At 67.7% G+C, this 44,419-nt stretch carries 45 protein-coding genes, 3 tRNA genes and 2 riboswitches (1 of these 50 running past the window's edge); of the genes, 15 read left to right on the top strand and 33 right to left on the bottom strand.

Annotation, left to right across the window (positions count from 1 at the left end; translation table 11 throughout):
• The 4 genes in view from RM50_RS11975 to RM50_RS11990 are tightly spaced (at most 7 nt apart) and all read left to right on the top strand, a layout consistent with a single transcriptional unit that may run on beyond the window.
• A protein-coding gene (locus RM50_RS11975) for a LytR/AlgR family response regulator transcription factor (RefSeq protein WP_043452856.1) crosses the window boundary here: on the top strand, positions 1–237 show its end. The gene continues 480 nt to the left of window position 1, outside the view; the window shows 237 of its 717 coding nt (coding positions 481–717); its start codon lies beyond the left edge, outside the window; it ends in the stop codon at positions 235–237.
• Positions 234–605 carry a membrane protein gene (locus RM50_RS11980; RefSeq protein ID WP_043452857.1) on the top strand — a complete coding sequence of 124 codons (372 nt, stop codon included), beginning with the start codon at positions 234–236 and terminating at the stop codon, positions 603–605. The genes RM50_RS11975 and RM50_RS11980 overlap by 4 nt, the downstream gene beginning before the upstream one ends.
• Before the next feature lie 7 nt (positions 606–612).
• Entirely contained in the window at positions 613–2,094 is a 1,482-nt protein-coding gene (locus tag RM50_RS11985) for a cation acetate symporter (RefSeq protein WP_043452859.1), read from the top strand.
• Positions 2,095–2,098: 4 nt separating this feature from the next.
• Positions 2,099–2,788: a hypothetical protein gene (locus RM50_RS11990; RefSeq protein WP_043452861.1), complete on the top strand. Its 690-nt coding sequence runs from the start codon at positions 2,099–2,101 to the stop codon at positions 2,786–2,788.
• Positions 2,789–2,802: 14 nt separating this feature from the next.
• Here RM50_RS11990 and RM50_RS11995 read toward each other — a convergent pair whose 3' ends face one another.
• The 6 genes from RM50_RS11995 to rpsB all read right to left on the bottom strand — a co-directional run bounded on the left by RM50_RS11995 (position 2,803) and on the right by rpsB (position 7,810).
• The gene (locus tag RM50_RS11995; protein WP_043452862.1) at positions 2,803–3,387 is read right to left on the bottom strand and encodes a DivIVA domain-containing protein; all 585 of its coding nucleotides are present in this window, start codon (positions 3,385–3,387) and stop codon (positions 2,803–2,805) included.
• Positions 3,388–3,507: 120 nt separating this feature from the next.
• Positions 3,508–4,428 carry a phosphatidate cytidylyltransferase gene (locus RM50_RS12000; RefSeq protein ID WP_043452865.1) on the bottom strand — a complete coding sequence of 307 codons (921 nt, stop codon included), beginning with the start codon at positions 4,426–4,428 and terminating at the stop codon, positions 3,508–3,510.
• Positions 4,428–4,985 carry a ribosome recycling factor gene (frr, locus tag RM50_RS12005; RefSeq protein WP_043452867.1) on the bottom strand — a complete coding sequence of 186 codons (558 nt, stop codon included), beginning with the start codon at positions 4,983–4,985 and terminating at the stop codon, positions 4,428–4,430. The genes RM50_RS12000 and frr overlap by 1 nt, the downstream gene beginning before the upstream one ends.
• A gap of 129 nt (positions 4,986–5,114) precedes the next feature.
• Positions 5,115–5,852 (bottom strand): UMP kinase, encoded by a 738-nt coding sequence (pyrH, locus tag RM50_RS12010; RefSeq protein WP_043452869.1) that lies wholly within the window; start codon positions 5,850–5,852, stop codon positions 5,115–5,117.
• Between the two features lie 148 nt (positions 5,853–6,000).
• Complete coding sequence (gene tsf, locus RM50_RS12015; RefSeq protein ID WP_043452871.1) at positions 6,001–6,837, bottom strand: translation elongation factor Ts; 837 nt, start codon at positions 6,835–6,837, stop codon at positions 6,001–6,003.
• Positions 6,838–6,964: 127 nt separating this feature from the next.
• The gene (gene rpsB, locus RM50_RS12020) at positions 6,965–7,810 is read right to left on the bottom strand and encodes a 30S ribosomal protein S2 (protein WP_043452873.1); all 846 of its coding nucleotides are present in this window, start codon (positions 7,808–7,810) and stop codon (positions 6,965–6,967) included.
• 448 nt (positions 7,811–8,258) lie between these two features.
• Here rpsB and RM50_RS12025 point away from each other — a divergent pair, with 448 nt between their 5' ends.
• Positions 8,259–8,936 (top strand): murein hydrolase activator EnvC family protein, encoded by a 678-nt coding sequence (locus tag RM50_RS12025; protein WP_043452963.1) that lies wholly within the window; start codon positions 8,259–8,261, stop codon positions 8,934–8,936.
• Positions 8,937–8,991: 55 nt separating this feature from the next.
• Here the strand turns inward: RM50_RS12025 and RM50_RS12030 are convergent, their stop codons facing one another.
• The 6 genes from RM50_RS12030 to RM50_RS12055 all read right to left on the bottom strand — a co-directional run bounded on the left by RM50_RS12030 (position 8,992) and on the right by RM50_RS12055 (position 14,241).
• Positions 8,992–10,182: an acyl-CoA dehydrogenase family protein gene (locus RM50_RS12030; protein ID WP_043452875.1), complete on the bottom strand. Its 1,191-nt coding sequence runs from the start codon at positions 10,180–10,182 to the stop codon at positions 8,992–8,994.
• A 145-nt stretch (positions 10,183–10,327) separates the two neighbouring features.
• Positions 10,328–10,401, bottom strand: a tRNA-Ile gene (locus RM50_RS12035).
• A 74-nt stretch (positions 10,402–10,475) separates the two neighbouring features.
• Positions 10,476–11,672 (bottom strand): glycosyltransferase, encoded by a 1,197-nt coding sequence (locus tag RM50_RS12040; RefSeq protein WP_043452877.1) that lies wholly within the window; start codon positions 11,670–11,672, stop codon positions 10,476–10,478.
• Between the two features lie 112 nt (positions 11,673–11,784).
• On the bottom strand, positions 11,785–12,693 hold the full coding sequence (locus RM50_RS12045) for a DMT family transporter (RefSeq protein WP_043452880.1): 909 nt from the start codon (positions 12,691–12,693) through the stop codon (positions 11,785–11,787).
• Positions 12,693–13,316, bottom strand: coding sequence for a CDP-alcohol phosphatidyltransferase family protein (locus tag RM50_RS12050; RefSeq protein WP_043452882.1), 624 nt, complete (start codon positions 13,314–13,316; stop codon positions 12,693–12,695). The genes RM50_RS12045 and RM50_RS12050 overlap by 1 nt, the downstream gene beginning before the upstream one ends.
• 73 nt (positions 13,317–13,389) lie before the next feature.
• Positions 13,390–14,241, bottom strand: coding sequence for a phage holin family protein (locus tag RM50_RS12055; RefSeq protein ID WP_043452885.1), 852 nt, complete (start codon positions 14,239–14,241; stop codon positions 13,390–13,392).
• Between the two features lie 180 nt (positions 14,242–14,421).
• Between RM50_RS12055 and RM50_RS12060 the strand changes: the two genes are divergently transcribed.
• From RM50_RS12060 to RM50_RS12070, 3 genes are all read left to right on the top strand, one after another.
• Entirely contained in the window at positions 14,422–15,645 is a 1,224-nt protein-coding gene (locus RM50_RS12060; RefSeq protein ID WP_043452965.1) for a multidrug effflux MFS transporter, read from the top strand.
• 83 nt (positions 15,646–15,728) lie between these two features.
• On the top strand, positions 15,729–15,908 hold the full coding sequence (locus tag RM50_RS12065; protein ID WP_043452887.1) for a hypothetical protein: 180 nt from the start codon (positions 15,729–15,731) through the stop codon (positions 15,906–15,908).
• A gap of 76 nt (positions 15,909–15,984) precedes the next feature.
• Positions 15,985–16,392 (top strand): hypothetical protein, encoded by a 408-nt coding sequence (locus tag RM50_RS12070; RefSeq protein ID WP_043452888.1) that lies wholly within the window; start codon positions 15,985–15,987, stop codon positions 16,390–16,392.
• Positions 16,393–16,478: 86 nt separating this feature from the next.
• On the opposite strand, the gene RM50_RS12075 is transcribed toward RM50_RS12070, so the two are convergent.
• The 11 genes from RM50_RS12075 to RM50_RS12125 all read right to left on the bottom strand — a co-directional run bounded on the left by RM50_RS12075 (position 16,479) and on the right by RM50_RS12125 (position 26,452).
• Positions 16,479–16,551, bottom strand: a tRNA-Asn gene (locus RM50_RS12075).
• Positions 16,552–16,674: 123 nt separating this feature from the next.
• Positions 16,675–16,747 (bottom strand) — tRNA-Asn (locus RM50_RS12080).
• Positions 16,748–16,841: 94 nt separating this feature from the next.
• Positions 16,842–18,785 carry a DNA primase gene (gene dnaG / locus RM50_RS12085; RefSeq protein ID WP_043452889.1) on the bottom strand — a complete coding sequence of 648 codons (1,944 nt, stop codon included), beginning with the start codon at positions 18,783–18,785 and terminating at the stop codon, positions 16,842–16,844.
• Positions 18,786–18,814: 29 nt separating this feature from the next.
• A complete protein-coding gene (locus RM50_RS12090) occupies positions 18,815–19,075 on the bottom strand; it encodes a ferredoxin (protein WP_043452891.1) in 261 nt (86 codons plus the stop codon).
• Positions 19,072–20,346, bottom strand: coding sequence for an NADH-ubiquinone oxidoreductase-F iron-sulfur binding region domain-containing protein (locus RM50_RS12095; protein WP_240471951.1), 1,275 nt, complete (start codon positions 20,344–20,346; stop codon positions 19,072–19,074). Before RM50_RS12095 ends, RM50_RS12090 begins: the two co-directional genes overlap by 4 nt.
• On the bottom strand, positions 20,343–20,900 hold the full coding sequence (locus RM50_RS12100; RefSeq protein WP_043452969.1) for a ferric reductase-like transmembrane domain-containing protein: 558 nt from the start codon (positions 20,898–20,900) through the stop codon (positions 20,343–20,345). The genes RM50_RS12095 and RM50_RS12100 overlap by 4 nt, the downstream gene beginning before the upstream one ends.
• Positions 20,893–21,978, bottom strand: coding sequence for an FAD:protein FMN transferase (locus RM50_RS12105; RefSeq protein WP_052260200.1), 1,086 nt, complete (start codon positions 21,976–21,978; stop codon positions 20,893–20,895). The genes RM50_RS12100 and RM50_RS12105 overlap by 8 nt, the downstream gene beginning before the upstream one ends.
• A gap of 1 nt (position 21,979) precedes the next feature.
• On the bottom strand, positions 21,980–22,303 hold the full coding sequence (locus tag RM50_RS12110; RefSeq protein ID WP_043452893.1) for a hypothetical protein: 324 nt from the start codon (positions 22,301–22,303) through the stop codon (positions 21,980–21,982).
• 114 nt (positions 22,304–22,417) lie between these two features.
• Positions 22,418–23,737 carry a deoxyguanosinetriphosphate triphosphohydrolase gene (locus RM50_RS12115; RefSeq protein ID WP_430929409.1) on the bottom strand — a complete coding sequence of 440 codons (1,320 nt, stop codon included), beginning with the start codon at positions 23,735–23,737 and terminating at the stop codon, positions 22,418–22,420.
• Positions 23,730–24,908 (bottom strand): tRNA dihydrouridine synthase DusB, encoded by a 1,179-nt coding sequence (dusB, locus tag RM50_RS12120; protein ID WP_043452895.1) that lies wholly within the window; start codon positions 24,906–24,908, stop codon positions 23,730–23,732. The genes RM50_RS12115 and dusB overlap by 8 nt, the downstream gene beginning before the upstream one ends.
• A gap of 47 nt (positions 24,909–24,955) precedes the next feature.
• Positions 24,956–26,452: a YibE/F family protein gene (locus tag RM50_RS12125; RefSeq protein ID WP_043452898.1), complete on the bottom strand. Its 1,497-nt coding sequence runs from the start codon at positions 26,450–26,452 to the stop codon at positions 24,956–24,958.
• Between the two features lie 141 nt (positions 26,453–26,593).
• Between RM50_RS12125 and RM50_RS12130 the strand changes: the two genes are divergently transcribed.
• Positions 26,594–27,385: an alpha/beta hydrolase gene (locus RM50_RS12130; RefSeq protein ID WP_082007065.1), complete on the top strand. Its 792-nt coding sequence runs from the start codon at positions 26,594–26,596 to the stop codon at positions 27,383–27,385.
• A 12-nt stretch (positions 27,386–27,397) separates the two neighbouring features.
• On the top strand, positions 27,398–28,243 hold the full coding sequence (locus RM50_RS12135; RefSeq protein WP_043452901.1) for a lysophospholipid acyltransferase family protein: 846 nt from the start codon (positions 27,398–27,400) through the stop codon (positions 28,241–28,243).
• A 65-nt stretch (positions 28,244–28,308) separates the two neighbouring features.
• Here the strand turns inward: RM50_RS12135 and RM50_RS12140 are convergent, their stop codons facing one another.
• From RM50_RS12140 to RM50_RS12150, 3 genes are all read right to left on the bottom strand, one after another.
• Positions 28,309–29,343, bottom strand: coding sequence for a GNAT family N-acetyltransferase (locus tag RM50_RS12140; RefSeq protein ID WP_043452904.1), 1,035 nt, complete (start codon positions 29,341–29,343; stop codon positions 28,309–28,311).
• A 2-nt stretch (positions 29,344–29,345) separates the two neighbouring features.
• Entirely contained in the window at positions 29,346–30,731 is a 1,386-nt protein-coding gene (locus tag RM50_RS12145; RefSeq protein ID WP_043452907.1) for a glycine--tRNA ligase, read from the bottom strand.
• A gap of 129 nt (positions 30,732–30,860) precedes the next feature.
• Entirely contained in the window at positions 30,861–31,856 is a 996-nt protein-coding gene (locus RM50_RS12150) for a DMT family transporter (protein ID WP_043452909.1), read from the bottom strand.
• 32 nt (positions 31,857–31,888) lie between these two features.
• Here RM50_RS12150 and RM50_RS12155 point away from each other — a divergent pair, with 32 nt between their 5' ends.
• Positions 31,889–32,122 carry an RNA-binding S4 domain-containing protein gene (locus RM50_RS12155; RefSeq protein WP_043452912.1) on the top strand — a complete coding sequence of 78 codons (234 nt, stop codon included), beginning with the start codon at positions 31,889–31,891 and terminating at the stop codon, positions 32,120–32,122.
• Positions 32,123–32,152: 30 nt separating this feature from the next.
• Here the strand turns inward: RM50_RS12155 and RM50_RS12160 are convergent, their stop codons facing one another.
• Positions 32,153–32,803: an alpha/beta hydrolase gene (locus RM50_RS12160; protein ID WP_043452916.1), complete on the bottom strand. Its 651-nt coding sequence runs from the start codon at positions 32,801–32,803 to the stop codon at positions 32,153–32,155.
• Between the two features lie 77 nt (positions 32,804–32,880).
• On the opposite strand from RM50_RS12160, the gene RM50_RS12165 reads away from it, so the two are divergent.
• A complete protein-coding gene (locus tag RM50_RS12165) occupies positions 32,881–33,750 on the top strand; it encodes an SGNH/GDSL hydrolase family protein (protein ID WP_043452918.1) in 870 nt (289 codons plus the stop codon).
• Positions 33,751–33,799: 49 nt separating this feature from the next.
• Entirely contained in the window at positions 33,800–34,348 is a 549-nt protein-coding gene (locus RM50_RS12170; RefSeq protein ID WP_043452921.1) for a hypothetical protein, read from the top strand.
• A 63-nt stretch (positions 34,349–34,411) separates the two neighbouring features.
• Here RM50_RS12170 and RM50_RS12175 read toward each other — a convergent pair whose 3' ends face one another.
• Both RM50_RS12175 and mmsB read right to left on the bottom strand, forming a co-directional pair.
• A complete protein-coding gene (locus RM50_RS12175) occupies positions 34,412–35,896 on the bottom strand; it encodes a CoA-acylating methylmalonate-semialdehyde dehydrogenase (RefSeq protein ID WP_043452924.1) in 1,485 nt (494 codons plus the stop codon).
• 55 nt (positions 35,897–35,951) lie between these two features.
• Positions 35,952–36,872 (bottom strand): 3-hydroxyisobutyrate dehydrogenase, encoded by a 921-nt coding sequence (gene mmsB, locus RM50_RS12180; RefSeq protein ID WP_043452927.1) that lies wholly within the window; start codon positions 36,870–36,872, stop codon positions 35,952–35,954.
• Positions 36,873–37,012: 140 nt separating this feature from the next.
• Between mmsB and RM50_RS12185 the strand changes: the two genes are divergently transcribed.
• Positions 37,013–37,918: a LysR family transcriptional regulator gene (locus RM50_RS12185; protein ID WP_043452929.1), complete on the top strand. Its 906-nt coding sequence runs from the start codon at positions 37,013–37,015 to the stop codon at positions 37,916–37,918.
• A 27-nt stretch (positions 37,919–37,945) separates the two neighbouring features.
• On the opposite strand, the gene RM50_RS12190 is transcribed toward RM50_RS12185, so the two are convergent.
• The 4 genes from RM50_RS12190 to RM50_RS12205 all read right to left on the bottom strand — a co-directional run bounded on the left by RM50_RS12190 (position 37,946) and on the right by RM50_RS12205 (position 43,381).
• Complete coding sequence (locus RM50_RS12190; RefSeq protein ID WP_043452930.1) at positions 37,946–39,082, bottom strand: zinc-binding dehydrogenase; 1,137 nt, start codon at positions 39,080–39,082, stop codon at positions 37,946–37,948.
• Between the two features lie 4 nt (positions 39,083–39,086).
• Positions 39,087–40,469, bottom strand: a complete 1,383-nt coding sequence (locus RM50_RS12195; RefSeq protein WP_043452932.1) for an MFS transporter — start codon at positions 40,467–40,469, stop codon at positions 39,087–39,089.
• Between the two features lie 200 nt (positions 40,470–40,669).
• Positions 40,670–41,785: a homoserine O-acetyltransferase MetX gene (gene metX / locus RM50_RS12200; RefSeq protein WP_043452934.1), complete on the bottom strand. Its 1,116-nt coding sequence runs from the start codon at positions 41,783–41,785 to the stop codon at positions 40,670–40,672.
• Between the two features lie 12 nt (positions 41,786–41,797).
• Positions 41,798–41,913, bottom strand: a riboswitch (SAM riboswitch).
• A 151-nt stretch (positions 41,914–42,064) separates the two neighbouring features.
• A complete protein-coding gene (locus RM50_RS12205; protein ID WP_043452937.1) occupies positions 42,065–43,381 on the bottom strand; it encodes a bifunctional o-acetylhomoserine/o-acetylserine sulfhydrylase in 1,317 nt (438 codons plus the stop codon).
• Between the two features lie 45 nt (positions 43,382–43,426).
• Positions 43,427–43,541: riboswitch (SAM riboswitch) on the bottom strand.
• Between the two features lie 161 nt (positions 43,542–43,702).
• Between RM50_RS12205 and RM50_RS12215 the strand changes: the two genes are divergently transcribed.
• On the top strand, positions 43,703–44,341 hold the full coding sequence (locus RM50_RS12215; RefSeq protein ID WP_043452941.1) for a VOC family protein: 639 nt from the start codon (positions 43,703–43,705) through the stop codon (positions 44,339–44,341).
• The last annotated feature ends 78 nt before the right edge of the window (positions 44,342–44,419 follow it).

The following is a 44,419-nucleotide window of genomic DNA, read 5'->3' on the forward strand; positions in this document are numbered from 1 at the left end:
GACGCCAGCTACCTCATCCGGGTGCCGCTGGCCGACCTTGAGCAGCAGTGGGCGGACGCCGGCTTCATCCGCACCCACCGGTCCTACCTGGTGGCACTGAAGCATGTGTCCTCGATGAAGCTGGCCGCGGACGGGCCCCGCGTGACGGTGGCCGGCGCCGGCCTGCCCATCAGCCGCCGGCACCTGCCGATCGTGCGGGAGAAGCTGGAGGCCACCCGCATCAGGCCGCACGCATGACCCGCGTCCGGGTCACGGCCCCGCACGCGGCCGCCCGTCCTGCGGTGCGCGCCGGGCAGCGCAGCGGCGAATCGCGGGAAGCCGCGCAGGACTCCGAGGTGGGACAGGTGTTCGTCCGGTCCCTGATCAGGTCGCAGCTGCGGCTGGCCCTTGTGGTGGCCGGCGGCTTCCTGCTGATCCTGGCCGCGTTCCCCCTGGTCCTGCTGGCAGTGCCCGGCCTGGCCGATGCCCCCGTTGCCGGGATTCCGTTCGGCTGGCTCCTGCTGGGCGCGGGAATCTACCCGGTCATCGGCCTGAGCGCCTGGCTGTATGTGCGGACCGCCGCCCGCAACGAGGCGCGCTACCGCGACCTCGCCGGCGAGCAATGAGGCCCGCATGAACGCCGGGGCCGCCATCGCAGCCGTGGCGGTCGTGTCCCTCGCCACGGCCATTATCGGCTTTTACGGGCTGCGGATTTCCCGCACCACAGGTGACTTCTACGTTGCCTCCCGCACCGTCCGGCCCTGGTGGAATGCCTCGGCGATCGGCGGCGAGTACTTGTCCGCGGCCAGCTTCCTGGGGGTGGCCGGGCTCATCCTGCTCTCGGGGACGGATGCGGTCTGGTTCCCGGTGGGGTACACCGCCGGCTACCTGATGCTGCTGCTCTTCGTCGCGGCCCCGCTGCGCCGTTCCGGGGCCTACACCATTCCGGACTTCACCGAGTCCCGGCTGGCATCCCGGGCCGTCCGGCGGGTGACCAGCCTCGTGGTGGTGATGGTCGGCTGGCTGTACATCGTGCCTCAGCTGCACGGTGCTGCCCTGACCATCCAGATCGCCACCGGCCTGCCGTCCTGGGTGGGTTCGGTGGCCGTCGTCGTGGTGGTCTGCCTGACGGTGGTGGCCGGCGGCATGCGGTCCATCACGTTCGTCCAGGCCTTCCAGTACTGGCTGAAGCTGACCGCCCTCGCCGTGCCCATCCTGTTCATCATCTTCGTGCTGGCCGGACAGGGCACCGGACCGCAGTCCGCTCCGGCAGTCAACCCCACGGGACTGGCACCGGCGGGGCCCTACCAGAACGTTTCCCTGCTGGTGGCGCTGCTGTTCGGCACCCTGGGCCTGCCGCACGTGCTGGTACGCTTCTACACCAACCCGGACGGGCACTCCGCCCGCCGCACCACGCTGATCGTCCTGGGCCTGTTGTCCGTGTTCTACCTCTTCCCCACCGCCTACGGGCTGGTGGCCCGCACGTACGCGCCGGACCTGGCCCGCTCTGGACAGCCGGACGCCATGGTCCTGCGGTTGCCCGGCGAGCTCGTGGGTGGCATGGCGGGGGACCTGCTCTCGGCCCTGGTGGTGGCCGGGGCGTTCGCCGCGTTCCTCTCCACCACCTCCGGCCTGGTGGTGTCCCTGGCCGGTGTGATCAGCCAGGATGTGCTGGGCGGCAGCGTCCGCGGCTTCCGGCTGGCCGCCGTCGTCTCCGCGCTTGTCCCCCTTGGGTTTGCCTTCATGACCGGTTCCTCTGCCTTGGCCGGCAGCGTAGGCCTGGTGTTCGCGTTCACCGCCTCCACGGTGTGCCCGGTCCTGCTGCTGGGCATCTGGTGGCGCGGCCTGACAGACACGGGAGCCATCGCCGGGATGGTGACCGGCGGCCTGCTCTGCGGCGGGGCGATGATCGCCGGCGCCGTGTCCGGTCCGGGAACAGTGCCGGCGTGGCTGGCGCAGCCGGCGGCCTGGAGCGTGCCTGCCGCCTTCGCCGTCATGGTGATCGTGTCCAGGGCCACCGCCCACCGCATTCCCGCCACCATGCCGCGGATCATGACCAGGCTGCATACCCCGGAACGGCCGCTGGCGACGGAGCGGTGGTCGGGAGGACAATAGCGCCATGTCCAGCGAGGAGGGCGCGCAGTCCCGGCAGCCAGGCGGGGTCCCGGCCTCCGTGCGTGCCCAGCTGCTCGCCACGGAACACTGGGGCCTGCTGGCATCGCGCAGCACGGCCCAAGGCGAGGTGCTGACGCGGATCAGCATGTTCCTGACCTTCACGTCGGCAAGCGTGGTCAGCATGGCGCTGGTGGGCCAGGCCACCGGGTTTTCCGCGGCCTTCGTGCTGCTCGCCGTGGTGGTCCTGTTCATCGACACGGCGATCGGGCTCCTGACCCAGCTGCGGGTGATGAACGTGGCGCACGAGGACCTCATGTACGTCACCGCCATGAACCGGCTGCGGGCGGCCTACGTTGACCTAGACCCGGGCGTGGCGCCGTACCTGATGGCGGCGCACCATGACGATGAGGCAGGTTCGAAGCGGACCTATTACTTTTTCGGGAACCGCGGCAGCTTCAGCCATGTGGCGGGCAGCAGCATGATCTTCATGACGACGGCGAACGCTGCCTTGATTGCCATTCTGGCCGGGCTGCTGGTGACGCTGGCGGGGGCGGGCACGGCGGCCGCGCTCGTGGCGGGCGCGGTGTGCGGAGCCGCATTCCTGGTGGTCTCGGCCGTCCGCGGCTACCGCGGCTACCGCGGGGTGTGGCGCGGCTTCACGCCGCTTTCCCCGACTCCTCCTGCCGGGGAATAGCGGGACCCGGCCTGCTAGTCGATGGCCGCCATCAGCTCGACGACGCGGTCCAGGAAGGCATCGACCTGCGATTCCTCGTAGCCGTCGGCGCCCACCGCGGGGCGGAAGACGGCACGGCGCACGCTGTCAACGCTGAGCGGTTTGTCCTGTTCAAGGTAGGCGACGAGTTCGCGGCACAGCCGGTCGACGTCGTCGGTGTTGTAGCTGCGGGCCTTCTTCCTGCTGGGCCGCCGGAAGCGGTCGCCGTCGGGCCGGTGCAGCCGGCCGCGGAGGATGCCGGAGAGGTTTCCGATTTCGCGGAGCCAGGCTTCCTCCCCGTGGGCCGCGATCAGTTCATCGCGCTCCCGGCGGGCGAAGGCGTCTTCGAGCCGGTCCAGGGCCGCATCCACGACGGCGGCGGAGTAGCCGCCCTTGACGGGATCGAAGGACACCGCCCGCACGTCGGCGCTGTTCACGGGGTTCGTGGCGGAGCCAGGCGTTTCCAGGGAGATCCGCGCGCGCTGCAGGAACTGGTCCACCTGCTTGGCGTTGTACCCGTACTCGCCGCGCTGCACGCGCTCAAAGGACGCAGGGATCTGCCGATGAATGTCCAATGCCACTTCGATTCCTTCAGTGCTCTTCAGCCGTAGTGCTTCCGCACCAGTTTAGGGTGCCGCAGCCAGGGTGGGCGCCCGGGTCGTGTTTGTGTCAGCCGCCCGTGCGTGCCGCCGTGGAGGCGATTAGGCGCCAGCCACCATGCCGTACATGATGAACGCCACCGGTGAGGCGAAGACGATCGAATCCAGCCGGTCCATTACTCCCCCGTGGCCGGGCAGGATGCTGCTCATGTCCTTGACGCCGAGTTCGCGCTTGACCATGGACTCGGCAAGGTCCCCGGCGGTGGCCGCAGCGACGGTCCCGACGGCCAGCACCACGCCGACCCACCAGGGCTTGTCCAGCACGAAGAGTGCCGCCAGGACGCCGATCAGGGTGGCCCCGGCCACCGATCCCGCGAAGCCCTCCCAGGACTTCTTGGGGCTGATCTTCGGTGCCATGGGGTGCTTTCCGAGGGACGCGCCCACCAGGTAGCCGAACGTATCGTTGGAGACCACCAGCAGCAGCATGACCGCGATCTCCCAGGCTCCGATGGGCGCAACACCCCCGGGCCACAGGCCCAGCGGAGTGGTGCCGGCGGCATGCAGCGGCAGGGCCGCGAAGCTAATGAAGAACGGCACCCAGCCCAGGGTGAAGACTCCGGCGAAGATGCTGTTGGCCGATCCGGCGGCGCTTTCGATCGAGCGCCACAGCAGGACCGCGACGGCGCTGAGCAGGAGGGCAAACAGCTGGCTCTCAATGCCGCCGAAGTAGGCGGCAAAGGGCATGGCCAGCGTGCCCGTCATCACCGGCACGATGGGCATCCTGGTGCCGTTGGCTTCCAGCGCGCGGTAGATCTCCCAGACGCCGAACACCGCAAAGGCGGTGACGATGGCGACGAAGGCCAGCGGCAGGAACAGCAGCCCGCCCAGGACACCGAGCAGCATGGCCAGGCCCACCACGACGGCGGCGGGCAGGTTCCTGCCGGCCTTTGGTGTCGGATTGCTCCTGGGCTGCTTCCCCCGCGCGCCGGCCCGTGAAGCCGGGGCCTGATCTGCCTGGCCCATCAGACTTCGAGCAGCTCTGCTTCCTTGCGCTTGAGCAGCTCATCAATGCCGTCAACGTGGGCCTTGGTCAGGCTGTCCAGTTCCTTCTCGGCGCGGTTGCCTTCGTCTTCGCCGGCTTCGCCGTCCTTGACCAGTCGGTCAAGGGTTTCCTTGGCCTTCCGGCGGATGTTGCGGATGGAGATCTTGGCGTCCTCGCCCTTGGTCTTAACGATCTTGACGTATTCCTTGCGGCGTTCCTTGGTCAGTTCAGGAATGGTGATCCTGATGACGTTGCCGTCGTTGGACGGGTTCGCGCCGACTTCGGAGTCACTCAGGGCACGTTCGATGTCGCGCATCGCCGACTTGTCGAAGGGGGTGATCAGGATGGTCCGGGCGTCCGGGATGGCGAAGGATGCCAGCTGCTGCAGGGGCGTGGGCGAGCCGTAGTAGTCCACCAGGACCTTGTTGTACAGGCCCGGGTTGGCGCGGCCGGTGCGGACGGAGGCGAAGTCTTCCTTGGCTACCTCGACGGCCTTGTCCATCTTTTCTTCGGCTTCGAGCAAGGTTTCTTCGATCACGGCTTCTCCTGACGGTTCTGGTGCGGTCCGGCGCGCCGGGCCCGTGCACTCACGTGGTTCTTTGTTGCTGTTTCCGTCCCCGCCGGAAAGGGCGGGGACGGAACTGTCCTGGAATCATCCTAGCCGGAGCTAGGCGGTGACCAGCGTGCCCAGCTTCTCGCCGAGGATGGCGCGGGTGACGTTGCCTTCACCCTCCATGCCGAACACCACCATGGACAGGTTGTTGTCCTTGCACATGGTCATGGCCGTCTGGTCCATCACCCGGATGTCGCGGCGCAGCGCGTCGTCGTAGCTGAGGGTTTCGAGCCGCTCCGCGGTGGGGTCCTTCTTGGGGTCCGCGGTGTACACGGCATCGACGCCGCTCTTGGCCATCAGGACCACGTCGGCATGGACTTCCAGGGCCCGCTGGGCGGCAACGGTGTCGGTGGAGAAGTACGGCAGGCCGGCGCCGGCACCAAAGATGACCACGCGGCCCTTTTCCATGTGGCGGATGGCGCGGCGCGGGATGTAGGCCTCGGCCACCTGGCCCATGGTGATGGCGCTCTGGACACGGGTTTCCACGCCTGCCTGCTCAAGGAAGTCCTGCAAGGCCAGGCAGTTCATGACCGTTCCCAGCATGCCCATGTAGTCGGCGCGGGAGCGGTCCATGCCGCTTTGGGACAGTTCGGCGCCGCGGAAGAAGTTGCCTCCGCCCACCACGATGGCGACCTCCACCTGCGGGACGGCGGCGGCGATCTGCTTGGCAACGTCGCGGACGGTTTCGGGATCGACACCCAGTTTCCCGCCGCCGAAGACCTCGCCGGAGAGCTTCAGGAGGACCCGCCGCCGGCTCTTCTCTGAATGCGTGACAGTGTTGACGGCTTCCATGATGCCTTCCCGTTGGTGACTCTGAAAAAAGGGTATCCTGCCGGCTCCGGTGGTCGGAACCGGCCGCGCTCCGTGTGGACTGCGCGTGGGGTGGATTGTGAGCATGCAAAAGGGGCGGCCACCGAAGTGGCCACCCCTTGCAGTTCGACTAGGAGCCGACGCGGAAACGCGTGAACGCGGTTCCCTTGACACCGGCCTCTTCGAGGACCTGTGCCACTGACTTCTTGGCGTCCTTGGCAAATGCCTGGTCGACCAGGACCTCACCCTTGTAGAAGCCGGTCACGCGGCCTTCCACGATCTTGGTGAGGGCGGCCTCGGGCTTGCCCTCGGCCTTGGCGGTCTCTTCGGCGATGCGGCGCTCGGACTCGACGAGCTCGGCCGGAACGTCCTCACGGGTGAGGTAGTTCGGAGCCATGGCGGCGATGTGGACGGCGACGTCGTGGGCGGCGGTTGCGGCTGCTTCGCCTTCACCGTCGACAGCGAACAGCACGCCAACCTGGGCCGGGAGGTCCTTGGAGGTCTTGTGCAGGTAAGCGTCAACGGTTGCACCCTCGATGCGGGAGATCCGGCGGACAACAACCTTTTCGCCCAGGATGGCGCCCTCTTCGACGACGACCTCGGACAGCGGCTTGCCGTCGACATCGGTGGCGAGCAGGGTCTCGAGGTCGGCAGCGCCGGACTCGACGGCGACGGCCAGGACCTTGTCGGCCAGCTGGATGAACTTGTCAGCCTTGGCCACGAAGTCGGTCTCGCAGTTGACCTCGATCATGACGCCAACGCCGTTGCTGACCTTGGCAGCCACGAGGCCTTCGGCGGTGGAACGGCCTTCGCGCTTGGTGGCGCCCTTGAGGCCCTTGATGCGGATGATCTCGATGGCCTTCTCGGCGTCACCGTTGGCTTCGTCAAGAGCCTTCTTGACGTCCATCATGCCGGCGCCGGTGCGCTCACGCAGGGCCTTGATGTCCGCGGCAGTGTAGTTCGCCATGTGAACCCCTCTGTCTAGAAATGTGTGGTGGTGTGTACGGACCGACAGGACGGCAGCCCACGGGGGTGGGCTGCCATCCTGTCAGCAGCTCCGGCTGCGGACAGCGCGGAGAATCCGGTTATGTGACTTACTTGGCGTCTTCGGCGGGAGCCTCGGCGGCGGCCGGAGCTTCAGCGTTCTCTGCCGGAGCTTCAGCGGCTTCTGCCTTGCTGCCTTCGAGGAGCTCGCGCTCCCACTCGGCGAGCGGCTCTTCCGGAGCTTCGGTGGCGCCGGTGCCGCGGTTGTTGCGGGCGATCAGGCCTTCGGCAACGGCGTCGGCGACAACGCGGGTCAGGAGGTTCACGGAGCGGATGGCGTCGTCGTTGCCCGGGATCGGGAAGTCGACTTCGTCGGGATCGCAGTTGGTGTCCAGGATGGCAACAACCGGGATGTTCAGCTTCTTGGCCTCGTCAACGGCGAGGTGTTCCTTCTTGGTGTCGACAACCCAGAGCAGGGACGGAGCCTTGGTCAGGTTGCGGATACCGCCGAGGTTGGACTCGAGCTTGGTGAGTTCACGCTTGAGGAGCAGCAGCTCCTTCTTGGTGTACGCGGAACCGGCGACGTCGTCGAAGTCGATCTCTTCGAGTTCCTTCATGCGCTGGATGCGCTTGGCGACCGTCTGGAAGTTGGTCAGCATACCGCCGAGCCAGCGCTGGTTGACGTAGGGCTGGCCCACGCGGGTTGCCTGCTCGGCAATTGCTTCCTGGGCCTGCTTCTTGGTGCCGACGAAGAGCACGGTGCCGCCGTGGGCAACAGTGGCCTTGACGAACTCGTAGGCGCGGTCGATGTAGGACAGCGACTGCTGCAGGTCGATGATGTAGATGCCGTTGCGCTCGGTGAAGATGAAGCGCTTCATCTTCGGGTTCCAACGACGGGTCTGGTGTCCAAAGTGGACGCCGCTGTCAAGCAGCTGGCGCATGGTTACGACGGGCATTCCGACGCTCCTTATTTTCCGGCAGGTCATTCATGAGAGAACCCGGAGGCTTCTTACCCTGCCAATTGTTGACGGTTGATCAGCGTGGCCCGGATGGGCCGTGCTCCTGGCATCCACCGCTCTTCCCATCAGGACCAAAGCCTGACCGCAGGAAGCGCGGTCCTCCATGGACGACGCCGAAGCGTTGCCTGCCGAAGGGCTGGATGCGCGTAGTCAGCCGCCGCTCCCCCACACTCCTGAATGAGATGTGCCGACGCAATCCGGACAGGGTCATGCACCGCGGGGGTGGACTACTGGGCGGGAAGCGTTTGAGGGCGCAGCAAACTGCTCCATCAAGTGTACTACAGCCCTCCCCGCCTTCAGGACAGTGCAGGCCCGGCGGTGGCAGTTGTCCACATGGCCGGAATCGGCCCTCCCGGCCCGGGCCGGGGCCGGGCAGGGTGGTGCCATGAAACCGCCAATCCTGCTTGCCGCACTCCTGCTGTTGCCGGCCACGGTGGCGTCGCCGGGCACCGCCTTCCACTACAGGGCGTTGCCCTACGGCGCCGGCCCAGCCACCCCGGGCGCCGGCCCAGCCACCCCGGCCGTCCAGCCGCCCCTGCACGTCAAGCCTGTGCAACCGCCGGCCGCGCAAGTCCAGCCTGGGCCGACCAGCGTTGCCGGCGGTGGACTGGGCCATACGGTGTCCGGGGGCCGGCCGGCCGCCCGGCCTTCCTGGCAGTGGCCGCTGGCACCGCGGCCACCGGTGCTGCGCGGTTTCGATCCCCCGCCCAAGCCGTGGCTTAGCGGGCACCGCGGGGTGGATCTGGGCTTTGCCGGCGCCGGAGCCCAGGTTTTGTCCCCCGCCGCCGGAACAGTGAGCTTTTCGGGCGTGGTGGTGGACCGCCCGGTGATCACCATCGACCATGGCGGCGGGCTGCGGAGCAGTTTCGAACCGGTGGAAAGCACCCTCGCCGCCGGCGATGCCGTTGCGGCGGGGCAGGTCATCGGAACCGTCGTGCCGGGTCACTGCCCGCCGGCCCAGTGCCTCCACTGGGGCGTCAGGGACGGTGAAGAGTACGTCAATCCCCTGCAGTTCGTCCTGGACCTGCGCCCGTCCATCCTGCTTCCCCTGCCGGCACCATGAATCGAGCCGCAGGGTGGCGGCTGAGATTAGGGTGGAGGCTGAGGTCAGGGTGCGGCTAGACGATGGCCGAGATGCCGGTGATGGCCCGGCCGGTGACCAGGGTGTTGATTTCGGCGGTGCCCTCGTAGGAGTAGATGGCCTCGGCGTCGGCGAAGATCTTGGCCATCTCATAGTCGGTCACGATGCCGTTGCCGCCCAGGATGCCGCGGCCGAGCGCCACGCTCTCGCGCATGCGTGCCGTGGCGAAGGCCTTCGCCAGTGCCGACTGTTCATCCTTGGCGGCGTCCCCGTCCTCCAGCTGGGAAAGCCTGACCATCATGCCCATGGAGCTGACGGTGTTGCCGAGGATCCGGACCAGCTGGTCCTGGATGAGCTGGAAGGAAGCGAGCGGGCGGCCGAACTGCAGGCGCTCCACGGCGTAGCGGCGGGCAACGTCGAACGCGGCCAGCTGGAGTCCAACAGCCTGCCAGGCGACGGCCAGCCGGGTGACCTTGAGGACCTTGTTGACGTCGCGGAAGCTGTTGGCGTTTGCGAGCTTGAAGTGGTCCGGGACCGCCACGTCCGCCAGGACAATGTCTGCGTTCTGGACGGTCCGCAGCGAGATCTTGTTTTCGATCTTTGCGGCGCTGAACCCGGGCAGCGAGGTGTCCACCATGAAGCCCTTGACCTGGTTGTCGGCCACATCCCGGGCGTACACCACCACCCAGTCAGCGAAGGTCGCGTTGCCGATCCAGCGCTTGGCCCCGTTGAGGATCCAGGTATCGCCTTCTTTACGTGCGGTGGTGCGCGTTCCGCCGGCAACATCGCTGCCGCCCAGCGGCTCGGTCAGGCCGAACGCACCGATCTTTTTCAGCGCATAAATGTCAGGGAGCCACTCGTCCTTCTGCTCCTGCGACGCCAGCAGTTCGATGGACCCTGTGAAGAGCCCGTCGTGCACACCCAGGAACGTGGCGATCGAAGCGTCTGCCCGCGTCACTTCTGCATGCAGCATGCCGGCGAAGAGGTTGGAGTACCCCTGGCGGCGCACGGGGCTGACCAGGTCCAGGCCGGCGAGCTTCGGCACCAGGTCCATGGGGAATTCGCCGCGGTTCCAGCAGTCGACCGCCAGCGGCCTGACCTCGCGCGCCAGGAAGTCGCGGACCTCGGCCAGGCGGTCCTGCTCTTTTCCGGACAGAAGCTGCTCGAAGGCGAAGAAGTCGCCGTCGGCGTAGGGAAGCTCGTGGGGTCCGGATGCAGAGGGAGCCATGGGTACCTTCTTCGATGATCAGCGTTGACCATGCCGCCAAGCGGAGCACGGTATGTTACTGACCAGTAACATACCGCAGGGCGGGGGTTAAACCAAGGCAACCGCGGCCAACGTGGATCGTTGGCCGCGGTTTGTCGGATGGCGGTAGGGCTACTCGGACTTGAACCGAGGACCTTAGGATTATGAGTCCCGCGCTCTAACCAGCTGAGCTATAGCCCCCAAGCCCCGGGAGCCTGTGGTCAATCGACACGCTCCGGCAGGGCAGAAACACTCTAGCAAACCCGGGAACGGGATCAGACCACCTTGTCGTCGTAGGTGGCGCCCCGGTACAGGTCCTCGAAGGTCTGGAGCGTTCCCTGGATGCTGTGGGGCTCCACCATTTGCCGGCTGGCGCGGCCCATGGCGCGCTGCTCTTCCTTGGGCAGCTCCAGAACCTGGGTGATTTTCTTGGCCAGGTCGTCGCTGTCGTTGGGCGTGAAGAGGTACCCGTTCTCACCGTCGCGCACCAGGTGCGGCAGCGCCATGGCGTCCGCCAGGACCACCGGAGTGGAGGCGGACATCGCCTCCAGGGTCACCAGGGACTGAAGTTCGGCCGTTCCCGGCATGCAGAACAGGTCGGCGCGGATGTACGCCTTGCGCAGGTCTTCGTCGCTGGCGAGGCCCAGGAACTTCACCCGGCTACCCAGGCCGAGCCGCCGCACCAGGTCCTCCAGGGCGGGACGCACCTCGCCGCCGCCAACCACCTCCAGGTGCACGTTCAGCTCCGGCGGGGTCTTGCCGATGGCCTCGATGAGCACATCGACGTGCTTTTCCTCGGCGAGGCGTCCGGCGAACAGGACGGTGGGGTGCGCGTGGGGCTCGATGTGCTCACCGGGCTTGGGTTCGTACGCAGCGGAGTCGATGCCGTTGGACAGGGGCAGGACCTTGCGCAGGAAGGCGTGCTCGTGCATGGCACGGGCGGCAAGCGGGGTGGGGGTGGTGACGACGTCGGCCTGGCCCATGACCTTGCCCATGTCCTTCCAGGAGACACGGCCAATGATGTCTTTGAACCACTGCGGGAACGGCAGGAAGGGGTTCAGGTTCTCCGGCATGAAGTGGTTGGTGGCGATAATCCGGACCCCGCGCTTCACCGCCTCGTAGAGTACGTGCTCGCCAATCATGTAGTGGCTCTGGATGTGCACGACGTCAGGCTTCACCCGGTCGAAGAGGAGGCTGATTTCCTTCTTGATTTCCCAGGGGAAGCAGATGCGGAAGGTTTCGTGGGTGAAGGCCCGGTGGGACCGCAGCCGGTGCACGGTTGCTTCCTCGCGGAACTCGGTGAAGCTCTTTCCCTTGCTGTCGCGGGAAGCCAGGACATGGACGTTGTGGCCCCGGGCAGTCATGCCCTTGGCCAGCCGGTATCCGAACTGGGCCGCGCCGTTCACGTCCGGCGGATAGGTATCGGCGGCGATGAGGATGGTCAGGGGGCGCTGGTCGGCTGGCGTGGTCATGTGGAGTACTCCTGATGGTCACGGTGCGGGCAGCGTGGAACTGACAGCACGGTTGGCCGCCGGCTTGGTTGGTTTGCGGCCTCGTGGGGTTGCTTGGGTGTGCGGAAATCGGTTAGTGGGTGGGCCTGCCGGCGGCCTTCCGCGCGTCCTTCCTGCGCTTGGTGACCTCCGGGTGGTGCCGGGAAAGTGCGATAACCCCAACGATAGCAAGGCAGGCAGCCGTTCCCATCGCAACCGCCATGACGGCTTGGACGTCGGGGCGAAGTTCGCCCAGGATGATGATCCCGATCGCGATGCCCACCATGGGGTCGATGACCGTGAGGCCGGCGATCACCAGGTCCGGCGGTCCCGTGGAGTAGGCGCTCTGCACGAACCAGGATCCAAGCCCACCGGCGGCGATGATGGCCACCACCGAATACCACTGCACGTTCAGCAGGAAGAGTCCGTTCGGGTCCAGCAGGTGCTTGCCGATGATCCGGGTGAGGACCGCGACGAAACCAAACAGGATACCGGCGCCGAGAATGTACACAAACGCATTCATCCGGTGCCTGAAAGTTACGGCCAGGGTGCCGAACAGCCCCACCGCCAACGCGAGCAGCAGCACGATGGTCAGTTCATCCTCCAGGCTGACGTGGTGGCTCTCCTGGGTCACATTGACGGCGAGGAGGACGAACAGCGCGGAGCCGGTGACGCATGCAGCGATGGACACGGCGGTGGCACGGTTGATGGTCAGGTCCTGGTCCCTGGCATTGACCACGGTGGTAATCACGAGGGCGATGGCGCCGATCGGCTGGACCACCGTCAGCGGGGCGGACACCAATGCCACGGCGTTCATGGCCATTCCGGTGCACAGCAGCAGGAGCCCGAACATCCACCGGGGATTGCGCAGCAGGCGCAGGAAACCGTTGGAGCTCAGGGCGAGTCCGCCGGTATCCGCTTTGACGGCGCTGCCCTGGCGCTGGGCGCCCAGGGCAAGGCAGAACGCGCCAAGTACCGCCAGGCCGACGGCAAGCCAGACCATCAGCCCTGCCCGCCGTTGTGCTGTTTCTGTTCCCTGCCTTTGCGCAGGATGGCCCAGAAGTAGTTGTAGGCGGCGATCCAGTGCCCAACCAGGCCAAGGCCCAGCACCACCCAGGCGGCGGCGAAGAGCTGGTCCGAGGCGCCGGTGTCCAGGCGGGAGAGGACCAGCAGCGGCGTACCAAGGAGGAGCAGCCCGGTCCTGACCTTGCCCACAACGCTGACGGGCAGGTCGGGGTGGCCGCGGAAGAAGGAAAGCGTCAGGACCAACAGGACGGCGTCCGGCACCACAAGCGCGGCCAGGTACAGCCAATGCACGACGCCGGCAATCACCAGGGTGGCGGCCACGGCCAGCAGGGCCAGCCGGTCGGCGATGGGGTCAAGGACCCTGCCGAGCTTGGAGGCCTGGTCGAACCGGCGGGCAATGTAGCCGTCGATCCAGTCAGTTCCGGCCATCACGGCCAGGACGATGACCCCGGCGCCGTACTCGTGCCGGGCAAGGACCAGCCACATGAACAGCGGGACCCCCATGAACCGCACCACGGTCAGCAGGTTGGGGATGGTGAACACGGCGTCGTGGTCCACCTGGGGACGGCCGGGGCGGGCGCCTGCACCAATGAACTTCACCCGTCCCCCTCTCCTTCCTGCCGCGCCGCAGCGCAGTGTTTCGGTTGTGTCGTGTGGTCCGCCGGACCGGGTCCTAGCTGGAGCGGAACAGCTTCCGGAGGAGGACCACCAGGACGGTTCCGGCCGCCACGAAGGCTGCCAGCGGCTTCCAGCGCCGCGGCAGGTCTGCGGACCCGGTCAGGGCGGCGAGCCGTTGTCCTGCCGCGTCCACGCCGCGCCGTGCCACGACCTGGCCTTCACGTACCCTGACCTGCGCCGCGGCCAGCAGGTAGCGGGCCTGGGTCTTGACGTCCAGCTCCGTGCCGAGTTCGTCGCGGACCTCGGCAAGGTGGTGGCGGCGCTGGCTCAGGCGGCGGACCAGTTCGGGTTCGGACGCATGCGGGAATTCCTGGTCGTGCTCGGCGGCCTTGGCTTGCTTCTCGGCCTTGGCCTTGGCTGCTTCAGCGTCCTTCCGGGCCTTGGCTGCCTTGCCTTCGGGGCTTTCGGGATCCAGGACTGCAGGGTTGAAGGCGGAGCCTTCCTTGGCCACGCCGATATCGTGCCGGATGCCGCGGATGGTTTCTTCGGGCATGAGCGGCATGGCTTTCTTGAACCTTGCCATGCCAACCAGTCCGCCGATCAGGGCGATGATGAGGAAGGCCGCAGAGACCAGGAGGGCCGCCAGCCATGCGGGCATGATGGTGGCCAGGCCCATGATCGCTGCGACGATCAGGCCAACCACCAGGAATGCCAGGAACAGAAGCGCGACGGCGAAGAAGGCGGCAGCCACCCCCACCTGGATTCCCTTGCGCTTGAGTTCAATTTTGGCGAAGGCGATCTCGTCGTTGAGCTGGCGGGGCGCCAACCGGAAGAGGAGTCTTGCCGTCCCGGGCAGTGCACTGATACGCAATCCCGGGCTGGTACGCCCGCTGTGACGTCCGCTCATCGGTTCCGCCTTACTGGTTTCATGGGTCCATACTGCTTCCGTTCGCTGCGGAAATGTGCAGCCGCACAGTCCACGCCACCCAAACTACCATTGAGGTTCTGGGCGGACTTGGGGGCTTGCCGGACGGCGCGGCCTACAACGCTGCAAAAACAGCGGCGGCCCGGCCTAGGATTGTTCTCCGTGACCACTCCCCCCAATCCGGGCGACCTACTGAGCCGGCGCCGGAAGCTCCTGTACATCCTCCTCCTGGGCGCACTGACGGCCCTCGGTCCGTTCACCATCGACCTGTACCTGCCGGCATTCCCTGCCCTGGAGGCAAGCCTGGGGGTGACGGAGGCCCAGGTCCAGCTGACCCTCGCCGGGACCACGGTCGGATTTGCGTTCGGCCAGCTGGTGGTGGGGCCCTTCAGCGACAAGTTCGGCCGGCGGACCCCGCTGATCCTTGCCACGGCACTGCACATCGCCGCTTCCCTGGGCGCCGCCCTGTCCGCGGACATCACCACGCTGGGGATCTTCCGCGTACTGATGGGCGTAGGCGCGGCCGGCGGGGGCGTGGTGGCCATGGCCATGGTGCGGGACCTGTTTTCCGGCTACGCCATGGTGCGGATGTTCTCGCGGATGTCGCTGGTCAACGGACTCGCTCCCATCCTGGCCCCCGTTATCGGTTCGCAGCTGCTGCTGGTCATGCCGTGGCCCGGCATTTTCGTGTTCCTGGCCTCCTACGGGACCCTGGTGATCGTCGCGGCCCTGGTCCTGGTGCGCGAGACCCTGCCGCCGGAAAAGCGCGGGAAGAGCGGCATGACGGCCGGGCAGCGCTACAAGGCGCTGTTCAGCGACCGGATTTTCGTGGGCCTGCTCATGGTGGCGGGCTTCAATTTCGGCGGCCTTTTCACCTACCTGTCGGCCTCGCCCTTCCTCTTCCAGGACGTGTTCGGCTTCTCGGCCCAGCAGTACGGGCTGCTGTTCGGCATCAATTCGCTGGGGATCGTGGCCGGCGTCCAGACCAGTTCGCGGCTGATCAGGATCGTCCCGCCGCAGTGGATCCTGGCCGGCGCCACGGCCTGGATGTTCCTGATGGCGTTGCTGATTGTGGTCTTTGACAGGGCGGGGCTGGGGCTCTGGGGCGTGATGGTCCCGCTGTGGTTCTACATCATGGGCACCGGCTTCATGTTCCCCTGCGTGCAGGTGCTGGCCCTGGCCAGCCATGCGGCCCAGGCAGGCACCGCGGCCTCCCTGCTGGGGGCGGCCACGTTCCTCATGGCCGGGCTGATCTCGCCCGTGGTGGGCTGGCTCGGCATCACCAGCGCAGCGCCGATGGGCGCGGTGCAGGCGGCCTGTATCCTGCTGGCGATTGCAGCCCTGTGGCTGGTGGTCCGGCCACGCACGGTTCCGTCGATCCACTGACCCGGCGATCCACTCACCCGCCCATCAACCGACCCGGCGATCCACTCACCCACCCATCCATCCGCCACACCGAAAGGCCGCCCATGAGCCGCAGACCGCACCGCAACGGAAGGGGGCTTTTCCTGGGCGCCGTGCTTGGCGCCGTCGTCGGCTATTTTGCCGGCCGGGCCCTGGGCAACCCCGCCTGGGGCATCATCCTGGGGTCCCTGGCGGGCGCCGCCATCCTGTACCGGATCAACCCGGGGCCGCCAAACCGCCGCTGACCGGGTGCCGGCCGGATATCCCGGACCGGCACTGTTGTCCCTGCCCTCCGGCTCCCTCCCGCGATAAAATGATCCCGTGTCCAGCTGGCAGAACCAACCGCCACTTCCGGCCACATGGCAACGGTGCGACGCCAGGATCCTGCCACTGTGGTGGGAGCGGCTGTGCGCGCAGGCGGGACAGCAGTCGGCGGCGCTGTATGCGGCCGGGCTGTTCACGGAAGACCGGCGCCGGCCCATTGCCCAGTGGTTCAATCCCGCGTTCAACGCCGCCCTGCTGGTGGCACCGGAGACGTCCCCGGAGTGGCCCGTGCAGCGCTTCGGAATCTTCTACGCCCCGCCGGACACCGGCTTTGTCCGGATCCATTCCGCGCCGCACGAATGGAGTCCACGCGAGCCCCGGAAGTCACCCACCGAAAAGGAAGCCTTCCAGGCAGCCATCGCCGAGGCCGAACGGTTCCTTCAGGTGGAAATGGACTTCGTCTAGGACACCGCCCGCCCTTCCGGCTTCCCACCCCGCAGATAGAAAAATCCCCGTTCCTCCAACCGGAGGAACGGGGATTTCCTGTAGTGCTCCTCCTGCTGGACTTGAACCAGCAACCCTTCGATTAACAGTCGAATGCTCTGCCAATTGAGCTAAGGAGGAATGAAGCAGGTATGACATTAGCAAAGGATTCCGGCCGAAGGGAAATCGGCTGTTTTCCGCGCCCAAACACCCCTGCCGGTAACCAAAAATCCCCGTTCCGGAGACCGGAACGGGGATTGGAAGCTCCTCCTGCTGGACTTGAACCAGCAACCCTTCGATTAACAGTCGAATGCTCTGCCAATTGAGCTAAGGAGGAATGAAGCGGGTATCAGCCTAGCAAACACCCGCGGCGGAAACGAAATCGGCGGGTCCGTGATCTGCCCCACCCTCAGGCCCCGGCCGGCAGCGGGTCAAGCCTCTGCCCGCAATGCCCGGCGTTCCATCTCCAGCATCATCAGTTCCCGGTTGAGCCGCTGGTAAGTTTCCGGGTCTGCTGCGGCGTCGAGCCGCTGCAGCTGGCCCATCTTGTCCGCCTTCACCCGGGTGATCTGCAGCTCGAACAGCCGGGACAGGATGTCCCGGCAGTACTTGAGCACCGCTTCCTCGGTATGTGCAGGCAGCGGCACCACGGCCAGCTCCGAGACCAACGGCCGGAGCGGCTCAGGGACCTCGTGCATCACCTGCTCCACCCAGCGCACCGGATCGCCCGCCAGCCCCGGGCCGGAAGCACGCATGGCGTCATGCACGGCCTGGAACGCGGGGGTGGCGAACCTGGCGTCCTCGAACCGGTCCCACACCGCGCCGGTCAACAGGGCAGGCTGCTGCAAAGCCACTTCCAGCGCCTGCCGCTCCATCGAGGCCACGGGGTCCCGGGGGTCGGGCCGGTGGAAGGAAGGGACAGCGCCCGACGACGGTGCGGCGGCGACGCCGGGCCCGCCCGGCTGGGCAGAAGCAGGGTGGGAAGGCCCGGCTGGCTGCTGCTGGCCCGGAGCGGTGGGGCGTCCCGGTTCACCGCGCTTCGCTGCGTTCTTCACTTCCGCGGTGACCATGCGCAGGACCTCGTTGGGGTCCGGCATGCCCAGCCACCCTGTCAGGGCCTGGCAGTAGCCGGTCCGGGTGGACGCGTCGCGGATGGCCGCCACGACCGGCACGGACGCCTTCAGGCCCTGGACGCGGCCCTCGACGGTGTCCAGGTTGAACTGCTTCAGGGTGGTGCGGATGGCGAACTCGAACAGTGGCCGCCGGGACTGGATCAGGGCATGTACCGCTTCATCCCCGCGGCTGAGGCGGAGGTCGCAGGGATCGGCCCCGGTCGGTTCCACGGCCACGTAGGTCTGTGCGGTGAAGCGCTGGTCCTCCTCGAACGCCCGCAGCGCGGCCTTCTGGCCGGCGGCGTCGCCGTCGAAGGTGAACACCACCTCTCCCCCGGTGCCGTCGTCTGACAACAGCCGGCGGGCGATCTTGATGTGTTCGGTGCCGAACGCCGTGCCGCAGGTTGCCACCGCCGACGTAATTCCTGCCAGGTGGCAGGCCATCACGTCGGTGTAGCCCTCCACCACCACCAGCTGGCGCTCTTTGGCGATGCTGCGCTTGGCGAGGTCGATGCCGTACAGGACCTGGGACTTCTTGTAGAGCGTTGTTTCCGGGGTGTTGAGGTACTTGGGGCCCTGGTCGTCCTCGTACAGCTTGCGGGCGCCGAAGCCGATGGTGTCCCCGGCGATGTCCTTGATGGGCCAGATTAGGCGGCCCCGGAAGCGGTCGTAGATCCCGCGGTTGCCCTCACTGAACATGCCGGTGAGCTTGAGTTCCGCATCCGTGAACCCGCGGCCGCGAAGGTGCTTCAGGAGGGCATCCCACCCCTGCGGCGCGTAGCCGCAGCCGAAATGCTCCGCGGCTGCCCTGTCGAAGCCCCGGCCGAACAGGAAATTCCGTGCCTCCGCGGCGCCGGGGGTGAGCAGCTGGGCGCGGAAGAACTCGTCGGCGATTTTGTGCGCGTCGAGCAGGCGCTGGCGCCGGCCCACTTCCTCGCGGTTGGGGCCCGTTCCGCCGTCCTCGTAGCGGAGCTCATAGCCGATCCGGGCAGCCAGCTTTTCCACGGCTTCCTGGAAGGAGCTGTGGTCCTGCTTCTGGACGAAGGCGATGACATCGCCGTCCTCGCCGCAGCCGAAGCAGTGATAGCGGCCCACTTGGGGGCGGACGGTGAAGGAGGGCGAGCGTTCGTCGTGGAAGGGGCACAGGCCCTTGAACGTTCCCAGCCCGGCACCCTTGAGCGTGACGTAGCCGTCCACCACTTCCTTGATGTCCGTGCGCTGGCGTACTTCGTCTATATCTTCACGTTTAATCAGCCCAGCCACAGAGCAATCTTAGTGTCACCGGCACGGCGTCACCGGCCAGGCCTGCGCCGTTCCGCTTCCGGCGGGGTCCGCTCGACCAGGCCCAGGGCGAGCTTGGGACACAGGCGCACGGCCTCCCGGGCGGCTTCCCGGTCCGCCTCCCGCAGCGGCACGTCGGTGCGGTCATGGCCCGTCTTTCCGCGGGCCACGGGATAGCCCCAGTCGTCCCGGTCCAGGATGCCGGGCAACAGCTCAGCGCACAGGCCCCGGCCGTCGCAGCTGGTCCAGTCGATGTGCAGGTGCGTGGTCATGCCGCCACACCTCCCGGGCCGGCACAGTAGCCGGACAGGTGGGCGCGGAAGTCTGCGGCGAAGACCTCCAAGGCACTGGCCACCAGCCCGGCGGTCCCCTCCGGATGGCGGCATGCCCCACGCCCGGATACCAGGCGCCCCAGGCGGTCGAGTTCGGGGACAAGGCGGGGATTGCGTTCCCCTCCCGCAATTCTGTTGAGGATTGACGCCATCGCCGGCAGGCCGAACATGCAGGGTCCGCATTGCCGGGCGGATTCGGCGGCCAGGTAGCTGAGGATCCGGGCGGTGGCCTGGATGCCGCAGGTCTGCAGGTCCAGGGCGTGGATCACGCCCGCGCCGGGACGGACTGTGCTGCCGGCGGGTCCTGCGGGCGAGAGGACATGCGCGCCGGGCCGCACCCACCGGCCGTGGTAGCCGCCCACCAGGACGGCTGACACGGCGGCAGGGTCCATCCCCGCCTGGCGGAGGACCGGGGACAGCCCGGCGCCGCCGGGCACCTCCAGGACCACATCCGGGACGGGGGCGGGGCCGGAGACGGATACCAGCCGGGTGCCGGGATCGGCTGCCGTGCCGGCCTGGCGGAACCATTGCGGACCATAACGGGCAATCAGGGCCACCTGGGCGAGGGTTTCGACGTTAACCACCAGGGTGGGACGGCCGTTGAGTCCCGACTCGCTCAGGCGGCGGCGCTGGTCCACCGGGACGGCGGTGCCGTGGGCGATCATGTTGACGACGGCGCTCGACTCACCGGCAATGAACGTCCCGGGAGCCTCCACCACGCGCACCCGACCGGTGCCCGGCCGCTCAGCGAGCGCCTGGCGCACGCGGGGAAGGCTGTCCGCGGGTGCGTAGACGTACATGGCGGCACCGCCCAGGGCGGCGGCCAGGGCAAGCAGCCCATCGATGACCAGGTGGGGTGCGTGGGCCAGGAGCGTCCGGTCCTTGAAGCTGAGGGGTTCGCCTTCCGCGCCGTTGGCGATCACCACCGGCCGGGCTGCAAGCAGGCCCTTCCTGCCGGCGCCGGCAGTGGCCGATGCCTTGCGCCAGGTTTCGAACGCGGCTCCGCCCCGTCCCGTAAGTCCGGCAGCGGCCAGCGCCTCCAGCAGGCCTCCAGCAGCAGCCTGTGGTTCCCAGGGGCCGAAGGTGTCCAGGTGCCGGGCCCAGCCTGCATCGGGACCGGCGGCCAGGAGCCGCGGTTCCTGGTGGTGTGACGGGACGGCCTTGGCTGGGGACCCCATCCGTGCCGCCTGCGGATCGGTGTCACGGCTCACGGTAGGTTTCCTTGCCTGGCGTGGGATGTTTCGAGGAAGGACGGGCTCAGCCGCCAGAGCAGGGCGGCCGCGACCGCCACCGCAGATACTGCCGCCAGCAGGAGGAACCAGCCAGTCGAGACGTCGGTGCCATTGCCGAGGGCGTGTGCCATGGCCACCGGCCACATCCCGTAACTAAGCCAGTGCACGGCCTTAAAGGCGCGCTGCCCGATCCGGTGCCGGAGCAGCCCTGTCACCACCACCGCCAGGACCAGGTCCAGGGCGACTGTGCCCAGCCCCTGCCAGAACGGCTGGAACGAGCCAAGGAAAGGCACCACGATGTCCACCGGCCGGAGCTTGGCATAGGAGTCCAGGAGCAGGCATCCCACGTGCAGTCCCAGGAAGACCGTGGCGAGCAGGGCGATGTTCCGGTGCAGGAGGCTGATGGAGAACCGCGGCAGGACCATCAGCGGCCGGCCGGACCTGTTGAGGATCCCCAGCAGCACCGAGCCGGTGAACAGTACCAGGGACATGAACCCGCTGACACGGCCGAAGGCCCACATTGCCTCATCCATGGTGTGCTCCCCCGGTGCCCGCAGCTTCGACAGGTGCCGCATTTGCGGCGGGCCAGCCACCGGTGCTGGTGACCCGTCCCCTGCTGTCCACAAGCCGGGCCGGGATGCCTTCTGCCTGGAACCACTCCACGGCCGCGAAACCCCGGACAATGGCCGCGGTGCTCAGGGCGTTTGCGTCCAGGCAGGCAGGGGCAGCCACGGTAACCGTCCGCCAGACTGCTTCGGCGGGAAGGCCAAAGCGGGGGTCGAGGATGTGGTGGACCTGGGTACCGTGGTGCACCCAGCGGCGCTTCTGGGTACTGGATGTGGCAAGGGCGAACCCGGGGGCCAGCGAGATGTATTGGGCGGGGTCGCTTGGAAGGTCCTGCACCAGGATCTGCCACTGCCGTGGTTCTCCCCTGGCGTCTGCCCCAGCGCGGTGTCCCTCCGGCAGCGGTCCCGGGCCTGCGCCGGCAATGTCACCGCCAAGGCCCACCAGCACCCCGCAGCCCAGCTGCCGGTACACCTCGGCAGCTGCCAGGTCCGCCGCCACGGCTTTGGCCGAGGCGCCCAGGTCCAGGCGGAGGTCCGCCGGCAGGGTCAAGGTGTTGGCGTCAAGGTGCAGGCGGGACCAGCCCGGCGCCCGGGGTTCCGGTTCAACCGGCGTGGAGGGCATCGGCGGTACGGGGATGCTCCTGATTCCCGGGTGTCCAGGTGTTACCGCGTGGCCGTCCTCCTGCCCAGGGCCGTGGCCGAGGGCGGCAAGGTCCGCGCCGAGGGTGGGGTCCACGTCGCCGCCGGTCAGTGCCGCGGCATCCAGGGCGCGTTCCAGGAGCAGCCGGAACATCGGGCTGACGGGAACTCCGTGGGGCATCCTGGGCTGCAGCCGCATCAGCTCGGAGTCGTCCCGGAACCGGCTGCAGGCAAGGTCCACGCCGGACACCACCGAACGGACAATGCTTTCCGCCGGCCCCAGCAGGCGGGGATCAGTGACGGTGACTGATGCTTCCAGCTCCCAGACCGTCCAGCTGGAGCATGCCGTGCCATCGGCGGCCACCGCAGCAGCCCCGGTGCAACCGGCAGGATCGGAGCGCGCCATATCAGGACCCTGAGGACCTGCCGTGGATGGTGCCGCCGTTACCGGGCTGGACCGGGCTTGTGCTGCCGGAATTGCCGTTGCTCTTCGGCCGGCGGGTGCTGCTGCCCTTGCGGGTGCTCCGGTCGTCATCATCGGAACGGGCCGGGCTGGACGTCGGCGCGGGGCCTTGGGTATTGCTGTCCGTCCCGGACGCAGTCCTGGCGATCACCGATGGCGTCGAAGCGTACACCGCGGCTGCTGCGACCCCGGCGGCAGCGAAGCTGCCCACGCCCACGGCCGCAGTAATCCCGGTGGCAAGGCGTTTGCCCCTGCTGCGAGTACTCATGGCCCGATCCGTTCCTAGCGGCCTGTGTTTCCTCCCATAGTGCGCTTCATTCCTGTGTAGATGCTTTAAGGAAGCTGTTACCAGGCCGGTTTCCGGGGAGTGCCGTTCACGGGGTCACCAGAGTGAGGGCAGGCTTCCCACCAGGCGTTCGTACATGGCCAGCGCCGACCCGTCGGTCAGCGACGCCACCTGGTCGATGACGACGCGAAGGCGCGCACCGTCGTCGTCCGCCGCCCGCCAGTCGGCAGCGAACATTGGTTCCAGGTGGCGGTCGCCGGTGGCGCTGAGGGCGGTGACCAGGGCGTGGAGGACCTCCCGCTGGCGCTCGTAGATGGGCTGCCGGTGCTCGGTGGTCATCACGAAGGTGGTGGCCAGGCCCTTCATGACCGCGATCTCCATCACGGTCTCGTCGGGGACCATGAGTTCGGCGTTGTAGCGGGTGAGGTTTTCCGGCCCGTAGACGGCACGGGTGGTTTCCAGGGCACTCTGGCAGAACCTGCCGATGAGCTGGCTGGTCATGTTCTTGAGGGCGGCCATCGACTTGCGGCTGCCATCCGCCTCGCGGACCCAAACCTCCGTCGCCTCCAGCCGGGCCAGGGCGGCATCGATGGCGGCAGGATCGTTGTGCGGCAGGTACCACTGCTTGGCGTAGCCCACCACCCGGGCGCGGTGGTCCGGGTTGTCCATCCAGCGGAGCTGGAAGTGCCCGGCCACGATGGCGTCCTCCACGTCATGCACGGAGTAGGAGATGTCGTCCGCCAGGTCCATCACCTGGGCTTCCAGGCAGGTCCGGCGTTCCGGGGCGCCTTCGCGGATCCAGTTGAAGATGGGGAGGTCGTCCTCGTAGGCACCGAACTTGCTGGTGCGTTGGCCGTGGATCACCGGCGCCTCCAGTGCGGACCAGGGGTATTTCGACGCCGCGTCAAGGCTTGCACGGGTCAGGTTCAGTCCGGCGGGCCGGCCGTCCGCTGCCAGCACTTTGGGTTCCAGACGGGTCAGCAGGCGCAGGGTCTGGGCGTTGCCCTCAAACCCGCCGATCGCATGCGCCACCTCATTCAGCGCCGATTCGCCGTTGTGGCCAAAGGGCGGGTGGCCGAGGTCGTGGCTCAGGCAGGCCGTGTCCACCACATCCGGGTCGCAGCCAAGGGCCCGGCCGAGTTCGCGGCCCACCTGGGCCACTTCAAGGCTGTGGGTGAGGCGGGTGCGGACAAAGTCGTCGGTGTCCGGGGCCACCACCTGGGTTTTGGCACCCAGCCGGCGCAGGGCGGACGAGTGCAGCACCCGGGCACGGTCCCGCTCGAAGTCCGAGCGGTAGGTGCTCTTGGGCGGCTCCTCCACCCAGCGGGCGGAGTCGTGCGTGTCGTAGCCCGGCAGGGCCAGGCCAGCTGTGGGGGTTCCGGGCCCCGGGGTCCCGGCGGTGCGTGTTTCAGCCACCGGAGACGTCCAGTTCGGCCGCCGAGATATCCCGGGACTGGTCCTCGTTCAGGGCTCGCGAGTCCAGCCAGTCCTTGGGCAGGGCAGGCCTCTTCGGCGAGCCGGCGCGGCCCCGGGGACCCTCCGCATCCACGCCCGGGTAGGGCGAGTCGAGGTCCAGTTCGGCCAGCGTGTCGCGGAGCACCTCAAGGCTGGTGACCAGGGCCAGCCGGGTGCGCAGTTCCCCGCCCACCACATAGCCCTTGAAGTACCAGGCGATGTGTTTCCGGATTTCGCGCAGCGCCTTGCCTTCGTCGCCGAAGGTTTCCACCATCAGCTCGGCATGGCGGTAGACGCCCTCGGCCACCTGGCGCAGGTTGGGCCGGTGCCGGACATCGCTGCCTTCGAAGGCGGCCTGCAGGTCCCCGAACAGCCAGGGCCGGCCCTGGCAGCCGCGGCCCACCACCACGCCGTCCACGCCGGTTTCGCGGACCATGCGGACGGCGTCCTCGGCGGACCAGATGTCGCCGTTGCCCAGCACCGGAATGTCGGGGAGGGCTTCGCGGAGGCGGGCGATGGCGGACCAGTCGGCCTTGCCGGAATAGAACTGGGCGGCGGTACGGCCGTGGAGTGCGACGGCGGCCACGCCGGAATCGCGGGCAATCCGGCCGGCGTCGAGGTACGTCAGGTGGTCATCGTCGATGCCCTTGCGCATCTTGATGGTGAGCGGAATGTTGCCCTTTGACGCTTCCCTGACGGCAGTCTGCACGATCGAGGTGAACAGGTCGATCTTCCAGGGCAGGGCAGAACCGCCGCCGCGGCGGGTCACCTTGGGGACGGGGCAGCCGAAGTTGAGGTCGATATGGTCGGCCCGGTCTTCCTCAACAAGCATCCGTACGGCGGCGCCCACCGTGACGGGGTCCACGCCGTAGAGCTGGACGGAGCGGACCTTTTCGTCGTCGTCGTGGGAGATGATGCGGAGGGATTCGGGCGTCCGCTCCACCAGCGCGCGGGAGGTGACCATCTCCGCGACATACATGCCGCCGCCGTATTCGCGGCAGAGCCGGCGGAAGGCGGAGTTGGTGATCCCGGCCATCGGGGCAAGGATCACCGGGGTGTCAACGGTGATGGGTCCCAGCTTCAGGGGCGGGAGTTCCAGCTTGGGGGCGGGAGGGGTTGCTGCAACAGTCACCTGTCCATTGTTGCAAAGCCGGGCAAATCGGTGGCGCGTGGCGTTGTTCAGCCGCCGGCGGCCCGCCGGCCGCGGCGGGTGGCGGGTTCGTCCGTGGCGTGGGACCCGCCTGCCGTTGCACGCGCGTCCGTTGCCGCCGCGTCCGTTGCCGGCGGCTCGGCGCCGTCCGTGGCGGTGCGCCGGCCGCGTTCCGCGAGTGCGGCGGCGGCGAGCGCCCCCGTGTCCGCAACGTCGTCCGCACGGCTGTGCCCGGCGTCGTGCTTTTCATTTCGCGGCCCGGCGGTTGGTACCTGGGCTCCGCCGGCCTTGATCCCTGTTGCCTTGACGACAAGGACGGCGATCAGGGTGGTCACCGGGATGGCCAGGACCAGTCCGATGGACCCCACCAGCGTCCGGATGACCTCCTCGGAGAGCTCGGCGCTGGTGAGGGTGTCCATCAGCGGCCGGTCGTAGAGCATGACGATGATCAGGATGGGCAGGGAGGCACCGGCGTACGCGAAGGCGATGGTGTAGACGGTGGAGGCGATGTGGTCGCGGCCGATCCGCATGGCGGAGGTGAACAGCTTGCGGGCGCTGCTGGCCGGTGCCAGTTCGTATAGCTCCCACACGGCCGAAGACTGGGTGATGGTGACATCGTTCAGGACGCCCAGGCCGGAAATGATGAGCCCGCACAGGATGACGCCCGAAATGGAGATGTTCGACGACGTGTTCACCAGGGTGGCGGCGTCGTGGCTGCCGACGCCGGCGAGGTTGGCGGCGTCGGTGGCCCAGGCCGCCAGGAGGGCCGTGATGGCCAGGCCGAAAATCGTGCCCAGCAGCGCCGTTGATGTGCGTGCGGAGAACCCGTGGGCGAAGTAGAGCACGCCGATCATGATCACCGTGGAGCCCACCAGCGCCAGCAGCAGCGGCGGTTTGCCTTCCACCAGGCCGGGCAGCAGGAAGCTCACCAGCACGAAGTAGGCACCCACCAGCCCGATCAGGGCGCGCAGTCCGCGCCACCGTGCGACGGCGATGACCACCACGGCGTACAGCGCGGCCAGGAGGACGATTGGCAGGGTCCGGACGAAGTCCACGAAAATGTAGGCCGGCGAACCCTGGGATCCGGTGGCGCCCTGGACGTTGGAGAGGTTCAGGTAACGGATCTGGTCACCCGGTTTGACCCCGTGCGATGAGGCGACATCCGGGTTGATGACCACCTTGACCGGACTGCCGCCCTTGTCCGGTTCGGTGAAGGCGAACGTGCACTTCGAGCCCTGCTGGCCCGGGTTTTGCGAACCCGTTCCCTCCTGGCCCGTGTTCTGTTGGCCTGTTCCCTGCTGGCCTGTCCCCTGCTGGCTGGTGCCCTGGGTGCAGCTTTCGGTTACCACGCTCTGGATGGTTCCTGTATCAAACGTGACCCCGGGGGCCGTGGAGTACGGGTTGGCGAGGGATATTCCTTCCTTGCTCCCCGACGGCCACAGCGCGGCCATGCCGGCCAGGGTCAGCAGCGCCAACGGGATGAGCACCGCAGCCAGGATGCGGTTCGCCTTGCTGCGGGCAGCCATCGCCTGGGGCGTCGGCTCCGAATGATCTACGGAAGCGTGGGAGTGGCCGGCGCCCATCAGCAGTTCAACCTCATACGTTGAACTCTACGTGCGCCGCCATAGGGTTTATAAATGGACCATCGGGATGGGGAGGAACCAGGCATGGACAACCGTGGAACGCGGGGAACCGGCAGTGCGGCAGGAATTCATGGGGCCTCAAACGGCGGGGTGCAGGACGGGCAGGTGCCCGCGGTTCCCGCCTTTCAGCCCGTCCTGAGCGTCCTCGAAGCGTCCGGCGATACCAGGGGCGTGGTCCTGGTCCTGCACGGCGGCAAGGCCCACAGCCGGGATCCGGTGGAGGCCCGCCACCTGAGCCCGGCCAGGATGATCCCCTTCGCCCGGCATCTGCACCGGGCCGGCCGGAAGCACGGGCTGGCCGTCTGGTCCCTGCGCAACAGCGTCCGCGGCTGGAACGGCCCGGAGATGTCGCCGCTGCAGGACGCCCGGTGGGCACTGGCACAGATCGCCGAACGCCACCCCGGCGTCCCGGTCTTCCTGCTGGGCCACTCCATGGGCGGCCTGACGGCGGTGTGCGCCGCGGACCATCCGCAGGTGGAGGCAGTGGTGGCGCTTGCCCCCTGGCTGGGCCTGGAAACGCCGGCCGGCAGGGTCAGCGGCCGGAAGGTCCTGATCATCCACGGCAGCACGGACCACATGACCAGTCCCGCCCAGTCCCTCGCGTTCGCGCGCCGGGCCTCCGCCGAGGCGGCCAGCGTGCAGTACGTGTCACTCAAGGGCGTCGGCCACTTCATGCTCCGCAAGACCCGCGTCTGGCAGACCCTTGCCACCGGCTTCGTCATCAAGTCCTTCGCCGAGAGCACGGGGGCAAAGGTCCGGCCGCCGCGGGCGTTCACGCAGCTGTTGCCGGAATCCGCCGTCCACGTCACCCTGTAGGCGCCGGCACCGATGCCCTGGCGTCCCCGGTCCAACGACCGCTTCTACCGGCTGATCGTGCGCACGGGCCAGTTCCTGCTGTGGGCGCTGCGGCTGCAGATCCTGCCAACAGGCCTGGAAAACCTGCCCCCAAGGGGTCCCCTGAACGGCCCGTCCCGGCAGGTGTCGCCCGGCAGCGGCGTGGTTTTTGCCATCACGCACTTTGGCTACGTGGACTTCGCGGTGGTGGAGCTGCTCCTGTGGCGGCACACGCGCGCGCAGTTGCGCTTCCTGGTGCACCAGGGCGCGGCGGACCATTGGCTGGCCGGGCCCGCGATCAGCGCCAGCGGCCACGTGGTGGTGGGGTATGCCGGCCGCGCCGATGCCTATGACGCGGCAGTGGCGAAGCTCCGGGCCGGCGAGTACCTGGCCGTGTTCCCCGAGGCAGGGGTCAGCCGCAGCTTCACGGTGCGTGAATGCAGGACCGGCGCGGTCCGGATGGCCGCGGAGGCCGGTGTGCCGGTGATCCCGGTATCCGTCTGGGGCGCCCACCGGATCATGACCCGCGGCCATGGCTTTTCCCTCCGCCGCAGCTGGCGGGCACCGGTGCGGGTCCATGTGGGCGAACCTTTAGTGGTGCCGCCCGGACAGGATGCGGAGGCGGACACGGAGCTGCTGCGCAGCATCCTGCAGGCCGGCGTCGACCGCTGCATCGCGGACTATCCGCTCCAGCATGAAGCCGGGGCGTGGTGGATGCCGGCGCACCTGGGCGGCAGCGCGCCGACTGATGCCGAGCGGCAACTGCTGGACGCGGAAGACGCAGCCGCCGGCCGCCGTCGTGGTCCCCGCCAGCCCAAACAGCTTCCGCGCCCCAAGTAGTAGCGCCAGGGGCCGTTGTGAGCGGTCAACACGGCACCTGGCGCTACTCCGACGAAAAATTGCTGCTAGTCCGAGACCACCAGCGTTTCCGCGCCCGCCAGCCGCGCTTTCCCGCTCTCCAGGAGGGGTTCGACGGCGGCGCGCAGGGCGGTCATGGAATCGTCCAGTTCCAGCATGACCGGGTGCTGGTACGCGATCAGGGCCAGGATGTCCCGGACCGCCTCGGCGGCGTCGCCGGCATCCAGCGCGGGCTCGTGCCCGACGAAGACGTCCGTGGGAGCTTCGGCCGAGGCCGCCGCGGGCTCCTGCCCGTCTTCCGGGGTGGCCGGGGCTGCGTAGCTGACGGCGAATGCGCGGATGCGGCCCTTCTTTGCCGGTGCCACACCCGTCCCGAAGGCCGACTCCGGCTGGGCGCGCAGCACGATGGCGCCGTGCGCCCCGGTGAGCTCGTCGAGGAAGAGCTTCTGCACCTGGCCCACGGACAGCACACCGGGTGAGTCCCAGCCGTGGATGGAGGTGTAATAGCGGCCCACCACATCGGTCAGTTCCACGGACCCGGTGGCGAGGTCCATGACCACGTCGGACCCGGCGTTCTCACCGCTGACGGGCCGTCCGCCGTAGTCCTTGTCCGGGAAGACCGGCAGCCGCAGGGCGCCCGGCTCCACCACCACCAGGCGGGACCGCTGGATGGGTGCCAGCCCGAAGGCTTCGGCGAACGCGGCGCCAGCTGTGCCCGGCTCCACTTTGGCCCGGAGCTTTGTCACGCCCGACGGCGCGTTTTCCGCTTCACGGCGCAGCATGGTCAGCAGGCTGGCCCCGATTCCCGAGCGGCGGTGGTCCCTGGCCACCTCGATATAGGTCCAGAGGCGTTCCGGGTGCAGGGATGCCTCATAGACGACGCCGGCAGCGACGGGGATGCCGACGCCGTCAATAACGTCCTCGGCAACAATGCAGCGGCGCCACGGGGTGCCGTCGCGTCCGTTGGAGGACACGGCGAGGGCGCCGCGGAACTGGCGGGCCTGGGCGGTGTCCGGGTCGCCCCAGATCTCCAGGAGGGCAAGGTCGTCGCCGTCGCGCCATTCGCGGTATTCGATGGCCATGCTCAGGCCCCGATCAGCCGAGCCGCCAGGTAGCCCTCCACCTTGTCCAGGGAGACGCGCTCCTGGCTCATGGTGTCCCGCTCGCGGATGGTCACGGCCTGGTCCTCGAGGGTGTCGAAGTCGACCGTAATGCAGAACGGGGTGCCGATCTCGTCCTGGCGGCGGTAGCGGCGGCCGATCGCGCCGGCGTCGTCGAAGTCGATGTTCCAGTTCTTCCGCAGCTGGGCGCCCAGGGCCTTGGCCTTCGGGGAGAGGTCCTCGTTGCGGCTCAACGGGAGCACGGCTGCCTTGACCGGTGCCAGGCGCGGGTCAAGCTTCAGGACGGTGCGCACGTCCACGCCGCCCTTGGCGTTGGGGGCCTCGTCCTCGGTGTAGGCGTCCACCAGGAATGCCATGAAGGAACGGGTCAACCCGGCCGCGGGTTCGATGACGTACGGGGTGTAGCGCTCGTTGGTGGCCTGGTTGAAGTAGCTCAGGTCCGTACCGGAGGCCTTGGCGTGGGTGGAGAGGTCGAAGTCGGTGCGGTTGGCGATGCCTTCCAGCTCGCCCCACTCGGAGCCCTGGAAGCCGAAGCGGTACTCGATGTCCGTGGTGCCCTTGGAGTAGTGGCTGAGCTTTTCCTTGGGGTGCTCGTAGAAGCGCAGGTTCTCCTCGCGGATGCCCAGGCCGGTGTACCAGGCCATGCGCTCGTTCATCCAGTACTTGTGCCACTCTTCGTCCGTGCCGGGCTCGACGAAGAACTCCATCTCCATCTGCTCGAATTCGCGGGTGCGGAAGATGAAGTTGCCGGGGGTGATCTCGTTGCGGAAGGACTTGCCGATCTGGCCGATGCCGAACGGCGGCTTCTTCCGGGAGGTGGTGAGCACGTTGTTGAAGTTCACGAAGATGCCCTGCGCCGTTTCGGGGCGCAGGTAGTGCAGGCCTTCCTCGCTGGCCACCGGGCCAAGGTAGGTCTTGAGCAGGCCGGAGAACTCCTGCGGCTCGGTCCACTGGCCGCGGGTGCCGCAGTTGGCGCAGGCGATGTCCTTCAGGCCGTTCTCTGCGGGGCGGCCTTTCTTTTCCTCGTATTCTTCCTCGAGGTGGTCGGCCCGGTAGCGCTTGTGGCAGGACAGGCACTCCACCAGGGGGTCGGAGAAGACTTCCACGTGGCCGGAGGCTTCCCATACCTGGCGGGGCAGGATCACCGAGGAGTCCAGGCCCACCACGTCCTCGCGGCCGCGGACCATGGACTGCCACCACTGGCGCTTGATGTTTTCCTTCAGCTCCGCGCCCAGGGGGCCGTAGTCCCAGGCAGAGCGCGAGCCTCCGTAGATCTCACCGGCCTGGAACACGAAGCCCCTCCGCTTGGAGAGGGAAATGACCTGGTCGAGGACGGATTTTGCTGCCATGGGGTAACTCCAATTTCTACAGGGCCGCTGGGTGCGGTCCGCGGGTTGTCAGGCCCCCGGCTGCTGTGTGCTGGGCACAACGGGCAGCGGCCCGGGGCGGATGAAGGAAGAACGGGGAAAGCTCGTGTCCTAGCGTACCGGCCGCTGCCTGCGCAGCGCGCCCCTGGGCCAGGGCAGGGTTGCCAGGATGATGGCGGCCAGCGTGAGCAGGGTGCCCAGCACGGTGGCCGGGGCCACGATGGTTCCCGGGGCGGGAAGCACCAGGTCCAGGGCCAGCGAACCGAGCAGCTGCCCCGCGATCATGCCCAGGCCCGTGACCAGCACCCCCAGGCTGCGGACCAGGAGTGCGCCCAGGCCAATGAACACGCAGCCCATGGGCCCGCCCAGGTAATACCACCACTCGCCCGGCAGCGGATTGGCGGGACCAGCCACCGCCAGCTTCACGGCGAGCGCTGTCCACAGCACCAGGCAGCCCGCCACGAAGTTGACCAGCGTGGCGGCGATCGGGGTGCCGTAATGGACGGTGGCGGTACCGTTCATGGCCTGCTGGAAACTCATGAGGAACCCCGCCGCCACCGGCAGGAGGACCGGAATGAGCAAGGCTGAAGGCCCTCCGCCGCCGCCTGCGCCCGCTCCGCTGAACCGCGGTGACACTGCCCAGGCGACGGCGGCGATGGTCAGGATGCAGCCGATGATGCGGATGCCGGTGACGGATTTCTTCCCGGCCGGCCCGATCCCCAGCCGGTCCACCAGGAGGCCGCTTACGGTCTGGCCGGTGACGGTGGCGACGGTAAAGAGGGCCACGCCCAGGATGCCCACCGTAAAGGACTGGGCAAAAACGAACAGCGCACCGATCGCCCCGGCCACCACGTAGATGCGGGGAAACGCACGGTTCCGGACCGCCGGGAGGATGGCCGCCAGGCCGGCGCGGCCCCGTGGGAGCACCAGCGAAATCAGGATCATGACCAGCAGGCCTGTGCTGAAACTCACGGCCGCGGCGGCGATTCCGTCGTTGAGGCGGGCTCCCAGCGCCCCGTTGATCCGGCCCTGGACGGGAATGGCGAGGCCGGAGCCCACCGCCAGGGGGAGGCCTGCGAGGACCGGCAGGCGGGAAGGGGAGGTCATTGAATCCACCTTAGTTCAGGCATCATTGCTGTATGAGCAACCCGATTGACGACGTTCCCATCCGCGACAGCATGATCCGGCTGGGCCAGCTGCTGAAGCTTTCCAACCTCGTGGAGGACGGTGTGGAGGCTGCGGAGCTCATCAAGAACGGGCTGGTCAAGGTCAACGGGGAGATCGAGGACCGCCGGGGCCGGCAGCTGCACAACGGCGACTCTGTCAGCGTCAACGGCCAGACAGTCCGCGTGGTGGCACCAAAGGCAGACTAGCCACCCGGCCGGCCACCCGCCGTCGTACTCCTACTTGTTGAGGACCTCGTGGGTGAGGAACTCCCCCACGTGGCCGATCTCCTGCTGGTTGATGCCGTGCCACATGCCCGTGTAGAGCACCTTGGTGAGCTTGACGTGCTTCCGCACCCAGCCCATGGTGAACTCGATCTTGTCCTGGGTGATCACGGGGTCCTGCTGGTCCCGGCCCCAGAACATGGGAACGGTGCCGTCCAGCTGGTCGTCCTTGAAGGTGGGGTCGCCGTCGGCGTCCACCACGAAACCTGACAGTCCGACGACGGCGGCGAAGTCCGTGGGCCGCTGCCGCAGCAGCGTGGTGGCCATCGCCATTCCCATGGAGAAGCCCAGCAGCGTCACCGAAGGGTGGCCCACCCGGATCGTGTCGATCCACTCCAGGACGTAGGCTGAGGCCTTCTTGACCCGTTCCAGCGAGTATTCGATCGAGGCTGTCAGGGGGAACCAGGTGAAGCCGGGACCCATGGCGATGGGAGCCCGCACGGAGGCGACGGCGAAGTCCCCGGGCAGCATGTCGGCCAGGCTGAACAGGTCCTGCTCATTGGCGCCGTAGCCGTGCAGCAGCACCAGCAGCGGTTTGCCGGTGCGCTGGTCCTCCGGGTGGGACCACAGGACAACAGGGGCAGGAAATACTTCGGCGTCAGTCATGGTTTCCATTCTTACAGTTACCCGAAAGTAACAACCTACGTTGGCGTAGGCAGAGAGGCGGAAGGCAGGATAGGACCGTGACTGACGCAAGTGCCATCGAGACAACCTCCGGACGCTCCGGAACCCACCCGTGGACCCGGTATGTGGCGCTGGGCGATTCCTTCACGGAGGGCATCGGGGACCCCGAACCGTCGAGCCCCGGGGGCCACCGCGGCTGGGCCGACAGGGTGGCCGAAGAGCTGGGCCGCACCCAGCCGGACTTCGCCTATGCCAACCTCGCCGTGCGCGGCCGGCTGCTGCAGCAGATCGTGGACCAGCAGCTGGCGCCGGCCCTGGAACTGAAGCCGGACCTGGTCACCCTGTCAGCCGGCGGCAACGACCTCATCCGCCCCGGCGGCGACCCCGATGTCCTGGCAGAGAAGCTGGATTCGGTGGTCCAGATCCTGTCCATGGGCGGTGCCACAGTGGTCCTGTTCAACGGCCCGGACACCGGTTCGTCCGTGCTCAGCAGGATCCGCAGCAAGGTGGCCATCTACAACGAGAACCTGCGCACGGTGGCTGCCCGGCACGATGCCGTAATTGCGGACATGTGGTCCCTGCGGCAGTTGAGCGACCCCCAAATGTGGGACCAGGACCGGCTGCACTTCTCGCCGCTGGGCCACCACACGATTGCGGCCATGGTGCTGGACGCGCTGAATGTGGAGCATTCGCTGGAACCGCTGCAGCCCAAGCCGCTGCCGCCCCGCACCTGGCGCGAGGCAAGGAGCGGGGACCTGGTGTGGGCCCGCGAGTACTTTGTGCCGTGGGTGCTGCGCCGGCTGCGCCACCAGTCCTCCGGCGACGGCATCACGGCAAAACGGCCGACGCCGGGTCCCGTCTTTGGTCCCGGTGTTCCGTTGGGATCCGGCGAGGGGCCGTTGGGAACGTCGGAGCCCAGCCACCGGTAGGGCTGCCCGGGTTTAGTCTGGAAGGACAACACACGAGAGGCGCGGCACCGTGAGCAGCTTGTTTTTCTGGATTATCATCCTGTCCTTCGTGGTCCCCATGGCCATGCGTGCATACCGCCGCTCCATGGCCCGGCGGGACCGGAACCAGGGCCTTCCCGGCCAGTTCCCGCGGCCGGGAGAGTTCCCCGGGCCGAACCAGTACCCGGGCTTTGGCCAGTTCCCCGGCTCGGCCGGGCCGCAGAGCAACCAGCCCCGCGACGGCTACACCCAGCAGGATTACTTCTCCGGCGGCTTCCGCCGCGCCGGGCAGCAGCCTTTTGGCGGGCAGCAGCTGCCGCCGCAACAGTACGGGCAGCCGCTGCCGCCGCAACAGTACGGGCAGCCGCCCATGGCGGATCCCCGGTTCGGCGCTCCACAGGAACCGCCGTTCCAGCAGCAGGCACCCGGTCAGTCTTCCGGGCCTGCCACTCCCCCGCCGCCGGCTGCGCCGCAGGGGTACCGTGCACGCAAGCTGGCGGAGCTGGACCAGCAGTACACCAACGGTGAACTGTCCATGGAGGAATACATGAAGCGCCGCGGCGACATCATGAACGGCTAGCTGGTTTGCTGGGCAGGCAGGCCGGGGACAATCCCCGGCCTGCAGTACTTAATCCACCTGTGCTTAATCCACTTGCGGGAAGCCCAGGTCAATGACCGAGGTGCTCGGGTCCGGCCAGCGGGTGGTCACCACCTTGCCGCGGGTGTAGAAGCGGATGCTGTCCGGGCCGTACATGTGCGTGTCCCCGAACAGCGAGTTCTTCCAGCCGCCGAACGAAAAGGTGCCCACCGGGACCGGAATGGGCACATTGACGCCCACCATTCCTGCCTCCACGTCGAACTCGAACTGCCGCGCCGCCCCGCCGTCGCGGGTGAAGATGGCCGTACCGTTGCCGTATTCGTTGTCGTTGACCAGCTGTACGGCGTCGCTGTAGGTATCGACCCGGACCACGGACAGGACGGGGCCGAAGATCTCGTCGTCGTACACCTTCATGCCCGGTTTGACGTGGTCCACCAGGCTGACGCCCAGGAAGAACCCCTTCGAGTCGAACTGCTGCGAGCGCCCGTCCACCACCACCGTGGCCCCCTCGGCTTCTGCTCCGGCGACGTAGGACGCCACGCGTTCCCGGTGCTCGGCGGTGATCAGCGGCCCCATCTGGGAGGAGGGGTTGGTTCCGGGACCGATCGTGAGGTCGGCCATGCGGGTGGAAATCGCCTTCACCAGGTCGTCGGCGATGGTGCCCACCGCCACCAGGACGCTGACGGCCATGCAGCGTTCGCCCGCCGAACCGTAGGCCGCGGAGACCGCGGCGTCGGCAGCCATGTCGAGGTCGGCGTCGGGAAGCACCACCATGTGGTTCTTGGCCCCGCCCAGGGCCTGCACCCGCTTGCCGTGCTCCGCCGCCCGACGGTAGATCGTCTTGGCAATGGGCGTCGAGCCGACGAAGCTCACCGCTTTCACGTCAGGGTGCTCCAGCAGGACGTCCACCGCTTCCTTGTCTCCCTGGACCACGTTCAGCACACCGGGCGGCAGGCCCGCTTCGGCGAACGCTTCGGCGATGAACACGGCAGCTGACGGGTCCTTCTCGCTGGGCTTCAGGAGCACGGTGTTGCCGCACGCCAGGGCGCTGCCGATCATCCACAGCGGCACCATGGCCGGAAAGTTGAACGGGGTGATGCAGGCAACCACGCCCACCGGCTGGCGTACCGAGTGCACGTCGATGCCGCCGGCCACCTGCTCCGAGCGCTCGCCCTTGAGCATGTGGGACAGGCCGGTGGCGAAGTCGATGTTCTCCAGGCCGCGGGCAATTTCGCCTTCTGCATCGGAGAGGACCTTACCGTGCTCGCTGGTGAGGATCGCGGCGAGCTCCGGCTTGCGCTGGGTCAGGATCTCGCGGACCCGGAAGAAGATGGTGGTCCGTTTCGCCAGGCTGGTGGCCCGCCAGGCCGGCAGCGCGGCGCGCGCTGCTGCGATGGCTTCCTCCGTCCGCGCCGCCGAGGCCAGTGCCACCTGTTTTTCCTGTTCACCGGTGGCGGGGTTGAAGACGGGGCCGAAGCGGTCGGCGTCGCCGACGCGGGTGCCATTGATGTAGTGCGGGATGGTTTCCAAGGGAGTCTCTTTTCGTGGGGTGGCTTGCGCGGGCTGCTGGGCGGACGTCGTCTGCCTACTGTGCTGAAGGGGTCTGCGTGGCGGGCTCCAGCGAGCCGTCCACGAGTTTGATGATCATGGAGCAGTCCTTGCCCGCGTCGCCGGCGTCGATGAGCCGCTGGAAGAGCTGCTGGACGTGCCGGCCGATCTCCAGGGGCGTGCCGGTGTCTTCGGCGGCGCTGATGGCGAGCCCGATGTCCTTGTTCGCCAGCTCCGTGGTGAAGGTGGGCGCGAAGTCGTTGTTGGAGGCGGCGGTGGGAACCACCCCGGGCACCGGGTACCAGGTCCGCAGGGCCCACGAGTCGCCGGAGGAGACCGAGGCGATATTCCAGAAGACCTGCTTGTCCAGGCCCAGCCGGTCCGCCAGCACCGCGCCCTCGGCGGTGGAGGCAAGGTTGATGAAGAGCATCAGGTTGTTGCAGATCTTTGCCGCCTGCCCGGTGGTGGGGCCACCAGTGGGGATGATGTTCGCTGCCATGGGACCGATATACCCGGCCGCTTCCTCCACGGCACCCTTTTCACCGCCCACCATGAAGGTCAGCGTTCCTGCCTCCGCGCCGCTCATTCCGCCCGAAACCGGGGCGTCCACGAAGCGGAAGCCGGCGGCAGCAGCGGCGTCGTGCAGTTCCTGGGCGGAGGCGACGTCGATGGTGGACGAGTCAACGAGCAGAGTGCGGGTGTCCGCGTGCTTCAGCACACCGTCCTCCCCGAGGTAAACGGCGCGGGCGTGTTCGCCCTTCGGGAGCATGGTGAACACAACATCGGCACCCTTGACGGCATCGGCGATGCCGGCCGCACGGGTAACCCCGCGTGCCTCCGCGGCTGCCAGCGCGGCGGGATTGAGGTCGAAGCCGCGCACCTCGTGGCCGGCGTCCACAAGGTTCGCGGACATGTGGCCACCCATGTTGCCCAGGCCGATCCAACCAATAACTGCCATGTGTAAGCTCCTTTGCTTCCCTTCCGGCGCGTCGGCCGGGGTGTCTGTGTCCACCATCACACCACGGCTAAGGTGCAATCAAGGGGAAAAATCACAGACGCTCTGTGCATTGATGCACATCACTGAATGGAAGGCCCAGCGTGGACTCGAGACGCCTGCCAAGCCCGGACGACCTGCTCATCCTGTTGACCGTCGCCCGCCTCGGCCGCTTCAACGCAGTGGCGGAAACCTTGGGGACCACCCACACCACCATTTCCCGCCGTATCCTTGCGCTGGACAGGCAACTGGGTGGCCGCACCCTGGAGCGCAGCCCGCACGGCTGGGAGCTGACCCAGCTTGGTGCGGCGGCGGTGGAGGCGGCGGAGTCCATTGAGGCCACGCTGGGCTCGCTGTCCGGCCTGATCAGCCAGGACCAGGGCGCGCTCTCCGGCCTGGTCCGCGTGGCCACCACTGACGGCGTGGGGGCCGTCTTCGTCACCCCGTCACTGGTGCGCCTCCAGCAGCAGCACCCGCTGCTGAACATCGAGATGCTGAGTGCAACCCGGAAAGTCAGCCAGAACCGGTCCGGCGTGGACCTGGAGGTCGTCGTCGGCAGGGCGGACGTGACCACAGCGCAGACCATTTTCCTCAGCAACTACTACCTGCGCCTCTACGCCAGCCCCGGCTACGCCGCCAGGCACGGCCTGCCCGAAACGCTCGACGACGTGGGGCAGCACGCATTTGTGTCGTACGTTGAGTCGGCGCTGCAAGTGGAGGAGCTTGGGCCGCGCTGGTCAGCGCAGCTTCCGGCGCCCCGGACAAGCTTCCAGGCCACGAGCGTGTTCGCCCAGGTGGAGGCCGTGCGGCAGGGCGCCGGCATTGGGCTGCTGCCGAACTTCCTGGCGGCAGACGCGGACGTCGTCCCGGTCCTGCCGGCCGTCTTTGAACGCCAGCTCCCCATCTGGGCTGTCGCCCGGCCGGAGTCCCTGCGGTCGGCACGGGTGCAGGCGGTGATCTCTGCCCTGAAGGACGAAGTCAGGGACCGCTCCGCACTGCTGTCCGGCTGAGCCGGCCGGGACACCGGCGTGGGTGCCTCAGGCCCGGAAGAGCCGCCGGACCACGTGACCCGAGGCCAGGGCGTCCAGCCCTTCATTGATCTCGCTGAGCGGCCGCGTGTCGGAGTGCAGCAGCTCAACCGGCAGCTTTCCCTCCCGCCAGTAGCCGAGGTACGCGGGGATATCGCGCGCCGGCACGGCGTCACCCATGTAGGAGCCGAGCAGCCGTTTGCCTGCACCGGCGAACTGCAGCGCCGGCACGGTCAGCTGGGCGGACGGATGCGGCAGGCCCACGGAGACCACCGCGCCGCCCCTGGTGACCAGCTCCAGGCAGGACGCAATGACACCGGCCGAGCCCACCGCTTCGATGGCAACGTCGACGCCGTCGCCGGCTGCTTCGTCAATCAGCCGCCCCGCGTCCTCCGGCGTCCCCACCGCGGTGGCCCCGGCGTCGCGGGCCAGCTGATGCTTCCCCTGGTTGGGATCGATGGCGATCACGCTGGCGGCCCCGGCCAGGCGGGCCGCCATCACGGCGGACAGGCCCACCGCTCCCAGGCCGAACACTGCCGCGGACTGGCCGGGGCCGACTCCGGCGGTGTTGAACACCGCTCCCATTCCGGTGAGCACGGCGCAACCAAACATCGCCGCCACAGTGTCCGGAACGTCGTCGTCAATCACCACCACTGATTCGCGCGCAACCACCGCGTAATCAGCGAACGCGGAAACGCCGAGGTGGTGGTTGATCCGTTCCCCCGCCGGCGTCCGCAACAGTGCCGGGCCATGGAGCAGGTCTCCGGATCCATTCACCTCAGCTGCCCGGTGGCACAGGGCGGGCCTGCCGGACAGGCAGGCCCGGCACTGGCCGCAGCTGGGGACGAAGACCAGCACCACATGGTCGCCCACGGACACGTCGGAGACGCCGTCGCCCACGGACACCACCCGGCCCACCGCTTCATGGCCCAATGCCATGGGAAGGGGCCGGACGCGTGAACCGTCCACCACGGAAAGGTCCGAATGGCACAGGCTCGAGTAGGTGACGGAAACTCCGAGCTCACCGGCGCGCGGCTCCGGCTGCTCCAGCTCCTGCACCAGCAGGGGCCGGGACTCGGCGTAGCTCTGTTTTCCCTCGGCCCCGGGCGGGGCGGGAACGGTGGAGTAGAGGACGGCGGCCTTCATGGGCCTACTTCTTGCTGGCAGCGAGCAGGTCTGCCGTGCCCTTGGCGTCGGCGGCATCCACGTCGTGCAGCGAGATGCCCCGGGTTTCCTTCAGGAAGAAGACCGCGACGGCGGTGATGGCGCAGGCGATGAGGAGGTAGACCGCCACGGGGACGGAGGACTTGTAGGTGCCCAGGAGCGAGGCGGCGATGATCGGGGCGAGGGAACCGGCCACGATCGACGTGACCTGGTAGCCCAGGGAGACGCCGGAGTAGCGCATCCTGGTGGGGAACATTTCGGCCATGATGGCGGGCTGCCCGGCGTACATGAAGGCGTGGAACACCAGGCCGATCATGATGGCGGCCAGGATGATGGCGTCGTTCTTCGTGTCCATCATGGGGAAGGCGAAGAAGCCCCACGTGGCACCCATAATGGCGCCGGCCATGTAGACGGGCTTGCGGCCGAAGCGGTCCGACAGTTTGCCAACCATGGGCACGACGGCGAAGTGGACGGCGTGGGCAAGGAGCAGCAGCAGCAGGATGCGCGTGGTATCGGCCTGCACCACGGTCTTCAGGTAGGTGATGGAGAAAGTCACCACGAGGTAGTAGAGGATGTTCTCCGCGAAACGCAGGCCCATGGCGGTGAACACGCCGCGCGGGTAGCGCCGGAACACTTCGGCCACGCCGTAGCCCTTGTGGCCGGCGTCCACCTCCTTGCGGGCTTCCAGGAAGATGGGGGCATCGTTGACCTTGGTGCGGATGTAGTAGCCGATCAGGACGATCACGGCGGACAGCCAGAACGCCACGCGCCAGCCCCAGCCCAGGAAGGCGTCCTGGGTCAGGGTGGAAGACAGGATGAAGAGCACGGCCGTGGCCAGCAGGTTGCCCAGCGGCACCGCGGACTGCGGCCAGCTGGCCCAGAAGCCGCGGGACTTGCTGGGGCTGTGTTCGGCGACGAGGAGGACGGCGCCGCCCCATTCCCCGCCGACGGCGAAGCCCTGGGCGAAGCGGAGGAAGACCAGCAGCGCCGGAGCCCAGTACCCGATCTGCTGGAACGTGGGCAGGCAGCCCATGAGGAACGTGGACACGCCCACCAGGATGATGCTCAGCTGCAGCAGCTTCTTGCGGCCGAACTTGTCACCGAAGTGGCCAAAGACGATGCCGCCGATGGGCCGGGCCACGAAGCCGACGGCGTAGGTGAGGAAGGCGGCGATGATGCCGTCCAGTTCGGTGCCGGCATTGGGGAAGAAGGCCTTTCCAAAGACCAGCGTGGCAGCTGACGCATAGAGGAAGAACTCGTACCACTCCACGACCGTGCCGGCCATGGACGCGGTGACCACTTTCTTGAGGCCGGAGGCCTTGATGTCAGTTTCCTCTGTGCGCCTTGCGGCGGAGTTTTCCGTACTCATGTGAACTCCTTCGGCGTCGTCGTCGACACCACGGGGACCAAATCGGTGGCAGCCGGGTGTGATGCACACCACGAAAGCCGGATTCGATGAGTATGGTCTGCACTGAGTGCAACCTCAACGCCGAATAGTGCAGAGGGCATCTGCAGGAATGCACATCCCCCTGACCCGGGACCCGCAGGAGTGGCGATGCGCCTTGCCTTCTAGACCAGAAAGCTGCTCCGCAACTGGTGCCCCAGCTGGCCGATTTCGGTGAGGAAACCGTCATGTCCGATAGGCGCCTGGATAACGTGGACGTCCACGTCCCCGGGCAACGCCTGGGCGAGTTCCCGGGACTGCGACGGGAAATACAGCCGGTCGGAGTCAACGGCTGCCACGAAGAACCGTGCAGTGGACCTGGCGAGGGTCTCGGCCAGGGTTCCCCTGCCGCGGCAAACGTCGTGGCTCATCAGCGCCTCAGTCAGGGCGATGTAGCTGTTGGCGTCGAAGCGCTTCACGAGCTTGTTGCCCTGGTGGTCCAGGTAGCTTTCAACCTGGTAGCGGCCGCGGGCCGCGAGCACGTCCCCCTGGAGGGGCGACTCCGGCGCCTGGGGCGCCCGGCCGAAGCGGCCCTCAAGTTCCGCCGCCGAGCGGTAGGTGATGTGGGCGATGCGCCGGGCGAGCGCCAGCCCCTCCTCCGGGCAGGGGCCGCCGTAGTAATCGCCGCCGTTGAAGTGCGGATCCTGCCTGATGGCCAGGGTCTGGGCCTGTGCAAAGGCGATCTGCTCCGCTGTGCTGGCGGCGCCGACGGAAATGACGGCGCAGCGCTGCACCCTCTCCGGGTAGGTGACGGCCCATTCCAGCGCGCGGGCGCCGCCCATGGATCCGCCCAGGACCGCGAACCAGCTCTTGACGCCCAGCTGGTCCGCCAGCCTGGCTTCCGCGACGGTGCTGTCGCGGAGTGTGACGAGGGGAAAACGGGAACCCCACGGGGGTCCATCCGGGGCCGGCGAGGACGGCCCTGTGGACCCGTAGCAGCCGCCTACGATGTTGACCGATACGACGAAGAACCGGTCGGTGTCCACGGGGGCACCCGGCCCGGCAAGCTGTTCCCACCAGCCCTCTTCGTCGGTGTCGCCGCGGGTCACGTGCGTGCTGCCGGTCAGGGCGTGCTCGATCAGGATGGCGTTGCTGCCGTCGGCGTTCAGCGTGCCCCAGGTTTCGTAGGCCAGCGTAACGTCGGGAAGGTATCCCCCGGCTTCAAGCTCCAGCCCACCGATGGAGGCGTAACGGACAATCCCGTGTTCAGGGGCGGTGGTACGGGCGACGGTAACCGTCATGGCAAGACCTCTTCTACGCGCTTGCCTGCCGTCGTCTGACCGGCAGGCCAGGTCCTCACCCGGGGCACCCCACCGCGGAAGGAGGGTTGCCGGCCAGCAAGCCGGGGCTGTCACTGGCACTCATGACCTGGTACGAGTGTACGAAACACCCCCCGCACCAGGCCAAGAGTATGACCGGTTGTGACTTCCCCGCTTGCCGCCGGAGCGTTTGGGCGGCGGCAGCCTGCGCTCCCGACGCCCTGGGCTCCGTGCCCCGTACGGCCGGCTACCGGCTACCTGCTAAGCGTCCTTGGCGGCGCGGAACCCCGCTTCCAGGTCCGCCAGGATGTCATCGATGTGTTCCAGTCCGACGGACAGCCGCACCAGCCCCGGGTTCACCCCGGCCACCGCCTGCTGTTCCGGGGAAAGCTGGCTGTGGGTGGTCGACGCCGGGTGGATGACCAGGGAGCGGACGTCGCCGATGTTGGCCACATGGGAGTGCAGCTCAAGGGCGTCGACGAAGCGCTTGCCCGCCTCCGCGCCGCCGGCCAGGTTGAAGGCGACGACGGCGCCCGTCCCCTTGGGCCCGTACTTGCGGCCACGCTCGTACCAGGGGCTGGACGGCAGCCCCGCGTAGGCGACCGATTCGACGTCGTCCCTGGCCTCCAGCCAGCGCGCCACTTCCGTGGCGTTGGCGACATGCCGTTCCACCCGCAGGCTCAACGTCTCAAGTCCCTGGGAAATGAGGAATGCGTTGAACGGCGATACCGCCGAGCCCAGGTCCCGCAGCAGCTGGACGCGGGCCTTGAGGATGTAGGACAGGTTGGCGCCCAGGGCGCCGCCTGCTCCGAGGTCGCGGCCGTAGACAAGACCGTTGTAGGTGGGGTCCGGGGTGTTGAAGCCGGGGAACCGTTCGGGGTCCTTGCTGAAATCGAATTTTCCGGAATCGACGATGACGCCGGCGATGGCAGAGCCGTGGCCACCCAAGTACTTGGTGGCCGAGTGGATCACGATATCCGCCCCCCACTCCAGCGGGCGGATCAGGTAGGGGGTGGAGAGGGTGTTGTCCACGATCAGGGGGACGCCTGCCTCGTGGGCGACCCTGGAAATGCCCTCGATGTCCAGGACGTCCTGGCGCGGGTTGGACACCACTTCGCCGAAGAAGAGCTTCGTGTTCGGCTGGACGGCGTCGCGCCACTGGTCCAGGTTGTCCGGATCGGCTACGAACGTGACGGAGATGCCGAACTTCTTCAGCGTGTGGGCAAAGAGGTTGTAGGTTCCGCCGTAGAGGCTTGGGCTGGCCACGATGTGGTCGCCGGCCTCGGCGATGTTCAGCACGGCGAAGGTTTCGGCAGCCTGCCCGGAGCTGAGCAGCAGCGCAGCCAGGCCGCCCTCCAGGCTGGCGATGCGCTGCTCCACGGCGTCCTGGGTGGGATTGCCGATGCGCGTGTAAATGGGGGCGAGCTCAGCCAGGGCGAAACGGTTGGCGGCGCTTTCGGCCGAGGGGAATACGAAGGACGTGGTTTGGTAGATCGGCAGGGCACGGGCTCCCGTGGCGCTGTCCACCTCCTGCCCTGCATGGATCTGGCGGGTTTCGAAGGACCATCCGTTGGACACTGCAAATCTCCTTTGACATGGGCCCGGCATGCTTCGGAGCAGTACGGGCCGCGCTTGCTTCCGGCTCATGCCGGACAGCCAGGTCTTCACCCGGGGCACCCCACCGCGGATGGAGGGTTGCCGGCCAGCGAGCCGGGGCTTGGCGCTGGCGCTCATGACCTGGGCCCAGTCTAGGAACTGGATGCTTGCCCCGGACAGCATTGTGACGAACAAGGTCTTCCGGCCACCGTTTCCGCTGAATATCGGGGGCGCCGGGCGCCGGTAATGCTAGTAAGGCTACCCTTAGCTGAGAGCCCGATCACAAAGTGCCAAGATGTTCGCATGCGCATGGATCACGTCTCTTACGCCTGTGAACACGATGGCCTCGCGGCCACTACCGAACGTATTGCAACTGCCCTCGGCGTTGAGGCAGTGAAGGGCGGGGTGCACCCCCGGTTCGGAACCCGGAATATGATCATCCCGCTCGCCGGGCACAAGTACCTTGAAGTTGTGGAAGTGCTGGACCACCCGGCATCGGACAAGGCACCGTTCGGACAGGCCGTTCGTGCCCGTTCCGCAGCCGGTGGCGGCTGGATGGGGTGGTGCGTCGAGGTGGACGACCTCGCCCCCTTCGAGGAACGCCTTGGCCGCGCTGCCGTGAACGGCAACCGCAAGTTCCCGGACGGCCGCGAACTGGTCTGGAAGCAGATCGGCATCCTGGGGCTCATCGCGGATCCCCAGGTCCCGTACATGCTCAAGTGGGAAGGCGATCCGTCGCTGCACCCGTCCAACGCCTACCCGAGCAACCTCAAGATGAGCTGCCTGACCATTGCCGGTTCCGCTTCGCGCGTGACCGAGTGGCTGGGTGAGCCCGTGGAGAAGCCGCTGGAGGACGTTGCCGTGGAGTGGGTCGCCCCGCACGGCACGCCGGGCATCCTGTCGGTCACGTTTGAAACCGCCAACGGAGCCGTCACCATCTGACGATCCCTGCTTCCCGCAGCCTGCGGGATCTGCGCTCTCCGGCATGCCCGGATACGCTTCGGCCGCCATCGGGTGGTG

This window comes from Pseudarthrobacter phenanthrenivorans (genome assembly GCF_000813845.1).
Classification (GTDB): Bacteria; Actinomycetota; Actinomycetes; order Actinomycetales; family Micrococcaceae; genus Arthrobacter; species Arthrobacter phenanthrenivorans_B.

Bases quoted from the DNA above. Each gene is read 5' to 3' on its own strand.
- RM50_RS11980 (WP_043452857.1), top strand. From the start codon at position 234: ATGACCCGCGTCCGGGTCACGGCCCCGCACGCGGCCGCCCGTCCTGCG.
- RM50_RS11985 (WP_043452859.1), top strand. From the start codon at position 613: ATGAACGCCGGGGCCGCCATCGCAGCCGTGGCGGTCGTGTCCCTCGCC.
- RM50_RS11990 (WP_043452861.1), top strand. From the start codon at position 2,099: ATGTCCAGCGAGGAGGGCGCGCAGTCCCGGCAGCCAGGCGGGGTCCCG.
- RM50_RS12000 (WP_043452865.1), bottom strand. From the start codon at position 4,428: ATGGGCCAGGCAGATCAGGCCCCGGCTTCACGGGCCGGCGCGCGGGGG.
- pyrH (WP_043452869.1), bottom strand. From the start codon at position 5,852: ATGGAAGCCGTCAACACTGTCACGCATTCAGAGAAGAGCCGGCGGCGG.
- tsf (WP_043452871.1), bottom strand. From the start codon at position 6,837: ATGGCGAACTACACTGCCGCGGACATCAAGGCCCTGCGTGAGCGCACC.
- rpsB (WP_043452873.1), bottom strand. From the start codon at position 7,810: ATGCCCGTCGTAACCATGCGCCAGCTGCTTGACAGCGGCGTCCACTTT.
- RM50_RS12025 (WP_043452963.1), top strand. From the start codon at position 8,259: ATGAAACCGCCAATCCTGCTTGCCGCACTCCTGCTGTTGCCGGCCACG.
- RM50_RS12030 (WP_043452875.1), bottom strand. From the start codon at position 10,182: ATGGCTCCCTCTGCATCCGGACCCCACGAGCTTCCCTACGCCGACGGC.
- RM50_RS12040 (WP_043452877.1), bottom strand. From the start codon at position 11,672: ATGACCACGCCAGCCGACCAGCGCCCCCTGACCATCCTCATCGCCGCC.
- RM50_RS12045 (WP_043452880.1), bottom strand. From the start codon at position 12,693: ATGGTCTGGCTTGCCGTCGGCCTGGCGGTACTTGGCGCGTTCTGCCTT.
- RM50_RS12055 (WP_043452885.1), bottom strand. From the start codon at position 14,241: ATGAGCGGACGTCACAGCGGGCGTACCAGCCCGGGATTGCGTATCAGT.
- RM50_RS12065 (WP_043452887.1), top strand. From the start codon at position 15,729: ATGAGCCGCAGACCGCACCGCAACGGAAGGGGGCTTTTCCTGGGCGCC.
- RM50_RS12090 (WP_043452891.1), bottom strand. From the start codon at position 19,075: ATGACCACGCACCTGCACATCGACTGGACCAGCTGCGACGGCCGGGGC.
- RM50_RS12100 (WP_043452969.1), bottom strand. From the start codon at position 20,900: ATGGATGAGGCAATGTGGGCCTTCGGCCGTGTCAGCGGGTTCATGTCC.
- RM50_RS12105 (WP_052260200.1), bottom strand. From the start codon at position 21,978: ATGGCGCGCTCCGATCCTGCCGGTTGCACCGGGGCTGCTGCGGTGGCC.
- RM50_RS12110 (WP_043452893.1), bottom strand. From the start codon at position 22,303: ATGAGTACTCGCAGCAGGGGCAAACGCCTTGCCACCGGGATTACTGCG.
- RM50_RS12125 (WP_043452898.1), bottom strand. From the start codon at position 26,452: ATGGCTGCCCGCAGCAAGGCGAACCGCATCCTGGCTGCGGTGCTCATC.
- RM50_RS12130 (WP_082007065.1), top strand. From the start codon at position 26,594: ATGGACAACCGTGGAACGCGGGGAACCGGCAGTGCGGCAGGAATTCAT.
- RM50_RS12135 (WP_043452901.1), top strand. From the start codon at position 27,398: ATGCCCTGGCGTCCCCGGTCCAACGACCGCTTCTACCGGCTGATCGTG.
- RM50_RS12140 (WP_043452904.1), bottom strand. From the start codon at position 29,343: ATGGCCATCGAATACCGCGAATGGCGCGACGGCGACGACCTTGCCCTC.
- RM50_RS12145 (WP_043452907.1), bottom strand. From the start codon at position 30,731: ATGGCAGCAAAATCCGTCCTCGACCAGGTCATTTCCCTCTCCAAGCGG.
- RM50_RS12150 (WP_043452909.1), bottom strand. From the start codon at position 31,856: ATGACCTCCCCTTCCCGCCTGCCGGTCCTCGCAGGCCTCCCCCTGGCG.
- RM50_RS12155 (WP_043452912.1), top strand. From the start codon at position 31,889: ATGAGCAACCCGATTGACGACGTTCCCATCCGCGACAGCATGATCCGG.
- RM50_RS12160 (WP_043452916.1), bottom strand. From the start codon at position 32,803: ATGACTGACGCCGAAGTATTTCCTGCCCCTGTTGTCCTGTGGTCCCAC.
- mmsB (WP_043452927.1), bottom strand. From the start codon at position 36,872: ATGGCAGTTATTGGTTGGATCGGCCTGGGCAACATGGGTGGCCACATG.
- RM50_RS12190 (WP_043452930.1), bottom strand. From the start codon at position 39,082: ATGAAGGCCGCCGTCCTCTACTCCACCGTTCCCGCCCCGCCCGGGGCC.
- RM50_RS12195 (WP_043452932.1), bottom strand. From the start codon at position 40,469: ATGAGTACGGAAAACTCCGCCGCAAGGCGCACAGAGGAAACTGACATC.
- metX (WP_043452934.1), bottom strand. From the start codon at position 41,785: ATGACGGTTACCGTCGCCCGTACCACCGCCCCTGAACACGGGATTGTC.
- RM50_RS12215 (WP_043452941.1), top strand. From the start codon at position 43,703: ATGCGCATGGATCACGTCTCTTACGCCTGTGAACACGATGGCCTCGCG.